This is a genomic window from Deefgea rivuli DSM 18356 (assembly GCF_000620145.1).
GTDB classification, from domain to species: domain Bacteria; phylum Pseudomonadota; class Gammaproteobacteria; order Burkholderiales; family Chitinibacteraceae; genus Deefgea; species Deefgea rivuli.
The window spans coordinates 172,669-230,339 of record NZ_JHVM01000009.1; the positions used below are offsets into that span (position 1 = coordinate 172,669).

Genomic DNA, 57,671 nt, shown 5'->3' on the forward strand with positions numbered 1-57,671 from the left:
ACTTGTAAAATCATCCATTATTTACTCTCCGAACGCATTAGGTCTGCTTGTTTGACGGCGGCAAATCATCGTCAAGGAACACTCGTTTTGCTTCCTCGTCAAAACCGGCTTTGTTTTGTTTGCTAAAGGCCCAGAAACAAATGCCTACAAATAAGACAAAGCCAACCACGGTGACGATGATTCGTACTTCGTTCTGCAGATCCATCATGCTTACCTTTTGTTTTTCAAAGCGAGGCCCAAACCTTGTAGGTAGGCAATGAGCGCATCCATTTCTGTTTTACCTTCAACGTCTTTGGCCGCGTTGGCAATATCGGCATCCGTATACGGATCACCCAGTTTGCGGAGTGTCGCCAATTTTTTCGGCATTATTTCTGCATCAACAGGGCGAGCTGCTAAGAAAGCAAATGCCGGCATATTTGACTCGGGTACGACATCACGTGGATTCATCAAATGGGCGCGGTGCCACTCATCCGAATAACGGCCACCCACACGAGCCAAATCTGGCCCAGTGCGTTTTGAGCCCCATTGGAATGGGCGATCGTAAACTGATTCGCCAGCCACCGAGAAATGACCATAACGCTCTGTTTCTGAGCGGAAAGGACGAATCATTTGCGAGTGGCAAGCGTAGCAACCTTCACGCACGTAGATGTCGCGACCCGCAAGACGCAATGCGCTGTACGGTTTAACGCCATCAATCGGTTGCGTGATGGATTTGCTAAACATCAAAGGTAGGATTTCTACAAACATAGCAATACTGAGCGTAAACAAAGTAAAGACAATGAGATAGAACACGTTTTCTTCAACTAATTTTTGCAACTTATTCATATTCAGTTTTCCTTCTGCGGTCAGGCGTGTGCTGCAACGGCTGGGATTTTCGCATCAACGGCTTGGCCTTCAGATACGGTACGCAGAACGTTGTAAAGCATCAAGAACATGCCAGAGAGGAAACAAGCGCCACCCAAGAAGCGGATGAAGTAGTACGGATGACTGGCTTTAACTGACTCAATAAAGGCGTAAGTTAAAGTACCATCTGCATTGACCGCGCTCCACATCAGGCCTTGCGTTACACCAGCAATCCACATTGAAGCGATATAGAGCACCGTGCCCAAGGTCGCCATCCAGAAATGCACTTCAATCAATTTGATTGAGTACATTTTTTCGCGGTTAAACAGGCGTGGAATCAAGTAGTAAATCGCGCCAATGGTGATCATCGCAACCCAGCCTAAAGCGCCTGAGTGAACGTGACCGACGGTCCAATCGGTGTAATGGCTTAGTGCATTCACTGATTTGATCGCCATCATTGGGCCTTCGAACGTTGACATGCCGTAGAACGACAGCGCAGTCACGAGGAATTTCAAGATTGGATCGGTACGCAATTTATGCCATGCGCCAGACAAAGTCATAATCCCGTTAATCATGCCACCCCAGCTTGGTGCGAGCAGAATCAATGAGAACACCATGCCGAGTGATTGAGTCCAATCAGGTAGGGCTGTGTAGTGCAAATGATGCGGGCCAGCCCACATATACGTGAACGCCAACGCCCAGAAATGCACGACAGAAAGACGGTAAGAATAAACCGGACGACCTGCTTGCTTAGGAACGAAGTAATACATCATGCCCAAGAAGCCAGCGGTCAAGAAGAAACCAACGGCATTGTGGCCATACCACCATTGCACCATTGCATCCACGGCACCTGAGTAAATTGAGTACGATTCCATCGTGCCCAAGATCGGCAATGCCATGCTGTTGACAATGTGCAGCAGCGCAACGGCGAGAATAAACGCACCGTAGAACCAGTTTGCGACATAGATGTGTTTCACTTTGCGTTTAGCAATCGTGCCGAAAAACACGATGGCGTAGCAAACCCAAACCACAGTAATCAAAAGATCAATCGGCCAAGCGAGTTCGGCATATTCTTTACCTTGGGTGTAACCCAAAGGCAAAGTAATAGCGGCCAGCACAATAACCAGTTGCCAGCCCCAAAAGTGGAAGGCGGCGAGTTTGTCGCTAATAAGGCGCACATTACAGGTGCGTTGAACAACATAGTACGACGTCGCGAATAGCCCGCAACCACCGAATGCAAAAATCACAGCATTCGTGTGTAAGGGACGTAAACGGCCAAAATGAAAATACTGGCCGACATTGAGTTCTGGCCAGAACATTTGGGCGGCGATAACAACGCCGACCAACATTCCGACAATACCCCAGACGACCGTCATGATGGCAAACTGCCGAACCACTTTGTAATTGTATGTGGCTTGGTTTTCCATTAGAGCGCTCCGATTGATCTCCAACTGCTTGGAATTTGAGTTTAAAAACTTATTTTTATGATTGTGGTACAGCTATTTTGCTGGCTGCTCAATAGTATTGAGCCAGCTAGTTAACCGATTTCTTGATGCGTAATGCTTCAGACAAAGGCTCACCAGACTATACGCAACCCAATAGCCCGCAAACTTGATGTAGATCAAGTGTGCATAGTTACAAACGCGCCGATTTTACCTCTTTGCACGGCATTCAGTCAGGAAATTTTTGTTTTTCTTCGCTGAAATCGGCTTGATTTTCTGCGGGCTTGTCATCGTCATGCAAAATTCGCCAGCTTGGACCTTCTAAGTCATCTAATTGGCCGCTGCGTATCGTCCACCAAAATACAAAGCCAATGACAAAGGCAATCAATATAGAAAGCGGAATTAATAAATAGAGGCTTTCCATTTAGAGGGTCTTTTTATTAGAGCGTGAAATTAAACGTAGTGCATTGAGTACAACGAGCAAAGAACTCATTGCCATGCCGATGCTGGCAATCCACGGGGTTACATAGCCTGCGGCGGCTAAAGGAAGGGCGGCTAGATTATAAAGTAAGGCCCAGAGTAGATTTTGCCGGATGATGCGCTGGGTTTTGCTGGCGAGCTGAAAAGCGGCTGGCAGGCAAGCCAGATTATTATTGAGTAACACCATGTCGCCTGCGGCATGAGCAATATCTACACCGCCGCCCATCGCAATCGACACATTAGCCAGTGCCAGAACTGGCGCGTCATTGACGCCGTCTCCTATCATCAGCACGATTTTGCCATTCTCTTGCAATGCCTGAATATAAGCCACTTTGGCTTCGGGCGTGGCGTTGGCGCGAACTTGTTCAATCTGCAGTTGCCTAGCGATTTCATGTACAGGATGTTGTTGGTCACCCGAAACGAGATGCAATTGAAAACCGGCGGCTTTAAGTTCGTGAATTAAAGTAGTCGCTTCTGGGCGTAATCGGTCAGCCAAAACAAAGGCGGCAAGCCAGGTATTGCCGTCTGATAAAGCAATAATTGAGCCTTCATGCTGATACGGGGTGAGTGTATCTGGTGCAGCTTGCGTTAAAAGGCTGCTAATAAACTGCAAAGAGCCTATCCAATATTGTTGCTCGCCAATCCAGCCTGAAAGACCGCCTTGTGCGTGCTTTTGAATTTTTTGAGCCGTTAGCGTAGCAGCGCTACTGACTTGATGGCTAAATGCTTTGGCAATCGGATGCTCTGATTGTTGTTCCAAGCTTTGTGCAATCGACAGTGCAGTATTTTCGTCCAGCGCTAATGCAATCGTTCGCACGATGCGTGGCTCGCCAAAAGTCAGTGTGCCGGTTTTATCCAGCACAATATCGCTCACTTTCGCCATCGTTTCGAGTAAATTGGCACGAGTGACCAATAAACCCAGCTGAGCCAGATGACCGGTGGCTGCTGTGAGCGCCGTTGGTGTCGCGAGCGATAGGGCGCAAGGGCAGGAAATCACCAGCAGCGCTACGGTGATGGCCAGCGCATGTGCCGGATTGTGTAAGTGCCAGTACCAGAAAGTCAGACTGGCTGCGATCAGTAGGCCAAGGACAAACCAGCCCGCAATTCGATCCGCAATCGCTGCCAAGCGCGGTTTTTGCGTTAATGCTTGATCTAAAATCCTGACCATGCTGGCGATTCGGGTATTGGCCCCGATGAGTTGCACTTCGACGGTGAGGGGCGACAATAAATTGGCCGTGCCTGCAGTAACCTGTGTGCCGGAGGTTTTGCTAACGGGGAGCGACTCGCCGCTAAGCATCGCTTCATTGACTTCGCTTTGACCATCTAAAACCACGCCATCTATTGGAATGATTTCACCCGCTTTGACGACAATTCGATCCCCTATTTTTAAGTGGGCGACTGCGGTTTCGTGCGGTGTGTCATCGCTATGCAATTGGTGCGCAAAAGTAGGGACGAGTTTAACCAGTTTCTCTGCGGCTGCACCCGCGCTGCGCCGTGCTTTAAGCTCTAAATAACGCCCACCAAGCAGTAAAAATACAAACATTGAGACTGAATCGAAATAGATTTCGCCATGCCCCGTGATGAGTGAATACAGGCTGGCAAAAAAAGCAATCAACACGCCCAAGCTGACTGGCAAATCCATTCCGGCGCGGCCATGACGCAAATCGCGCCAGCTATTGGCATAAAACGGCCAGCAGGAATACAGCACCACGGGCAAAGTCAGTAAAGCGCTGCCCCAGTGCATCATATTGAGCCAATTGGCTTCAATTTCGTCGGCTTGGGAAAGGTAAATAGGGACGACAAACATCATAACTTGCATCATGGAAAGGCCCGCAACCCAGAGCCGGAATAGCGCTGTTTTACGCTGCTTTTGCCAGATCACTTCATCGCGGGCGTGATCGTAAGGTAGAGCGCGATAGCCAATCGCGGCGATGCTTTCTAAAATCGTCGACAGTCTAATTTGACTGTCATCCCAACGAATTCGAGCGCGGTAGGTGCTGTAATTGATGGAAACTGACTGCACGCCTTTGAGCTGGGCAATGTGCTGCTCATTGAGCCAAATACAGGCCGCGCAACTAATCCCTTCCAAGATCAGTGCTGCTTCTTTGCTATTGCTATCGATGTGGTGAACAAAATCTGCCTGCAGCTCGCTGTCATCGTACAAAGAGAGCTGTTCGAGTAGCTCGCTCGGGAGTGGCGCTTGCCGATCCGCTGGTTTTTGCCGCTGGGCATAATACTGATCTAGGCCACTGGCAATAATCGTTTCCGCCACGGCTTTACAGCCTGCGCAGCAAACGACTTGGCGCTGATTGCGATAGCGGATTTGAAACTCACTATCGCTAGGGCAGGGCTCGGCACAATGAAAGCAGGGGATAGCATCGGTATTCATCGGCGTATTTTAACGAAAAGCGCCTTACGATGGGGAAGCATTTCTGCGCTAGCCGTTTTTAGGCTGAGGCTGGGGCGATGAGTTGGTGGAGTGCAACGCGGCGCCGTGTTTTTTTTGAATGCAATTCTAAGTGTGAATATTTATATCAACTGGCCTAGGATTTCGGCTGCGTAAGCAGTAGAGTGCAAACTTATGCCTTGAGGACTTGCCATGCTGTACGGCTTATCGATTATTTTCTTTGCACTGCTGTGTGGCGAGTTTTTGCGCCAATTGTTGGGACTGCCGATTCCAAGCGTCGTGCTCGGTATGTTGTTGCTAACGGCATGGTGTATTTTTCGGCGCGGCACTGAGCCGCGCGTCACTGCCGTTTCTGAAGGCCTGCTGCGTTATTTGGGGGTTTTGTTTGTGCCTGCTGGCGTGGGTTTGATAGAGCTGGGCGACAAGTTGGCGACGCAAGGTATTGCTATGTTGATTACGATTATGTTGTCAACGCTGATTACTTTGCTAGCAACGGCTTGGGTACTGAATGCGCTGCTGTCACGGCGTAAAGCAGCAGAAAACGCATCAGAAGAGTCGTCATCATGAGTGTACTGGTTCATTTATCAGAATATCCAGCGACCTGGATTGCAGCGACCGGTTTGGTTTATTTGCTGGCGAGTCGCTTGTATCACCGCGCCGACTGTTTTCCCTTACTCAATCCCGTATTGATTTCGGTATTATTGCTTATTGGCCTGCTTAAAATCAGCGGCGTGTCGTACGCGACGTATTTTAATGGCGCACGACCCATCCACTTATTATTGGGCCCTGCAACCGTTGCGCTGGGGATTCCTTTGTATCTGAATTTGGCCAAAATGAAGCAATACTTTATCCCGCTGTCGATTGCTTTATTAATCGGCTCGGTGGTAGGCGTCATTTCTGTTTTATTAATCGGATCTGCATTGGGTTTAAGTTGGGTCACGATCCTGTCGTTTGCGCCCAAATCCTGCACGACGCCGATTGCGATGGCTTTATCGCAAGAACATGGCGGCTTGCCTGCGCTGACTGCCAATGCGGTGATTGTGGCTGGTGTGGGTGGATCGGCGTTGGCTTTGCCTTTGTTTCGCTGGTTTAAAATCAAACACGAAGTCGCGCAAGGCTTTGCGCTGGGTTTGGCTTCGCACGGCGTTGGGACGGCACGAGCGTTTCAAATCTCGGATACAGCAGGCGCTTTTGCGGGGTTGGCGATGGGCTTTAATGGCGTAGTAACGGCTTTGTTACTGCCTTTTGTTTTGAGTTTATGGATGTATTTGTAAGGGGTATATCAATGCAAGAGTATTTAAGAAAAGCTTGTGTTGATATACCTACTGCTATTGATCGGTGGATGAAGTTGGGATGATTGAATGTTAGAGCGTCATTTTTATCGGCAAACGTTTCTAGATTTGGCCGTTTGGCTACCCTTGGCTTGTGTGATCGGCCTATTGGGCGGCGGCGCTTCGGCGGTTTTGTTGCTGGCGCTCGATTGGGCGACGATGACGCGCGTTGCCAATCCAGCCTTGATTTGGTTTTTACCTGTTGCAGGCTTTGCCGTGGGCTGGCTCTATCATCAGTTTGGCCGTGGGGTTGAATCGGGCAGTAATTTACTGATTGATGAAATTCATAATCCCAAAGCGGTGATTCCACTAAAAATGGCACCGCTGGTGTTGATTGGCACGGTCTTGTCGCATTTGTTTGGCGCATCGGTCGGGCGCGAAGGCACGGCAGTGCAAATGTCCGGTACGTTTGCGGATCAAATTGCGTTGTTAACAAAACGCGGCCCAGAAGGGCGGCGCGTGATTTTAATGGCGGGAATGAGCGCTGGCTTTGCGGGGGTATTTGGTACGCCCTTAGCGGGGGCGGTGTTTGGCTTGGAAGTATTAGCGCTGGGGAAAATGCGCAATAACGCGCTATTTCCTTGTCTCATCGCCAGCTTGGTCAGCGATTGCTTAGTACGATTTTTGGGTGTGCAGCATACGCATTATTTTATTTCGGTGATCCCTGAAATTACGCTTAAAGGCATTGTTGCCGTTTTATTCGCTGGAATTATCTTTGGCTTATCGGGGAAGTTTTTTGCTGAAATAACGCATTGGATTGCGCATCAATTCAAACGAATTAGCTATCCGCCATTTCGCCCATTGCTCGGCGGTTTAGTAATTGCGATTGTTGTCTATTGGATGGGTGCTTATCGTTATATTGGCCTTGGTATTCCAAGCATTGTTGAATCATTTCAGCAGCCGCTTTCGTTTTGGGATGCGCCATTGAAAATGCTATTGACGACATTTTCATTGGGCGCTGGATTTAAAGGCGGAGAAGTCACACCGCTATTTTATATCGGCGCGACTTTGGGTAATGCTCTAGCGCCGATACTCGATATGCCCTATCCCTTATTGGCGGGATTAGGCTTTGTCGCGGTGTTTGCCGGAGCAGCTAATACGCCATTGGCGTGTACTTTTATGGCGATTGAATTATTTGGCGCAGCCATCGCACCGTACGCTTTATTGGCATGCGTTGTCGCATATTTATTTTCGGGTCACAGCAGTATTTATGTCGCGCAGCGTTTAGGCTCGGGCAAAGGGCGGCCATTAGCGAATGAAAAAGCGACGATTCGTATTTCTGATATGAAATAATTAATTAAATTATGCAGAAAGTGCATTTCGAGTCCACGAAAAACACGAAAGGCACGAAAAATACTAAAATCTCAGTTTATTTCTTCCTGCGTCGATTTGGCTAAATCTGAAACGTCCTTGTTCGTGTTGTTCGTGCCTTTCGTGTACTACGTTTTTGATGAGTTGATGTAATATCAGTTAAGTATTTCGCCAGTTGAGTTTGTCGTGCAATTGCACCACATCGCCAATAATCAGTAGGGCGGGCGGTTTGATTTGATGTTGTTCGATTAGTGCGGCTAAGTTGGCGAGTGTTCCGGTAATCACTCTTTGCTGCGGTGTGGTTGCGCGTTCAATAATGGCAACAAGGGTATTGCTTGCTCGGCCATGAGCAATAAGCTGCTCAGCAATATACCCAGCTTGCGCTACGCCCATATACACGACAACGGTTTCGGAAGGGTTCACTAAGCGTGGCCAATCTAGATCGGTTTCGCCAGCGCGGCGATGGCCGGTGACAAACGTTACTGATTGCGCGTAATCGCGATGCGTTAACGGAATGCCGGCATAGCACGATGCACCAGCAGCAGACGTAATGCCCGGCACCACTTCAAACGCAATGCCATTGGCGGCTAGCTCTTCGATTTCTTCGCCACCGCGACCAAAAATGAAAGGGTCTCCGCCTTTGAGGCGCAGCACTTTTTTGCCTTCCAGCGCTAAACGCACCAAAAGTTGATTGATTTCTTCTTGTGGCAGCGCGTGATTATTCGATTTTTTGCCGACATAAATTCGCTCCGCATCGCGGCGAACCATTTCCATAATGTCGCTAGACACTAAATTATCATAAAGCACGACATCGGCTTGCTGCATTAAGCGCAGCGCGCGAAAGGTCAGCAAATCTGGATTACCCGGCCCACTGCCGACTAAATACACCGCGCCTTTGGTTTGCGTGTTGCCTTGCTCAATGTCGGCAATCAGTTGCGCGCGCGCAGCGTCGACTTGGCCGGAGAAAATTTGATCGGGAATCGGCCCAGCGAGTACGTTTTCCCAAAATTCGCGCCGCGTTGCTGGATCAGGCATTTTTTCTTTGCACAATGGCCGCAGCTCGCTGCCCAAACGCGCTAAATCGCCCCAGCCGTGCGGAATGAGCGCTTCAAGCTGGGCGCGTAAATGCCGCGCCAGCACCGGCACGCCGCCGCCAGTAGAGATCGCAATCGTCAATGGCGCACGATCTACAATCGCTGGCGTGATAAAGCGGCTGTGCGCTGGATCATCGACGGCGTTGACTAAAATGCCTGCTGCCTCGCAAGCGGTAAACACGGCTTGATTCACCGCTGGATGATCGGTGGCGGCAATCACCAGGCGCTGCCCCGCAATTTGTGCCAAAGAAAATTCCGCTGGTTGCCAGCGTACTTCACCTTTTTTAACGAGTTCTCGCATTTCCGCACAAAGCTCAGGCGCGATGACGGTGACATCGGCTCCCGCTGAGCGCAGTAAACGGAGCTTACGCACAGCAATTTCACCACCACCGACGATGAGGCAAGCTTGCTGTTTTAAATTCAAAAAGAGGGGAAAGTAGTCCATTGCTAGGCTCGTTTGCTTGCGTAAGCTGTATTGTCGCGCTTTATTTGGCTGTTGAGCGTGATTTTTTAACAGAATCACGTGGGTTTGATGCTTCTCAGTGTTTGAGTCTTTGAAATTGTGCCATTCTGTAAAGTAATTGATTTATTTTCTTAGTGTTTGGAGTACGAACGATGAAAGTTTTTGCCTGTTTGATCGCTGCTGGATATGTGTTGAGTGCGGCTGCAACTGCTGCGCCGATGGATGATTTGCTAAAAGCCAAAAATTGTATGGCCTGTCATGCGGTGGACAGAAAAATTGTTGGGCCTGCGTATAAAGATGTCGCGGCCAAGTATAAAGGCAATAAAGACGCAGTGACTTTGTTGGCAGCGAAGATTCAAAAGGGCGGCTCGGGCGTGTGGGGCGCAGTGCCGATGCCACCGAATGCGGTAACGCAGGCTGAAGCGAAACAAATGGCGGCATGGATTTTGGTGCAAAAGTAAGCGTTACCATCGCTCAATCAAACCGTAAAGCGCAGGCTTTGCGGTTTTTTTATGTCTGAATGTCAGATTTGCATTTGAACTACGACTACAAGGATATATCTAGTTAGTTTCCGCAGTGGTGAAAGGTGGCGATCCTTGTACGATGGGGTGATGCCGAGCCAAAGATCGTGCTAATAAAATCTGGAGATTCAAATGCTTACCCGCCGCCCTAGTGATATTTTACCGTCCGAAATCACGCCTAAATCCGTGTTTTTAAATCGCCGTGAGTTTATGGCTGGCGCAGCGGGTTCTTTGCTGTTGGCAGGTGAAGCGGCTGCGGCGCTAAAAGGGAATCCCAGTCCTTTATCGACCAAGGACTCGCCCAATAGCCTAAAAGAAATCACTACTTACAATAATTATTATGAATTTGGTACGGATAAAAGTGATCCGGCTGAAAATGCGGGCGCTTTGAAAACACGGCCATGGACGATTGTCGTCGAAGGCGAGGCGGGCAAAGCGCGTACGTATAGCATTGATGATTTACTGAAGGTCGCCGCTTTAGAGGAACGTATTTACCGCCTGCGCTGTGTGGAAGGGTGGTCCATGGTGATACCTTGGGTGGGTATTCCTTTGGCGAGTTTACTCAAGCAAGTGGAGCCTACGTCTAAAGCCAAATTTGTGTCGTTTGAAACGTTGAAAGACCCCAAGCAAATGCCGGGACAGCAGAGCCGTGTGTTGGAATGGCCTTACCGCGAAGGTTTGCGCATCGATGAAGCAATGCATCCGCTCACCATTCTGGCTGTTGGCTTGTATGGTGAGGTCTTACCCAATCAAAATGGCGCGCCAGTGCGTTTGGTTGTGCCGTGGAAATATGGATTTAAAAGTATCAAATCAATTGTCAAAATCCGTCTGCAAGAAACTCAGCCTGCAACCAGCTGGAATTTGAGCGCACCGAATGAATATGGTTTTTACTCGAATGTGAATCCTAGTGTGGATCACCCGCGCTGGAGCCAAGCCAAAGAGCGGCGTATCGGCGATATTTTAAAACGCCCGACTTTGCCGTTTAATGGCTACGGTGAGCAAGTGGCTGGCTTGTACAAGGGCATGGATTTACGTAAATTTTTCTAGGTGGGTATTTAAATGCAGGCAAATGAAAACGTGGCTTCTAGTCCAATACCTAGTAGTCGGTTTGTGGCTGGGATTAGAAACAACGCGAGCAAGTTACTCAAGCCTTTGCTGTTCTGTGTGTGTTTGATTCCCTTGTTGCGCGCAGGGTTGCTGTTTAGCGAGGCGGTGAATCCGATTGAATTTATCACGCGATCAACAGGGACGTGGGCTTTGGTGGGCTTGCTGGTGACTTTGAGTATTACGCCGCTGCGGCAAATCACCGGTTGGAGTCGCTTAATTCAATTTCGCCGGATGTTGGGCTTGTTTGCGTTTTTTTACGCGCTACTGCATTTCACGACCTACATTTGGCTGGATCAGTTTTTTGATTTTTCAGCGATTTTAAAAGACATTATCAAACGCCCCTTTATTACACTAGGTTTTGCGACATTTGTGCTATTGATTCCATTGGCAGTAACGTCAACGAACGGCTGGATGCGGCGATTAAAGCGCAACTGGGGGCGTTTGCATCGTTTGATTTACTTGATTGCGCCGCTGGCGGTGATTCATTACATCTGGTTGGTGAAAAAGGATTTAACCCAACCGTTGATTTATGCTGCTGTGCTAGTGATTTTGCTCGGCTGGCGCGTGCTGCGTCACTTTCGCGCTCATTAAATCGTCGGTGGCAGGTATTGCGATTGCTGGCTGTACTCACCCACTGCGAGGTGAGTAAGTCGCATTTCGAGGCTGAGCTCAATCAGTTGCTCGGCTTGAAATTCCCCTTGGGCAAACTCAATTTGCTCTAACAATTGCGCTACGCGATCTGCGCCAATTTGCAGTGCAATGCCTTTGCCACTGTGTGCTAAACGGCAGCATTCATCGGGGTCGGTATTATTCGTCAACTGCTGCAAAATCTCATCGATTCGATTTAATCCTTTTTGGCTTAGGGCAGCAAAACGCTTCGGGTTAAAGCCTAGCCGGTTGGGCGCTTCTGGATTGAAATACAGCGAATTTTCCAACTCGTCATTCGGGCTTAAATGAGGGTTGTTGTGGTAGTGGCTTTCTGCGGGTAGTGCAATGTGTGCTACCGCTTCGAGTAAGCCATTGGCGGTGAAAGGCTTGCCTAGCCAGCCGTTTAAACCAATGCGCTGGACTTCGGCGGGGCTCGGTTGCAGACCAGCACTCACCATCAAAGTGGGTAGAAAATAACCTTGCTGGCGCATCGCTTCAATTGTGGCAATCCCATCGAGTTCGGGCATATTGCGATCGATCAGCACTGTATTAATGCTTGGGTTTTGTGCCAGCACGGTAAGGGCTTCTTTGCCGTTGGCCGCTTCAAAGACGCTCGCTTGTGCATCAGTTAAAATTTGCCGCATTAAATCGCGATTCACTTCTTGATCTTCGACCAGCAAAATCACTAAGCCGCTTAAGGGTGAGCCGACTGCATTTTTGTTCGCGCTAAGGGTTTGCGTTTCCGCTTGCACGGTGGCGGTAAAGGTACTTCCCACATTGAGCTGGCTTACAAAAGTGAGATCTCCGCCCATTTTAACGGCGAATTCTTTGCTAATCGCCAGCCCTAGGCCAGTGCCACCTTTGAATAGACCGCTTTCCGTTTGTTCAAATGGCTTAAAAACCAAAGGTGTTTCACTTGGGCTGATTCCAAGGCCTTGGTCGCTGACGGTTGCTTTGAGTTCAATTAGCCCTGTGCGCTGCACGGTACTAGATAGCTGACAGTGAATTGCGCCGGACTCAGAAAATTTAATCGCATTCGAAAGTAGGTTTAATAAGATTTGCCGCCATTTTCCGGCATCGAGCAAGAGCGCTGCGGGTAAATCGGTGCTGGTTTGAATCTCTAGCCGTAATCCTTTTTTCTCGGCTAGGGGGCTGAAAATCGCTTTGAGTTCATTGACGAACGATTGTGTATCTAGCACCACTTCATTGAGTGAAAAGTGTCCTGCTTCAATTTTACTCATGTCTAAGACGTTGCCGAGCAAGGTTTGCAAGTGATGACTGGCTTGAATAATGTGATTCAAGTATTGCTGCTCGGTGGTGGGCAAATTGGCCATTTTCTGGGTTAGTTCGGCGTAGCCCAAAATGGTCGTTAACGGTGTTCGCATCTCATGACTGATTGATGCGAGAAAATGACTTTTAGCGGTATTGGCGGCTTGCGCTTTTTGCTCTGCTTCTTTGAGTTGCAGCAGTGTTTGCTGATTACGCCACAGCGTACGTAGTGTAATGACTGAAAAAATCAGCATCGCGCCCAGTAAAATAACATTGAGCACCGTGCGATATTTCAGCAGCTCCATGACTTTGGTTTTTTTGGCATCCAAGATTTGCGTGTATCGACTATCTAATGCATTCACGACTTGGCGCAAATGCGGTGACATCCTATCTGCCGAGTCTTTTATCTTTTCTAGATTGGTAGGCGAGAGCTCGTTTAAGGTCGTTTGGGTTTTTTCAATCCAAAGTGAAACTGGGGGAAGGTGTTTGCTAAACGCAGGATTGCTTGCGCTGAGGCTAGGGTAGGCGCCGTTTTTATATTCATTAATCCGATTGGCAAATACATTAAAACTGGCATGAACATGATCGCGATTTTCTGTACTGGGATTGTCTTCGTATTCTTGCATTGCTCGTTCAAAGAAACTGTATTCTTTATTGGCTGAGCGCGCTGCTTTAAGCTTTTCTTGCTGCTGTGGCGTATTGAATTCAGACAGGATCGTTTGTGCTTTGAATTCATAACTCAAAATCAGCGCAAAAGCACCGAGCAAGGTGGCAACGACTGTAAAACAGAGGGTGCGAAATTTGAATTTGTACAAGGTGGTGAGCCAGCGCAGCGATTGATACCGTATTCTATGCTGTTTAGGTACTACTTTGCAGTGCCTTACGTCCGTATCGGCTCGTTTGTTGCTTGTATGATATCAAGTTGAGATCTTCTGCTGTCTAAACTTTGAGTAAGCTTTCGCGCCCCGGCAACCAGCGGTCTAAGTGAGGCTGCGCCAGCTGGGGCTGCGTCTGCAAAATCTGCTCAGCGACTTCGCGTGCGGCATCGAGCAAATCGGCATCATTTTCTAAATCAGCAAAGCGCAGCATCGGTACGCCGGACTGCTTCACGCCTGCCAAATCGCCCGGCCCGCGAATATGTAAATCTTGCCGCGCGATCTCAAAGCCATCGGTATTTTCATAAATCACTTTGAGCCGCGCTTTGGCGGTGTCGCCCAGCGGCGTCGTGTACAGCAAAATGCACAAACTCGCATGCGCGCCACGGCCAACGCGGCCACGTAATTGATGCAGTTGCGATAAGCCCATGCGTTCGGCGTGTTCTATCACCATCAAGCTGGCGTTTGGCACATCAACGCCGACTTCAATCACCGTGGTGGCGACCAAAACTTGAATCTCATTGCGCTGAAATGCCGCCATTGTCGCAGCTTTTTCTTCTGGTTTCATGCGGCCATGCAGCAGGCCAACGGCAATGCCTTCGAGCTCTTCGGCGAGCTGTGCGTGTGTATCGACGGCGGTTTGTAGTTGCAAAGTATCGGACTCTTCAATGAGCGGACACACCCAATACACTTGCCGGCCTTCCAATACTTTGGCCGCAATCCGCTCAATCACTTCGTCGCGGCGCGCGTCCGAAATGAGTTTGGTGACAATCGGCGTGCGCCCCGGTGGTAATTCATCAATCACACTGACATCCAAATCAGCATAAAAACTCATCGCCAAGGTGCGTGGAATCGGCGTGGCGCTCATCATCAATTGATGCGGGCTTTGTCCTTTTTCGCGCAAGGCAAGTCGCTGAGCGACGCCAAAACGGTGCTGTTCATCGACAATCGCTAGGCCGAGATTTTTTAGCTCCACGCTGCTTTGAAAAATCGCATGCGTGCCGACCAAGAGCTGCGCGCTGCCGTCGGCGGCGGCGGCAATCGCTTCACGTTTGGCTTTGGCTTTTAAGCTGCCAGTGAGCCAAACCACATTTACACCCAGCGGCGCGAGCCAACTGACTAGCTTTTGATAATGCTGCTCAGCTAAGATTTCGGTCGGCGCGAGCATGCTCACTTGTAGGCCAGATTCAATCGCATGGCAGGCCGCAACCGCTGCAATAATGGTTTTGCCAGCGCCGACATCGCCTTGCAGTAAGCGTTGCATCGGGTGTTTTTGTGCCAAGTCACGGGTTATTTCAAGCAGCACGCGTTTTTGCGCGCCAGTCAGGCCAAAGGGTAGGCTGGCAATCAGTTGTGCTGCCAAATGGCCGACGGGTTTGATTTTAGGCGCAGTTTTTTCGCGGCGCACTGCACGGGCAAGGCGGAGCGACAATTGCTGCGCTAAAAGCTCGTCAAATTTAAGTCGTTGCCATGCTGGATGCGTGCGGGCAGTGAGTAGTACGGTCGGAATATCGGGCGTCGGCGCGTGTAGCAATTGAACGCTGCTGGCAAAATCGGGCAGATTGAGCGGCGCTAAGATGGATTCGGGCAGCGTATCGGGCAGCGGCGTGCTGCGCAGTGCTTTGGCTATAAAGGTTGCAATTTGCGCTTGCGACATGCCCGCTGTGGTCGGGTAAATCGGGCTGAGTGCTTCTTGCAGGCTGACTTCGCCACCGACGCGAATTTTCGGGTGAACCATCTCGGTGCCAAAATAGCCGTGTTTGATGTCGCCGTAGAGTCGAACGCGTTTACCCACCGCCAATTGCTGCGCTTGGCTGGGGTAAAAATTCATTAACCGTACGACCAGCGAGCCACTGGCATCTTTCACGCGCGCATTGAGCTGTTTGCGTAGTTTGTAATTCACTTCGCATGACAGTACTTCACCTTCAACCAAGACCGGGCTACCGAATGGCGCGTCAGCAATCGTGTACAAATGCGTTTCATCTTCGTAACGCAGCGGTAAATGCAAAATTAAATCAAACGCCGAGCTAATGCCCAGTTTGAGTAAGCGCTGTTGCTGCGCGGGAGGGAGTTGATTGATTTGCATGGCTTTGAACAATCGTTCTATTGGCGCTACTGTAACGTATTTGTTGGGTTTGGGCTAGGTAGGCACGAAATGCACGGTGCATTGCGTTATGACAAGGTCAAAAACAAAAGGTCAAAAGCGGAGTCCACGAAAAACACGAAAGAAACCCAATGAAGCACGGAGCTTTTTGTCGGTGTTTGCCTTTGTTCGTGCCTTTCGTGGACAAATGGGTTTGTTTTTATTCTGTATGATGAGTTTTTTATCAGCGGGTATATCAGTCTGGGCATTTTTTAATATGGTTTACATTGATATACCCATTACTACTTAATACGCACCCATAAAATCACGCTTGCCGATTTCTACACCGTTATGGCGCAGTAGTGCGTAGCTGGTCGTGATGTGAAAGAAAAATTGCGGCAGGCCATAGCTGAGCAAATAGGTTTGACCATTGAGTTTTTTCTCTTTTGGCGTGCCCGGGCGCAGCAACACTTCAAGTTCTTCGCTGCCGTCGATTTGCTCAGCAGTAAAGCCATTCAAAATCGCCAAAGTGTTGGCAATGCGAGTTTGTAACTCAGCAAAATTTTGTTCGCTGTCTTCGTAAGTTGGCACGTCAACGCCAGCTAAACGCGCCGGAACGCTTTTGGCGAAATCACAGGCGATTTGCACTTGGCGCACCAGCGGGAACATATCGGCAGCAAGGCGCGCTTGCAGCAGTGTTTCAGCGTCGATGTTGTTGGCCGTGGCGTGCGCTTCGGCTTTGGCTAATACATCAGCCAGCGCTAAAAGCATTTGTTTGAAAACAGGGACTGAGGCGCTGTACATTGAAATTGACATGGTGTTCCTTAGGGAAGTTGGCGGATTGAATGGTGTTAGCGATGTTAAAGGATGCCTTCGTTTTAACACAGCCACGCGGAAAATTTGCGAGAAGTACTGGGTGTATCGAATTATTTTTTGATATTTTTGGCAAGAAAACGATCTAACGCTTGGCCAAAAGCTTGTTTATCAGCTTGGCTAAACGCAGCAGGCCCGCCCGATTGCAGTCCAGCGCCGCGCAGTTCTTCCATAAAATCGCGCATATTTAAGCGCTCGCGAATATTTTCTGGACTGTAAAACTCACCACGCGGATTGAGCGCCCAAGCGCTTTTTTCGATGACGCGCGCGGCGAGTGGAATATCGGCGGTAATCACCAGGTCGCCTTGCTGAACTTGCTCAACAATCCAATGATCGGCTTCATCAAAACCATGCGACACCTGAATCGCCCGAATATTCGGCGACGGTGGTGTGCGAATCAATTGATTGGCGACCATCGTCAGCGGTAGGTTCAGGCGATCCGCCGCACGAAACATCATGTCTTTGATAACAACAGGGCAGGCATCGGCATCAACCCATAAATGTAGTTTTCTTGGGGTATTGGCTTCTAGCAATTGATCCATAAATCCTCTATTGCTATACCTAGCTTATTTGTTTGTGTTGGCTTTTTCGGCCATCTTTTGGCGAATTAAAGGCAGCATCGCCAAGGCCGCTTTTTCGCCTTCTAAAATCGCAATGTTTTTCATATCAAAATCCGCAGCGCCGATTTTTCCGACTTTGGGGCGAATGACGATGTCGGCGCGGGCTAGCTCTTGCTCGCCGAGTTTTTGCCCCATGATCACCACGGCTTGGCTCATTACGCCTAGTGTACTGGTGGCGGCAACGCCGGTGGCCTTGCTGGAAATATCCACGGCAATGACAAAATTTGCGCCCAATTCGCGTGCGGCATCCACCGGGACGGGGCTGACCACGCCGCCGTCGACGAAGCTCTTATTGCCGATAATCACCGGCATAAATACGCCAGGAATACTGCTGGAGGCGCGCACTGCTTGGCCGGTATTGCCGCGACTAAATGCGACGCGATTGCCCGTTTCTAGCTCGGTCGCCACTGCGGCGAAGGGCTTGGGAAACTGCTGCATCGCTTTGTTGCCGACCAATTGGTTGACGTAATCTTGCAGTTTTTGTCCTTTCACGAGCCCGCCGCCCAGTAGGTTAACGTCGCGGATTCGGCTTTCATCCAAGCTAAACGCGTGTTCTTGCAGCGCAAAAGCGTCCATGCCGCTGGCGTACATTGCGCCGACGACGCTACCTGCGCTGGTGCCAGCAACGACGTCGATTTTGATGCCGTTGGCTTCAAGCATTTTGATCACGCCGATGTGCGCAAAGCCTTTGGCTGCACCGCCGCCGAGCGCAAGGCCGACTTTAACTTTGGCTGGGGCTTTGAAGGGGGGCGTCGGTGGTGCGGGTGGGTTGCTCGTGCAGGCAGTTAGTAGGCTGATGCCGACAATCAGGCTGCTGATTTTAAAATTCATGCTAAGCGGGGCGTTCATTGATGCTCCACGGCGAGAGCAATGGCGGTTTGGCCATCGCAACGCCACTTAATGTCGAAATGGTAAAGGCGAATCCCATAGGTGCGGTATGGGTCGCTAGCGTAGGCAGGGCGAGGGTCTTGAGCTAATACCTCGCTAATTAAATCGTATAAGTGCTGGTCGTGATTGATTTGATTTAAGGCGAGTTCACTAAACTCGACTTGCAATTGCGGTGGTTGTCCTTGCACAAAGCCGCTTTTGGCGTCGCTTTGGCTTTCAACAAAGGCGATATAAGGCTTGATGTCAATAATGGGGGTTTGATTGACTAAATCAACACCTGAAAAACGTAAGGTCACGCCATTTTTAGTGTCGATGTCGACTAATTTGACTAAAGAAAGGCCGAGCGAATTAGGTCGAAACGGGCTGCGGCTGGCAAAAACGCCGACTTTTTCATTGCCGCCCAGGCGGGGTGGTCTCACCATAGGCGACCATTGTCCGGCGACTTCGTGAAAAATGAAACTCAGCCAAACGTGCGAAAAATCTGCCAAGCCGCGCACGCAATCGGCGTGGTTATACGGCGAAAGCAGCTTGAGTGTACCGATGGCGTTGGGTGCCAAACTGGGCTGGCGCGGAATGCCAAATTTATCGGCAAACGGCGTGCTGATATAGCCAATCGGATGAATAAGATGCGGATGAGGGGTCACTAGATCAGATAAGTTGTGCGGCGAGGGCTCATCATAACGCACTCGCCGCAAGGCGGGCTGTTACAGATTGTGGGCCCAGACCAGTAAAATCACGACAGGTGCAATCACGGCGCAAATTACACGAAACGCCGGTAAAATCGCCGCTGCGTTTTGCGCGCTGAGCGTTTGATGAATGCGCGGCCAAATTGACCAGCCAACAAATAGTGCGGCTAGCAAGCCACCTGCAGGCATCATAATGTTGGAGGCGACATAGTCCATTAAATCGAATGGATTTTTGCCGAACAGTTTGTAATCGGCGAGTGGGCCAAACGAGAGCGCCGCCGGAATGCTCATTAGAAAAACGGCAGCAAAAATCAAGTAAGTGGCTTTTGGGCGCGCTACATTAAATTCATCCATTAAAAAGGCGACGATGGGTTCAAGTAGCGATACCGATGAGGTGAGTGCGGCAAAAATGAGTAGCAAGAAGAACGCCACAGCAAAGGCGGCACCTGCGGGCATTTGCGAGAAAATGGCTGGCATCGTAATAAAGGTTAAACCTGGGCCCGCCGATGGATCAATGCCAAACGCAAATACAGCGGGTAGCACCATTAAACCGGCCAAAATGCAGGCCAGTACCGCGAGGAGTGAAATCCACAGTGTCGCGCCAGGTAAGCGGGTTTCAGTATCAACATACGAGCCGTAGGCAATCATAATGCCGCAGCCGATGGACAGAGAAAACATCGCCAAACCCGTGGCTTCGATGAGCATAGGTCCATTAATTTTGGAAAAATCAGGCGTAATAAAATACATCACGCCATCGATCGCGTGCGGTAGTGTTAATACGCGAGCGATGATAATCAGCATCAAAATAAATAGCGCAGGCATAAGGATTTTGCTGCTGCGCTCAATGCCTTTTTGCACGCCGCCCATCACAATGAGCGCGGTGGCAGTTAGAAATAAAGTGGTGTAGGCAATGCTTTGCAGTGGATCGCTGATAAAGCCGTTGAACATATTGCTGAGCGCTTGGGTGTCTTGCGTGAGGATTTCACCCGTAATGGCACGCCATAAATAGGCCATGCTCCAGCCGCCGACGACGCAGTAAAACGATAAAATCAGGAAGATGCACAAGACTGACAAGCGGCCAGCCCAAGGCCAGAGGCCGCCTTTGAGTTGACGATAAGCAGTGGTGGCGGATTTCTTGGCCGCGTGACCAATGCTCATTTCTGCCAATACCATCGCAATGCCAACGGTGAGTACGCAGGCTAGATAAACCAGTAAGAAAACGCCGCCACCATTTTTACCCGCCACATAGGGGAATTTCCAGATTGCACCTAGGCCGACGGCCGAGCCGGATGCGGCAAGAATAAATCCTAATTTTGAACCCCAACTGGCGCGTGTCGACATAGCGAACCCTGATCTTTGTGATGGCGATCTATTTTCCGGATTCTCGATGCGGCCACAAGTGGCGGAATTCCTTAGTTTTAGGAATATGACTTGGTAATAGTTGGCTTTTTGTGGTGCGGGTGGCTTGAAGTGACGTGTTATTTATTTGGTCGAGCAAAACCGGCTTTGCTAATCGCGGCGTGCCACGCTGCACTATTCCATTCTTTGATGACTTCTTTGCCAATCACCAGTACGGGGGGGCGTTGCTGTAGTGTGCCGACAAGGCTAAAAAACTCAATCATTGATGCTTCTTTGGCTGGATCCGCCGTTTTGACATCGTAATTGAGTTGGCGGCTATCGAGCAGCGCAACGGCATCATCGCAAGGGCTGCCGCACTGCGGCATGATCCACAGCACGACTTGCGGTGTATTTTTGGTGGCCTCTTTGCTTGGCGCGCTGGCGGCGTTGGCATTATTGATGGTGTTAGGGCGGATGGTGCGTTCTTTCGCTGCAACGCTTGGCGGCGGTTGATCCGAGTAAAAAACATTGCCACTTGCATCCCGCCATTGGTACACCTTGGCTGCAAAGCTAGGTAATGAGAGGCTCAGTAAAAGCAAAAGTAGGCAGTGGCGCATTGTGTGTCACGTCGATGAGTGATTCGATGGCACAAGTTTAGCTTACAAGTTGCTAGTGTGCTTGCTCAATTATGCGTCGCCGCCGATTGAGTTTGCAGCAAAACCTTGGTTTGATCGATGTTTAGCGTCAGGATCCAGTCTAGGCGTTGCTGGCTACAGAGCGGCAGCATGGTTTCTGCATGCCAAATGTTTTGATCATCGCCGAGCATCTTGTAGCGATTACTCGCCATGTCCATTCCTAGCATTTGCCAGCTTAAGCTGATGTTTTTTGCTGGCCCCGTGAGCTGGATTTGCACTGGTTTGCTGGTGCTGATCGTGTGCGGACTCTTGATTTTATATTCTTGCTGATCAATTTTGAATGTGCAGCCCAAGCTTAAATCCGCACAACTGACGTTAATGATTTGCGTTGGGGTTTCGGTCATCCATTGTTTGAACCAGCCCAGTTGATAAGCGACAAAGCCAAATCCTAGGCTGAGTAAAACAATATGCCCGATGACGATTTTAATAATCCATTGTTTCATACTAGTGATCTCTAATCCCAAGCCGCACGAAGCACGGCGATGCCGTGGGCGCCATTTGATTGTGCTGTGCCTAGCGTGGCTGGGCTTTGCCCGCCGATGGCCAAAACTGGGAAGCGCCAGCCGTGGCTGACGAGCTGCTCAAAGCCGGACCAACCCAAAGGCGCTTGGTCTGGGTGACTTTGTGTTGCGTTGACATGGCCTAAAAATGCAAAGTCGAGCCCTAGGCGCTCTAGCTGCTGCAAATCAGCCAGGTTGTGGGTCGAGGCGCTGACCCAATCCATATCGCAAGGGCGCTCGGTGACTTGGGTGAGCTGGCGAGCGGTGAGGTGAATGCTATTTATTTTGAGCTGGCGGGCGAGTTCAATATCCTGATGCAGGATAATCTTGCCGCCGAGCGGGCGAGGAATTTGCTGCACTGCTTGGGCAAGTGCCGCATATTCTGCTCGCGACATCTGTGGTTCGCGCAGTAGTAGCCAGCTGGGGTCTTGCGCCCATTTTTCGTGAAGTTTTGTTAAGAATTGTTCAATGCCTAATTCTGCAACATTAGAAATGTTAATCTGAGTGGGAAGCGCTAGGCTACGTAAAATTGGACCGTTCGCAGGCAAAATCGGCGATACATTGAGTTGCCCGACCGATTGCCACGCCAGTTGCTGGCCTTCATGCCCATGCAAAGTGCCGCTCCACTCAGTCACTTTGAAAAAACGCAGTTCGACATTGGCGTGTGGATAATCAAAACGTTGTGTGAGCCATGGTGTGGCGCAATTGACGGTGATGCCCATTTCTTCATTGAGTTCGCGGCACAGCGCTTGATGCGCGCTTTCGCCTTGCTCAAGTTTGCCACCGGGGAATTCCCAGTAGCCAGCATAAGGCTTGCCAGCAGGGCGGCTACCCAATAAAAACTGGCCTTCGGAATTGATCAGTACGCCAGCAGCAACTCGGGTGATTTTTTTGGAATTGGTATTCATTCGTGTTTAGCTTTAAATTTGCAAGTTTTACAATTTTGCACCATTATTTTAGTGGTGTATTGTAAGTTTTACTTTGGGGGCCAAGTGCAAAAAGAAATTATCGAAATCCAGCTGGCGGGTGACGAGCGAACGTTGGCTCAGTTGTGCTCGCTCGCTTGTGCGCCCGAAACCTTATGCACCATCATCGCGATTTCTCCGCAAAAAGTAGTTGGCCCCTTGTATTGGGGCGCGATGTTGAATGTATTGATTGTACAGGATCAAGCGTGGTACTTGCTGCGAGAAGCCAATCGCAGTTTGTTGAGCGAGTTTTTACGCGCAGTCAGTGAGCAAACCCGCGTATTTTATATTGCAGATAAAATCCATTTTGTTAAAAGCATGCCACTTGAAGCTGCTGCCGAATATTTGATTAATGTTCAGCCTTGCCTGCTAACGGCGCACAATCTGGAGCGCTTAAAGTTGATTGCAATGCCCAGTAACGGTGAAGTAATTCGTTTGGCCGAGCCCATTAACGTGGCCTAGTTTTGCAGTGTTTTAGCGCGATTAATAAAAAACCCGCAAAGGCCAAGCCGTTGCGGGTTTTTTTTGCAGGGTTCAATTAGCTACGATAATCCGCGTTGATTTTCACGTAGTCGTAGGAGAAATCGCAAGTCCATACCGTGGCTTTTTGTTCGCCACGGTTGAGCTTAATATTGATGCTGATTTCAGCTTGATTCATCACCGCTTGGCCTTGGCTTTCTTGGTAATCCGGATTGCGGCCACCGTTAATGGCGACTAGCACGTCATCCAAACGAACTTCGATATTGTCGACATTCAAATCGCTAATGCCAGCGTAACCAATGGCCGCCAAGATGCGCCCCAGATTAGGATCAGAGGCAAAAAACGCCGTTTTCACCAGCGGTGAGCGGCCAATCGCGTAACCAACCGCTTTGCATTCGTCATATGTAGCGCCGCCTTCGACATTAATCGTGATGAATTTGGTTGCGCCTTCGCCGTCGCGAACAATCGCTTGCGCGAGGAAATGCGACACATCTTCAAACGCCGCTTTGAGTAAGGCGTAATCTTCGCTATTGGCGACGGTGATTTCCGCATTGCCCGCCAGTCCCGTTGCAATCGCGACATAGCTATCGTTGGTACTGGTGTCGCCATCGACGGTAATGCTATTGAATGACACGTCGGTGACATTTTTTAGCATGCCTTGTAGCAAGCTTTGACTGATCGCCGCATCGGTCGCGACAAAGCCCAGCATGGTCGCCATATTCGGGTGAATCATCCCCGAACCTTTGGCAATGCCCGTTACCGTTACGGTTTTGCCGCCGATGGTGATTTGCTTGCTGGTCGCTTTAGGCGCGATGTCGGTGGTCATAATCGCATTGGCGGCGGCAGCCCAATTGTTCGGCGAAAAATCAGCTTGCGCAGCGGGGATTGCGGCAATGATTTTTTCAAATGGCAGCGGTTCTAAAATCACGCCCGTTGAAAACGGCAATACTTGTTGGCTTGAAATACCCAATTGCTCAGCGGTCGCGGCGCAAATTTTCTCGGCACGCGCTAAACCATCCAAACCTGTTCCGGCATTGGCATTGCCAGTATTAATCACTAGCGCACGGATTTCTTGGTCTGCAGCTAGATACTCTTGGCAAAGTCTAACCGGCGCAGCGCAAAATCGATTTAAAGTAAATACCCCTGCCACGCGTGCGCCGGCTGAAATTTTAAAAATCGTTGTGTCTTTGCGACCCACGGTTTTAACGCCAGCAGAAGCGATACCGATTTCAATGCCCGCAACGGGAAAGAGCAAGGCGGGATCAAGAGGGGCGAGATTAACGGGCATAAAAACTCCAAGTGGCGGGTCAGTGGATTTATAAAGGATGCGGCAATTGTAGCGTGTCAGCACACGTCAGTGAAAGCGTGCTTCTGTGACAAACGGCTATGGAGTCCACGAAAAACACGAAAGGAATGAAAAATCCCCGAGTAGGTCTGGAAAACGCAGTTCCCAGTATTTATTAATCTGGAGGCGATTTTGCTTTCTTTCGTGTTTTTCGTGCCTTTCGTGGACTACAGGTTTTAATGTTTGAATTACATATCCCAATACGGCGGGTCGATTTCATCGTCGATGCGGATATGGCCGGTCGATTCATTACTCCATAGCGGTGGCTCGTGCATGATTTCGACTTGCTCTCTGAGTTCGGCGATGCGGTCTTGCCAATACGTCGACGTGTTAAACCACGGAAACGCCGCCGGAAAGGCTGGGTCTGACCAGCGCCGTGCCAGCCATGCGCTGTAATGCATCAGCCGCAAGGTGCGCAGCGCTTCGATTAGATGCAATTCTTTGCGATCAAACTCGCAAAAATCTTCATAGCCCGCGAGGATGTCGGCGAGTTGATTTTGCTGCTCGCTTCGATCTCCCGACAGTAGCATCCACAAATCTTGAATCGCAGGGCCTGTTCTGGCGTCGTCAAAATCGACAAAGTGCGGCCCGTCATCGGTCCATAAAATATTACTTGGGTGGCAGTCGCCATGTAGACGTATTGCCTTGACCGCACCAGCTCTATTGTAGCAGCTGGCAATACCCTCTAAGGCTTGCTCGGCGACTTGCTGGTAGCTCGCGGCTAAATCCAGTGGAATGATGTTGTTGGTCAATAAAAAATCGAGAGAATCTTGGCCGAAGGTTTGTAGATTCAAATGCGCTCTATGCTTAAATTCACTGAGTTGCCCAACGGCATGAATCCGGCCTAAAAACCGACCTATCCATTCGCGCGTTTGCGCTTGATCAAGTTCCGGCGCTCGGCCACCTTTACGCGGGAAAACGGTAAAGCGAAAGCCGCTCTGTTCATGCAGCGTTTTACCATTGATCGTTAGCGGCGCGACAACCGGAATTTCACGCTCGGCTAAATCTTGCGTAAACGCATGCTCTTCTAAAATCGCCGCGTTCGACCAACGTTCGGGGCGATAAAATTTGGCAATCATCGGCGCGCCGTCATCGATACCAATTTGATACACGCGATTTTCGTAACTATTGAGGGCGAGTAAATGGCCGGAGCAAGGCAGGCCAAGCGATTCGAGCGCGTCCAAAATCAGATCGGGCGTCAGGGCGGAGTAGGGTGCAGGTGTCATTGCGGCATTTTACGCCGTTTTTATGGGGATCTCGGATTTGGATTTTTTAATTGCGGATTGTTTGAATTGTCGCGGCGAGATTCGTTTATGATTCCAGAATCAATGATTACCAGATAAAGGGCGCTGATGTCATGGCGTTTTTGGCAGCATAAAGAATTTTTAGCTGAGCCGTCGTTACTGGCTGGGAGCGAGACGTCGTTTTCGACGATTTTTCCGCAAGCCGCTAGCTCAAGCGCGGCGCGCTATCAGGCGCGAGTCGCGGAAGATCAGCGTGGCCGTATGCAAGCGCTGGCGATGTTGCAATGCGTATTGGCTTTGCTCATGCCCAGTGTGTTGCATTTTAGTGGTGTGAACTCGCTGTGGGTTCTGTGGTGTCCGCTGATTTTGGCAGTGATTTTCGCTGTATGTGCATGGCAGCTGGTGAATATTCAGCCGCGTTTTATGTTGACGATGGTGGGTTTGAATGTCGGTGCTGTGCCGATTATTTTGTTCGTGTGGCTGGGTTTGGCCAATTATTCGCCAGTTGGCCTGATTGTTCCCTTTGTCTTGCAACTGATGGTGTTGTTGTTACTGCCACTTAAGCCGCGAGAATTGGCTTTGGCAATCTGGTTTTGTATTTCTCTTGCGGTACTCAGTATTTTGTTTTCAGTGCATCCCGTGCTTGATCAAGTTGCAGCGATTTTTGCGTTGACGATTGCAGGCATTTTATTGGCCTTGGTCGCGCAGCGACTGCAAAATCAGCAGTTTCGTCTGGGGGCGATTCGCCAGCATGTACGGAAAAATTCTGAAAAAATGGCGCTGCGCGCAGAGAAAATGCGTCGTTTGGCTTTGGCTGATGGTTTAACCGGATTGGCGAATCGCTTAAATTTAATGAATAAATTGCAGCGCCTGTTGGCTAATCCTGCACGGGCGCATCATTCGGTGGTGTATTTAATTGATTTGGATTTCTTTAAAACGGTAAACGATCAATACGGCCATGCGGCGGGCGATGCGGTGCTGATTGAATGCGGGCAACGTTTTAAATCGGTGGTGCGGCGTGGCGATTTGGTATGCCGTTTGGGCGGGGACGAATTTGTCATCGTCGTGCATGAGTTGGCTGGCGTGGAGCAAGCACAGAATGTCGCAAAGAAAATTCTGCAAAAATTAGCTGAGCCGCTGCTATTTCAAGGTCAACGCATGCCTTTGGGCGGCAGTATCGGTGTGGCGCAATGGCATGTGGGCGTAACCACCGCCGATGCGTGGTTGAGTGATGCTGATGATGCGATGTATCAAGCTAAATCGGCGGGGCGAAATCAATTTCATGTATCGAGTGCTTAGGTATGAGCCTAGAGGCTAATGTGTCGAATTCTTTGAGTGATATACCATTGCTAGATATACGCAATGTGTCGATTCAGTTTGGCTCGCAAGCTGTCGTGCGCGATGTTTCTTTGACATTGCAAGCGGGTGAAAAGCTGGCTTTGGTGGGGGAATCAGGCTCGGGCAAAAGCGTATTGGCGCGCAGTATTTTGCGGCTCGATCATACTGTGCAGATCCAAGGGCAAATTAACTTAGCAGGGCAAGATTTATTGCAACTGCCTTTGCCGGCGCTACGTGCGATACGTGGCCGCAAGATTGCAATGATTTTTCAAGAGCCAATGACGGCGCTTAATCCTTTGCAAACGGTGGGCCAGCAAATTGCGGAAGTCTTAATTCTGCATCTAGGGTATAGCGCAGCAGTGGCGAAGGGTAAGGCGTGTGAGCTATTACTCAGTACGGGTATTCATGATGCGACTGAGAAGATACAAGCTTTTCCTCATCAATTGTCCGGCGGTCAGCGCCAACGTGTGATGATCGCAATGGCTTTGGCGGGTGAGCCGGAAATTTTGATTGCTGATGAACCCACCACGGCGCTCGATGTAACGATACAAGCGCAGATTTTGGATTTGCTCAGTGAGTTGCAAGCCAAGTACGGTATGGCGCTACTGTTTATTTCGCATGATTTAAATTTGGTGCGCCGTTTTGCCGATCGCGTTGCGGTGATGCAGCGTGGTGAAATCGTTGAAGTCGCACCGACTGCGCAGTTATTTTCCTCGCCACAGCACGCCTACACGCAAAGCTTATTGTCGGCGCGACCACGGCGGATCGCCGCGCCATTGGATGCGGCAGCGGCGGTGGCCTTGCAAGTGAAGCAATTAACGCACGCTTATCCCAAAGCCAAAAGCTGGTTTCGCTCTAGCCTACAAACGGCATTGGCACCGATAGATTTTACTTTGAGTGCCGGTGAAACGTTGGCCGTAGTGGGCGAATCGGGCAGTGGCAAAACCACGCTGGCGCTGGCTTTACTGAGATTGCTGGCGGCAGGGCGTAGCGGCGGTAGTGTGTTCCTAAACAATCATGTCTCCAATCAAGCTTTTGATTCGCTGCGCGGTGCGGCTTTGCGCCAAGCGCGGCGGCAGATTCAAATCGTATTTCAAGATCCGTTTGCCGCTTTATCGCCTCGGCAAACTATCTTGGATATTGTTAGCGAAGGTTTGTTGGTGCATCAGCCCAAAATGCCGAAAGCGGAGCAGCGCGAGCGCGTGATTGCGGTGCTGGGTGAGGTGGGCTTGAGTGCGGATGTTTTGCTGCGTTATCCGCATGAATTTTCTGGGGGGCAGCGCCAGCGCATCGCGATTGCGCGCGTGCTGATTATGCAGCCGAAAATCATTATTCTGGACGAACCTACATCAGCGCTAGATGCCACTGTGCAGCAGCAAGTGTTGCAATTATTGGCGCAATTGCAGGCCAAATTTGGCATTAGCTATATTTTAATTAGCCACGATCTAGCTGTGGTGCGGGCTTTGGCGCATCGCGTCATGGTGTTGCAGCACGGTGAAATGCTAGAGACAGGGCCAGTTGAGCAGGTGTTAAACGAGCCGCAGCATCCTTATACGCAGCAATTGTTAGCGGCGAGTGTTTGAGTCAATTTTTCTGTGTCTTTAAGTGGTCTGCGTTTGTATTAATTATGAAATTTTCGCGCATACGCCGTTCGCAAAGGAACTTTTGAAAGCTAAAGCGAGATTGAGTGCTTGGTTTTTATGAAGGATGCACTCACGATATAAGCGATGCCGGCGAAATTATTTCATTTTTAAAACATCGGTTTATTGAATTTGATGCCCGATGATCCCTGCTTTTTGCTAGCTTTAGCTTGACCTTTAGCCCAGTGGTCTATACTATTCGGGCTCTGTTCGGGGCGTAGCGCAGCCCGGTAGCGCACCTGGTTTGGGACCAGGTGGTCGTGAGTTCGAATCCCACCGCCCCGACCAGACTTCTTGCTTTGCCTCATCTCAGTTTCACCTCTGCATTACCAATCTAAATCGCAGTTTTCGTAGTAAATCCCTTAGAATGCTTGTAGTGCAATGGATTGATTTAAGCTCAGCTTAATCGATTTGCTATGCTTGTTCGCCGCTGATACTGATTCCGCCGAGCGATAGGCTTGCTTTCTATACTTATTGGATTTGCTATGACTAAAACGCCGTTTTCCGCTTTAAATTTACCCATTGAGATGCTCGATAATTTGGCCTCCTTGGGTTTTGAGGCGATGACGCCGATTCAAGCGGCCAGCCTGCCGATTGTGCTCGAAGGCGGCGATATTATTGCCAAAGCCAAAACCGGTAGCGGCAAAACCGCAGCGTTTGGTATTCCGCTCCTGCAAAAACTCAATATTAATCTGCACCGCGTACAAGCGCTGGTGCTGTGCCCAACGCGCGAACTGGCTGATCAGGTCAGTAAAGATTTGCGCCGTTTGGGTCGCCATTTACCCAATTTAAAAATTCTGACTTTGTGCGGCGGCACGCCCTTAACCCCGCAAGCGGCATCGCTTGCGCATGGCGCGCATGTCGTCGTCGGTACGCCGGGGCGAATTCAGGATCATTTGCATAAAAATACGCTGATCGTGAAGCAAGTCAGCACTTTGGTGCTGGACGAAGCCGACCGAATGCTGGATATGGGTTTTGGCGGCGAAGTGCAAGACGTCATCGATTTCTTGCCAAAATGGCGTCAAACGCTGCTCTTTTCGGCGACTTACCCAGAAGGCATCCGTAAATTATCCGCATCAATTCAGCGCTCGCCAACTGAAGTCACTGTTGAATCTTTGCACGATCAAGTCTTCATCGAGCAACAGCTCTATCTCGTTGCTGATAACGGCGCGAAACCTGATTTGCTCAAACGTCTGTTTGCGCATCATCAACCGGCATCGAGCGTCGTGTTTTGTAATACGCGGCAAGATTGCATGGATTTGGCGAGCAGCTTGCAGGACGACGGTTTTGATGCGATTGAATTGCACGGTGAACTCGAGCAGCGTGATCGCGATTTAACCTTGGTGAAATTTGCAAATGGCAGTTGCCCGATTTTGGTCGCCACCGATATGGCCGCGCGCGGCTTGGATATTAAAGATTTGGCCGCGGTGGTGAATTACGAATTGCCTTATGATCCAGAAATTTACGTACATCGCATTGGCCGTACTGGCCGTGCGGGTAAAAAAGGTCTGGCGTTTAGTCTGGTGTCGCCATCGCAAGTGAAGCGCCAACGTGCGATTGAAGAATATTTAGAATTACCGATTCCAGAAGGCAAAGAGTCTGAGCTCAAAGTGAACGGCGCATACGCGCTGCCGGCCAAAATGGCGACTTTGTGCTTTGATGCCGGCCGCAAACAAAAGGTGCGTCCAGGCGATATCGTTGGCGCGTTGACGGGGGACGGTGCGATTCCGAATGAAGCGATTGGTAAAATTGATTTGTTTGAATTTAGAACCTACGTCGCCGTGGAACTGCAATACGCCGCGCAAGTATTAAAGCGTTTAGGCAACGACAAAGGCAAGCTCAAAGGCAAGCCCGTTAAAGTACAAAAAGTCGATTAATCTACGGCAAAAGCTTTGGGATCACGAAAGGCACGAACAAGGCCGAAAAGCACGAACAATGGTAAAAAATAAGTTGGTGTAGCCGCCTGAAGTGCGTTGCGGTATTGAATTCAACTCATTTTGATTTGGTTTTTTTCGTGCCTTTCGTGGACTAAGCCTTTGTTGTGGATGTATATGACGCTAGATCTTTATGGTAAATGCCTGTAGTCATATACCTATCTAGATTGTGATTTGGTGTTGAGGATAAGCAATGTCAAGCAACTCGCCACTCCGTCCTTACGATTTAAAGCTACAGCGCTTGCAATTTCACAAGCGCCGCGCCACCGCCTTGCTGGTTGCCGCCTTGCTACTGATGCTGGTTGCCGAATATTTTCGCAGCACAAATCCAGCGTGGGGCTATGTCGCCGCATTTGCCGAGGCGGCGCTGGTCGGTGGTTTGGCCGACTGGTTTGCTGTCACCGCGCTATTTCGCCATCCGCTCAATCTACCGATCCCGCACACTGCCATTATCCCGAAAAACAAAGCTCGCATCGCCGATAGCCTCGGTGAGTTTATTGAAACTCACTTCTTGTCCAGCGAGCGGATTATGGCCAAAGTGAGCGAATTTAATCCGGCACGGCGCTTGGCGGCATGGTTGCAAGACGCGCTCAACGCTAAAGCGACTGCCGATCAAGTCGCCAAACTAATGCAATTCGTGCTGCAAAGCCTGAGCGAACCAGCGATGGCGCATCGTTTGCGTGAGTTGTTGCGCTTCCAGCTGAGTCAAATTGATCTGGTCAAACCAGCGGGTGAGATTTTGGCGGTGATTCGGCAAAGTGGTCAGCATCAGGCTTTGCTCGATGCGGTGTTGGCGCATTTGGATAGTGAATTGCAAAAACCGGCGCTGCAGCAGCACATCGCCAGCATTATTGCCGCCGAGTTTGATTATCTGCGCTGGGTGTCGCTGGATGAAGCCGGTGGGCGCTATATGGCGAAGAAATTGGTTCACGCAGCAGGGCGCGAAGTGCAGCAAATGCGCGAAAGTGCCGATCATCCGCTGCGCGCGCATTTTGACGTGGCTTTGGCCGATTTGCAGCAGCGCTTGCTCAATGATCCGGCCTTGCAACAGCAGCTCAAAACCACACAGCAGCATTTGCTGGCGCAACCGAGTTTACTCAATGCACTCGATAGCATGTGGGCGCGGATTGTGACAGGTTTGGCCGAAGATTTAATCGCGCCAGATTCAGTATTGCGGCAAAAACTCGCGCAAAGCTTGCAGCATTTAGGGCAACGCTTGGCGCTGGATAGTGTGCTTGCCGATTGGCTCAACCGCCATGCCCGCGTCGCGGCGGGGCTATTGGTCAAAAAATATCGCCGCCAAATCGGCCAATTTATCGCCGAACAACTGAAAGCGTGGGACGATGAAGTGATGGTCGAGCGGCTGGAAGTGAATGTCGGCGTTGACCTGCAATTTGTACGGTTGAATGGCACGCTAGTGGGTGGCTTGATTGGTGTTGTTTTGTATGGATTTCATCAGTTATTGGCTTAAGTTTATAGTGCCAAATAGCTGGGATTAATTCACGCCAGCAGATTGTTATCTTGTTAAGTGTCTCCATTTAAATAAAGTCTGGCTGCGTTGAGCAAGAGTTAAATCGGCGCTTGTCCAAGCCTTTTTTTAAACTTCGCTGGAGATGCACGCATGCTATTTGAGCCTTTAAAACACCCCCGTTTGGCCTTGCAAAATCGTATCGTGATGGCTCCGCTGACGCGTAGTCGTGCGATTGATAACATCCCAAATAGCATCATGGCCGATTATTACGGCCAGCGTGCGAGCGCGGGTTTAATTATTACTGAAGGCACTTCACCGTCGCCTGATGGTTTGGGCTATGCGCGGATTCCGGGTTTGTTTAATGCCGAGCACGTTGCGGGCTGGAAATTAAGCACCGATGTTGCGCATCGCGGTGGCGCGAAAATATTTATTCAATTGATGCATTGCGGCCGCGTAACGGGTACGGCTAATTTGCCTGCTGGCGCGCGTACGGTTGGTCCGACGGATGAGGTGCTAGAAGGCGAAATGTACACTGATGTAGCAGGCATGCAGCCGCACGCAACCCCGCACGCGTTGACTGAGGCTGAAATTCCTGCGGTGATTGCCGAATATGTGTCTGCCGCTAAATTGGCGATTGAAGCAGGTTTTGATGGGATTGAATTGCACGCGGCGAATGGTTATTTGCTGGAGCAGTTTTTAAACGCGAATATTAATACCCGAATTGATGGCTACGGCGGCAGTGCTGCAGCGCGTAACCGACTGGTATTAGAAACCGCACGTGCCTGCGTGGCAGCCATTGGTGCGGATAAAGTCGGTATTCGTGTCTCGCCATACGGGGTATTTAATGGTACGGGCGAATTTGACGGTGTTGCAGAGCAATACATCGAATTGGCGAAAGGCCTATCTGAAATCGGTTTGGTGTATTTGCATTTAGTTGATCATTCCGCAATGGGCGCGCCCGAAGTGCCTGCAGTGTTTAAAGCGCATTTACGCGCGGCATTTAAAGGCTTGTTTATTGCGTCAGGTGGTCTGGAGGCGGCGAGCGCAGAAGCGATATTGCAAGCGGGGAAGGCTGATTTAGTCGCGTTTGGTCGTCCATTTATCAGCAATCCTGATTTGCCGCGCCGCATGCAGCAAAGCTTGGCTTTGGCTGAACCCGATGCCAATACCTTTTATACGCCAGGACCTGTTGGTTATAGCGATTATCCTGCTGCTGCGTAAAAAACCTAACAGATTACAAAATGCCATTCCACGGAGCGGCATTTTTTTTGGCTTATTGAATGCCATTCAGGCAAAAAAGCGTGCAGCGCGACTTGCCATTCTGCCCACTTCCCCCGATAATCCCGCTCGTACGCAGGAGAGTGTGATTTTTACCAATTTTGTTGATTGAAATCACCACCGAAGGCGCAAATGCACCCGCAAATCGCTCAGGTCAATGGACTGCTCAGGTAGTAAATCTCTGGAGAGCGGTGCTCGGCGAATCAAACGCCCGCAGCATCCACCGAAGGGCTCAACAATCACAGTGTGATTGGAAAATCTCAGGTGTCAGGACAGAGGGGTGTTGCCCGCTAGGCGTTATGCCAGCGGTCGTTAGAACGCACTGTAAAAGTAGCGAGCATCCATCAGAGTGGTGAGGCTGGAGCTTTCGATCCCGGAATGTAGTTTTCTACATGAGGATTTGGGGCGTAGCTTCCACCACCCGAGCGGCTATCACGGAATGCGCAGCACTTTTAAAGTCCGTTCGTAGAGGGATGTACGTACCTTGAGAACCCCCATGACTGCACCAAAAACCACACCATTATACGAATGTCACCTTGCCGCCAACGCTAAAATCGTTGATTTTGCGGGCTGGTCTATGCCGATTCATTACGGCTCACAACTCAAAGAACACGAAATCGTCCGTGCCGATGCAGGCATGTTTGATGTATCGCACATGTGCGTGCTCGACATCACGGGCGCGGATGCAAAATCATTTCTACGCGGTCTGATTGCGAATGACGTCGAACGTCTGGCGTTTGAAGGTAAAGCGCTGTATTCGGGCATGCTAACGCCTGAAGGCAAAGTCATCGACGATCTCATCGTTTATCTGACGCACTACGGCTACCGCGTGGTGGTTAATGCTGGCACAGCCGACAAAGACATTGCTTGGATGCTGGAGCAGGCCAAAGGTCAGGACGTACAAATTCATGTCCGCCGCGAATTGGCGATGATCGCCGTGCAAGGCCCGAACGCCATTGAAAAAGCTTGCAAAGTGCTGCACGAAGAATGGGAAGCGACGGTTAAATCGCTGAAAGTATTCCAAGGTATGCCATTTGGCATGGTGGAAGACGGCTGGTTTATCGCTCGCACCGGCTACACCGGCGAAGATGGCCTTGAAATCATGTTGCCAGCAGAAGAAGCGCCGCTATTCTGGAATGCCTTGGTGAGCGTTGGCGTTGCGCCAATCGGCTTGGGCGCGCGCGATACCTTGCGCCTTGAAGCGGGTATGAATCTCTACGGTCACGATATGGACGAAACGATTTCTCCATTGCAAGCCGGTATGGGCTGGACGATTGCGTGGGAACCCGCTGATCGCGACTTCATCGGCCGCAAAGCGCTTGAAGCTGAGAAATCAACTGGCGTGGCGTTCAAACAAGTTGGCTTGGTGCTCGAAGGCCGCGGCGTATTGCGCGAAGGCCAAATCGTTGAGGTGGTAGGTGTAGGTCAAGGCGTGATTACCAGCGGTACTTTTTCGCCTACACTCAAACATTCTGTCGCCATCGCTCGCGTTCCAGTAGCGACCAATGCCGAAACTGATACCGTCCAAGCGGATCTGCGCGGTACCTTGACTGACGTTCGCATCGTCAAAATGCCGTTTGTACGCAATGGCAAAAAAGTATTTGCATAAATAATTCGGGGAGTGGGGAGTAGGAAGTGGGGAATCAGCCCTGTTTCTGCGCCCATTCCCGACTAACTACTCCCAACTCCCTAAGGAAAAGATCATGAGCAATATTCCAGCCGAACTCAAATACGTTGGCAGCCACGAATGGTTGCGTTTGGAAGCTGACGGTACCGTCACCATCGGTATTACCGATCACGCGCAAGAATTATTGGGCGACATCGTTTTCGTTGAATTGCCACAAGTGGGCGACGAATTGGCGGCCGATGCAACGGCAGGCGTGGTTGAATCCGTAAAGGCGGCATCGGACGTGTACGCGCCGATCGCTGGCGAAGTGGTTGCGATTAACGACGAACTCACTAGCGCGCCAGAGTTGGCCAATTCTGATCCCTACGGCGCGGCATGGTTCTTCCGCGTGAAACCGGCGGATGCATCGGTGTTGGATGGTTTGATGACGGCAGAGCAGTACGCCAAAGAAATCGGTCTGTAATTTACATCGCGGATCGTAGGGTGGGTTAGGCCGCCACATTTGCGAATAAATCCGCCAATGTTTAACGGCCGTAACCCACCATTGCCATGCTGATATAAGTGCTCATGTTCAACAGTTACGCACCCCCTGTGCTTGTTGGGGCTCGCTCGGTTACCGGTAATTCAAATCGGCGTCTTTATCGGCTGTGTCATGGTGGGTACGCGGCATAAAACCGCCTAACCCACCCTACGTTTGTCTTGCAGAATTTAATAGGTATTCCCATGTCGCTCTCTACCCTGTTTAACCACGACGAATTTATCGCGCGGCATATTGGCCCGAACGCCGCTGATCAAGCCGCGATGCTGGCGCAAATCGGCGCGACTTCAATTGAAGATTTAGTCGCGCAAACCATTCCTGACAATATCCGCTTTAAGCAAAAACTGCCTTTGCCAGATGCCGTATCTGAAGTGGAAGCCTTGGCGAAAATCAAAGCGATTGCCGCTAAAAATGTCGTCAACCACAGTTTTATCGGTCTGGGCTATTACCCCAATATCACGCCAGGCGTTATTTTGCGCAATGTACTGGAAAATCCAGGCTGGTACACCGCGTACACGCCGTATCAAGCTGAAATCGCGCAAGGTCGTTTGCAAGCGTTATTGAATTACCAGCAAATGATTATCGATTTGACGGGCTTGGATTTGGCCAATGCCTCACTCCTCGACGAAGCGACTGCCGCTGCTGAAGCGATGGCGATGGCGCGACGGATTTCGAAAGTGAAAACGGAAAAATTCTTCGTTGATGTACAGGTATTGCCACAGACGCTAGACGTGGTAAAGACTAGAGCGCAATACTTCGGTTTTGAATTGGTGATTGGTGCTGCGGGCGCTGCGGGCGACGATGACTATTTCGGCGCTTTATTACAATATCCAGGCGCAGATGGTTCTGTTGTTGATTTGAGCACGCCAATTGCAGCGCTGAAAGCGCGCGGTGGTGTGGCGATTGTGGCTGCCGATTTATTGTCGCTCGCGCTACTCAAATCGCCTGCTGAATTGGGCGCGGATGTGGCGATTGGTACCAGCCAGCGCTTTGGCATTCCAATGGGCTTTGGTGGTCCACACGCTGCGTATTTCGCGTTTAAAGACGATATGAAACGCTCGGCACCGGGTCGGATTATTGGCGTTTCGGTTGATGCCAAAGGAAAAACCGCGCTGCGTATGGCGCTGCAAACGCGCGAGCAACATATTCGCCGCGAAAAAGCCAATTCGAATATCTGCACTTCACAAGTTTTGCTCGCCAATATGGCGGGTATGTACGCCGTGTATCACGGCCCAGCGGGCATTAAACGCATTGCTGAACGTACGCATCGCTTGGCGAGTATTTTCGCGCAAGGTGTTCGCGCGGCGGGTGGCAAGATCGTTCACGATGCATTCTTTGATACAGTGCAAGTGAATGCAGGCGCGCAAGCAGCGAGCATTTACGCCGCCGCATTGGCAGCGGGTTATAACTTGCTGCAAGTGTCGGCCTCAGTGTTGAGCGTAGCATTCCACGAAGCGGCGACCGAAGTCGATTTGGCGACTTTGATCCAGTTATTTACTGGTAAATCAGCCGATTTGGCGGCGCTCGATGCCGCGACTGATATGAAGGCGCCGGTAATTTCAGCTGCGTTGCAACGGACATCTGCGTATTTGACGCACCCCGTATTTAATAGCTACCACACCGAACACGAAATGCTGCGTTACCTTAAACGCCTAGAAAATCGTGATTTGGCAATGAATCATTCAATGATTTCGCTCGGTAGCTGCACGATGAAACTCAATGCCACTAGCGAAATGATTCCAGTGACTTGGGCTGAATTTGGCAATATTCATCCCTTCGCGCCAAAAGATCAGGCGGCTGGCTATTTTGAAATGATTAATGGTTTGGCCGATCAACTCAAAGCAATCACTGGTTTTGATGCGATTTGCATGCAGCCGAACTCGGGCGCGCAGGGCGAATACGCGGGTTTGTTGGCGATTCGTCGCTACCACGAAAGCCGCAATGAAGCGCATCGCGATATTTGCTTGATTCCACGTTCCGCGCACGGCACTAACCCAGCGACAGCGCAAATGATGGGCTTGAAAGTGGTTGTTGTGGATTGCGATGAAAACGGCAATGTGGATTTGGGCGATTTGAAAGCCAAAGCTGAGCAATATGGTGCGAATCTGGCGGCCTTGATGCTGACTTACCCATCGACGCATGGCGTGTTTGAAACAGCAGTGAAAGAAATCTGCGCGACAGTGCATCAGTTTGGCGGCCAAGTGTATATGGACGGCGCGAATTTGAACGCTCAGGTGGGCTTAACTCGCCCAGCCGACATCGGTGCTGACGTCAGCCATATGAATTTGCACAAAACTTTCTGCATTCCACATGGCGGCGGCGGCCCAGGCATGGGGCCGATTGGCATGAAAGCGCATTTAGCGCCGTTTATGTCTAATCACGCAGTTGCAGAGATCGATCAAGGCGATGCGAGCGTCGCGCAAGGCCAATCTGCGGTTTCGGCTGCGCCATTTGGCTCGGCATCGATTTTGCCGATTTCGTGGATGTATATCACGATGATGGGCGCGGGCGGCGTAAAGCACGCGACTGAAATCGCTTTGCTCAATGCCAATTACATGGCCAAGCAGCTGGGTGCGCATTACCCAGTGCTCTACACCGGCGTCAATGGCCGTGTGGCGCATGAATGTATTATCGATATTCGCCCACTTAAAGTGGCGAGCGGTATTACGGAAGTGGATATTGCCAAACGCCTGATGGACTATGGTTTCCACGCACCAACGATGAGCTTCCCAGTTGCCGGAACGTTGATGATAGAGCCGACTGAATCGGAATCAAAAGCCGAATTGGATCGCTTTATTGCTGCAATGGTGAGTATTCGTCAAGAAATCAGCAAAGTCGAAAGTGGCGTATGGCCAGCGGATAATAACCCGTTGAAAAATGCACCCCACAGCAAGAACGACATCGCTGGCGATTGGGATCGGGCTTACACACGTGAAGAAGCCTTCTTCCCCTTGCCGTACGTGCTAGAAAATAAATTCTGGCCGTCGGTGAACCGAATTGATGACGTGTACGGTGACCGTAATCTGATCTGTTCTTGCCCGAGCATGGAAGAATATAAGTAAGGCTAATCACCTGTGCTTGGTGTAGTAATAAAAGCCCTAGTCATCAGACTAGGGCTTTATTTTAATGGTGGTATTGCTGTATAGCTATTGATAATAAAGGTATGCAGTCATATACCTTTGGCTAGTTCGGCGAAGCCTTTCGGATCTTTACTTTGCGATTAGCTATCGCGAAGCAATTCATCCAAAAAAAGCCCCACGAATCAGATTCGTGGGGCTTTTTTGCGCTTAATGGTTTGAATTAAGCGAAAATCTTGCTCGCTATCCAAAACAATCCGCCGGACATCGCAATTGTAACGGGTAGCGTTAGCACCCAAGCGATGGCAATACTTTTAACGGTACTCGCTTGCAAGCCGCTTTTATTGGCGACCATCGTGCCGGCAACGGCAGAAGATAAAATATGCGTTGTCGACACGGGCATGCCAGTCCAGCTGGCAATCCCAATGGCGGCGGCAGCGGTGATTTGCGCAGCGTTACCTTGCGCGTAGGTCATGCCTTTGTTACCGATTTTTTCACCAACGGTATGCACAATACGGCGCCAGCCGACCATCGTTCCTAAACCTAGCGCCAATGCCACAGCAATAATCACCCATTGTGGTGCGTATTCGGTGGTGGCCGTGAGGTCTTTGCGGAATTTATCGAGGCTGTGCTTTTCGTGGCTAGACCAGATTGCTAATTTAGATACTTTTTTCGCGGTATCGTCTAGGCAGAGCAAAATACGGCGTGTGGCGATACGTTGCTCAGTGCTCAAATCATTGTATGAGCGGATATTTCCTAGCGTCGTATCGAGTGCATTGATTGCTGCGAGGGCGATTTCGGGCTTGCATTCGAATTGGGCTGGCAATGCGCTATTCATATCGCCCAATTGAATGGTCTGATTGATTTTTTCGGCGTTTTGCACGTAAAAATCTTTGATATGGATGGCGGCATCGCGAGTGCGTTCGATATCGTAAATGCTACTGCTGCGATCCAGTACGAAATTACCCGGTGCTAAGCCGACCAGTACTAGCATCACTAAACCAATGCCTTTTTGACCATCGTTAGAGCCGTGCGCGAAACTCAAGCCCATCGCCGAGGCGATCAAAGTAACTCGAGTCCAAAATGGCGGGTGTTTTTTGCCATCAATCGCTTTGCGTTCTTCAGGCGTTAAATGCATATGCGATTGGCTAAAGTAGCGTTTGAGCGCGATAAACAAAATTCCCGCTAAGAGCATACCCAGCGCCGGAGAAATCAGTAAGGAAAGCAGAATGTCGATGGCTTTTTGGGTATTAATACCGTGTAGCCAGTTATGGCCGCTCAGAATGGCATGCATCATGCCAACGCCCAAAATAGAGCCAATCAAGGTGTGCGAGCTAGAGGCTGGGATGCCTAGATACCAAGTACCTAAATTCCATACAATTGCGGCGGTGAGTAGTGAAAACACCATAATCAAGCCGTGGCTGCTATTCACATTAAGCAGCAATTCGACTGGCAATAGATGAATGATGGCGTACGCTACGCCCAATCCACCCAGAATCACGCCCAAGAAATTAAAGCATCCTGATGCCATCACAGCCAAATTTGCCGGCATCGCTTTGGTGTAAATGACGGTGGCGACGGCGTTGGCAGTATCGTGAAAACCGTTGATAAATTCGTAGGCCAAAACAAAAAGTAGCGCTAAAGCTAAGCTAATGGCTGTGATGGTGTCTAAACCGCTAAAAATTTCAGGCATGAGTTAGAATTGTTACAAAAAGATGATGCGGCGGATTATCGCAGAATATGTAACCCCTCGTTGGGCTGTTTATAGCGCTAGATCAGTATTTAGCGGAATATTTGATCAGAGGTTCAAGATGAACAGCTCACTGAAAGCGTGCCTGCCCAGCTAGGGGGTAGTTGGGCGTAAGTTTCGTTTTCGGATTGCTCGCTAAACGGGTCGGCCAAGCAAGCGCGCAGGCGTTCGATCTCGCTGTAGTCGCCTTCATCCTCTGCTTTACGAATGGCAACTTCGGCCAAATGATTACGTAAAATATACTTTGGATTGCTGGCCAGCATTGCGCGGTTTCGTTCTGCAGCAGTTTGCGACTCATTTTCGACGCGTTGCTGGTAGCGCTCTAGCCAAGCTTGCAAGCTAGTGCGATCAAGCACTAAATCAGTCAGTGCTGCGTCGTTTTGTAAGAGCGCCCAATGCGATAAGGTGCGCCAGAAAATCGTCCAATCGGTTTGTGTGGCTTGCAGTAGCTCAAACAAATCAGTCACCAGCGTCCAATCCGCCTCGTACCATTGTACGAAACCTAATTTTTGGCGGAGCTGTTCTGCAAAAGCGTCTTCAAATTGCTGCTGGTAGCGTGCGAGTGCAGCGAGTAAGTCGTCTCTTTCTACGAGCGGCAGCAGAGCTTGTGCAAGACAATGCAAATTCCACAAGCCGATTTGCGGCTGTTGGTTGTAGGCATAGCGGCCTGAATCGTCGGAATGATTGCAGATATGCGCCGGATTAAACCCATCCAAAAAGCCAAACGGGCCGTAATCGAGCGTGAGCCCCAGAATCGACATATTGTCGGTATTCATCACACCATGACAAAATCCCACCGCCTGCCATTGCGCAATCATTTGCGCGGTACGATCGATGACGGTACTAAGTAGCGCCAGATAGGGATTGGAGGCCGCTTGGCATTCAGCGTAATGATGCTGAATCACCCAATCGGCCAATTCTTGCAATTGCGCTGGCTGATCGTGGTAGAAAAAATGCTCAAAATGACCAAAGCGGATAAAAGTCGGTGCTAGGCGTGTTAAAACGGCGGCGCTCTCTGCGCTTTCGCGCCAGACGGTTTGCTTTGCGCCGCCAATGGCTAAGGCGCGTGTTGTCGGTATACCCAGTCCATGCATTGCCTCGGAGCACAAGTATTCACGGATCGTAGAGCGCAATACGGCCCGACCATCGCCTCGGCGGGAGAATGGCGTTGGCCCTGCGCCTTTAAGTTGGATTTCCCACGTTTGTTGCTGAGGATCGCGTAATTCTGCCAGCAGCAAAGCGCGGCCATCACCGAGTTGCCCTGCATTCACGCCAAATTGATGCCCTGAATAGACCGTTGCTAAAGGCGTGTTGTCTTGCGGGGTTTGATTACCCACTAGATAATCGGCTAAATTGCTTTGCTCTCGTTCTGATGCCAGCCCGAGCTCAGCAGCGAATGCGGCATTCCACGCCACCACGTAGGCGCGCGGCATAGTCGTAGTCGGGCATTCAGTGTAGAAATTGGCGCTTAATTGTTGAAAGCGTAGTGCTGGCGGGATTTGGGCGAACTGAGTAGGCATATGTGCAAGCAATAAAATTGTTGAGTGATTTAGTCGGATATTATGCCGCAAATTGATGGGTTGTGAAGGGGCTACACATGAGTGAGAAAATTCCAGTGACGACGGCGATACGCGCCTTGCGGGCGAATCAAGTGACCTATACCGAGCATTTATATCATTACGAAGAGCGTGGCGGCACTGCGGTTTCGGCGCGCGAGCTGGGTGTGCCTGAGGCGCAAGTGATTAAAACGTTGATTATGGAAAATGAAAAAAAGCAGCCGATGATTGTATTGATGCATGGTCATTGCGAAGTTTCGACCAAAAATCTAGCTCGGATAATCGGCTGCAAAACCGTATCGCCCTGTGTACCGGACGTGGCAAATAAGCACAGTGGTTTTGTGGTGGGCGGTACTTCACCCTTTGGCACCAAAAAAGCGATGCCGGTGTATATGCAAGAATCGATTTTGGATTTGGATAAAATCTATATCAATGGCGGTCGGCGTGGATTTTTGGTCTGTATTGATCCGCAAGACTGCATCAAAGTATTGCAACCGACCTTGGTGGATATCGCGATTTATCCCGAAGGCTAGCGTTGGAAAAGCTGTTGCAAATCTTGGCTCAGGCTGTGATGAGTACCAGCATCAATCATGCCTTGCAGCCGGTCGATAAAGCCGCTGGCGACGGTGATTAAAGCTTTGCGCTCTTTGCTGTCTAGTGTGTCAGTTGCTTTGATGTATTTCACAATGGCGTGGCTGGCCGACAGCATAAGGCGATTATTACAGGTACTTTGGGCGTTGGGTAAGAGCACGTCGATGGCTTCGGTAAAAGCCGATTTAAGCATCAGTTGCACGCCAGTGTTATTTAGCTCGGTGATTTCTTGGCCGACTTGTTGGATATAGTCTTTCCAAACTGGGCGCATCGTCGCCGCGCTTTCGAGTAAACCTGAAACGTGTCGAGTCGTGATAAAACGTTGGCCAATATGTCGTAGCCATTTATAGGGCGCAACGTCACCATTGGGGGTTTCTCCCTCGACGGTGGCGGGGCAGATTAAATCGGCGGCCATAATAAAACTGGTGGCGATTTCTTGCGTCATTTCTGCGTGACTAAGGTGAACTTCAATCTCATTGAGTAATTGTGGTTTGCCTTCGTAAATCGCGGTCGCAATCAAATCGATGATTTTGTTTTTTACGGTATTGTCTTTGCGCGCAATTTCTTTGACGAGCCGCAGGTATTTTTCGGCATCGGATGAGTTGTTTTCGCGGCGCGCCGCCAGTGCCAGTTGCAATACGGTATCGGCGCTTAGTGCCGCCGAGTTGCCGCCACATTTCACCGCTTGCTCTAGCATTTTTTTAGCTTTAGCTGAGTCGCCCAGCATATTGGCCAGATTGCCCGCTTTTTGTAGGCGGCTCACATTATTGGGCGTCATGGCGAGACATTTTTCAAACACTGCCATCGCTTGATCCAAGCGGCCATCGGCCATATACATCGAAGCTAATTCTTCATAAGCATCGACGTATTGTGCGTGTTCAACAATCGCAGCTTGTAGTGTGTTTTCAGCTTGAGTTTTCTTTCCTAGACGTATAAGCGCCTTAGCCATACCCAGCTTGGCCCAGGGGATCATACGTTGGGTGAGTATTTCTTCAAACAGCAGTCGTGCTTGTTCAAGCTGGCCTGCTTCGAGTAATAGGCTGGATAAAAGCCGCATCAGGTCGCTGCGAAAACCTTCTGCCTTTGGGATAAGGGCTTTGGCTTCATTGATTGCGCCTATGATGTCGTCTTCGTTGATTTTGTCGTAAATGGGCTTGAGGAAACGTTTTCGTTTCCATGCCAGTGATAGGCGCTGCGTGAGTAGGGCGCTGGTGAATGGTTTGATTAGATAGTCATCGGGGCCAATTTCAGCGACGGCGACGACTTTTTCGTAGGCCGATTCAGCAGTAATCATGATCCAAATCGTGTACAGCGGTAATTCGCCACTTTGACGTAGTTCTTCTAATAATTCTTGGCCATTCATGCCTTCGCCAAAATGATAGTCGCACAGCACCACATCATATTGGGTATTGCGTAAACGACGACGCGTTTCGCCAATGCTGCTGGCCACATCGACGCGATTGATGCCGCATTGCGATAAGGTCATGCGTAGTGATTGCCTAACTGTCGGTGCGTCGTCAGCAACTAATACGTGAGCTTGTGCAAATTCATTCGCCATCGATTGCCTTGAAAAACTGAATCATATTAAAGCCTGTTGTTGCTGTGTTATTTCGGAGTATGGGTAGATCGATAAGTCGTAAAGCATAATTTATATTTAATATCGACCATTTTGCTAAAAGCTCAAGGCGTTGGTGTGGAATACATGGCGCTGAAACAGTTTGAATTGTGAATGAATTGCTGCGTTTGACTGAAGCTCAGATCGCGGCGAAATGGCCATCGCGGGTTTTGCATTTGATATTTTGATGGCCGAGTAATTTATTATTAAATTGATTTAAAGAAAAATAAACTTCGGGCTCTCGGCCCGTTGCACTACACCAGAGCTTGCGGCGGCTTTCTATTTCGCTGCGGCTTGCAGGGCAAAAGCGATTTTCACCCGTTTGATTTAGTTCAGTAAATGTTTCTAGTAGGCCCAGCCATGCATTGGTCGGCAAGGTGCGGCTCATTGTGCGTAGATATTGCCGTGTATTGGGTTGCGGCTGACGTAATACGCCAAGGCCATCTTGCACTAGCCAAATAATGCCTGTTTCTTGGTGAATTTTTTTTAGCATGCGGGCATATTCTTGCGGTGAGGAATGACCGCCAAAAAAAGTTGATGCATAAATTGGCGCATTTGCATTCAATCGCTTTAGCCCATGGATCATGCTTTTGAAATGTGCACTGAGCATTTCTTGGCGTTTTTGCGTGCGCCAATTTAAATCATCAATTTCTTCTGGGAAATACCAACCGTCAATTTTCCCCTGAGTGTTTTGCTGTAATAAATGGGCTTCAATTAAGCTATTTTCTCTGAGTGTTGCAAGGTAAATTTCAAATGACGTATCGGGTAGGCTCAATGCTTGGTAGTAGCCGGGGTCAAAATAGAGCCCTTCAATAATTTGCCGAGCGCCAAGCTTAATTTGTTTGGGTAGCCAGCTCGGTTTATCGTCAAGCCAGTAGCGCTGTTCACCATAGCGGCTCCATTGCAGCAGCAGATGCGTAAATCCATAGGTGTTAAGTTGTTTGGCAATCACTTTGGCCTGCGCCGGATTGACTGCGGAGTGCGAAGCCCACGGTTGATAAACGATGATTTTTTGTCGGGCGGGGGCGCAGCTACGATCGTGCGCTGCGACAATATTTGCGCCGCAGATCGCTGCAAATACAGCGGCGATCTGCGCCAAGCAGATCAGGCTATTCATTTTCAATGAAATAATCCCCAGTGCAGCAAAACTGCGAATCGATCATCGCTATTGCCCGCAATGGCTTGGCGAACTTCAAGGGATAATCTTTGCCGTAAATCGGGCGCTCGCCACGCATCGCCGCCATGCCAAGTTTGAAGCGCGACGCCAGCGCCCACATCGACACGGCTCACAACAGTATGGCTAGAATTATCGGTATTTGCAGTGGCAATACTACTAATAAAAGGCATGAAAGTAGATTTGCCTGAGAGCCACGGCAGGCGATACTGCTCGCCGGCTTCGATTGCTGCGGTGACATAGTAGCTTTCTGCACGAACGAGCCAAGCTAGGTCGCCATATAGATTAATGCTGCGCCATTGCGCACCCGTTGGCTGCCAGTCGGTATTAAGCGACTGCGAACCCGATAGTCTGAGCATCGCATCATCGCGGTAAACCGCATCGTTACGGCGTAGCCATTCGGCAGAAGCAATCAGTACATGATCTTTAAGGAGTCGTTGGCGCAGACCTATCCCGGCGCTGGCGCTATTGGCCGATGTACGTAAAGATTGATCTTCTAATCCTTGATTGGCGCGGGCAAAAAGCCACGTTGGTCGCGCTGTATCCCAGATTGGCGTGAGCCGATACGCCGCCTCGATATCTAGCGTACCGTTGTATTGTGCGTATTGCACTGGGCTGGTGGCTTTGTTGTCTGGGTCTTTATTTAAGCGAATTTGGCTATGGATCGACCAGCTCCAGCGATCTTCTAGCGTTTGCACATTGCGTTGCCAATTAAAGAGTTGCTGCGCTGCTGCGTCGCCGCTGATGCCCAATTGCGCTTGTATCGCTTCGTGCTGAGTGATGCTGCTGCGTAAATCGATGATCGCGGCAGTATGCTGGCCCAGTTCTATTTTGAGCAGCGCAATTTGTGGTTTCAAAGCGATGCGTTGGGGGTCGAGCTCAATAGCGAGTTCGAGGTGTTCGAGTGCAGCTTTAGGGCGTTGCTCATGAATCAGCCAAAAGCCATATTCAGCGTGAAAGAGTGCCTGTTCGGGCGCGAGTAAGACGGCTTGTGCTAACGCGGCGCCTTGCTCGGCATGATGTTCTGCGTAGGCGTATAACAGTGCGAGTTCATACCAAACATTAGCATTTGGTTTTTCGGCTAGCGAGCGTTGAAATGCGTCGATGGCGGTTTGGCTATCGCCTTTGCGTAGCGCTTGCCGCGCTTGATTGAGTGCCAGTGCGCCTTTCGGGAAATACTGCGGAAAACGCTGTGCGATGTCGTGGCTAATGGCGAAATTGGGGTGTTGCAACGCCAGATTAGCTAGCGCTTGGCCGAGCGCGGGATTGTTCTGCTGCTGTAATAAGGCGTAGCCCTGCTGCATTGCCGTTTCAGTTTTACCTGCCGCTAGCAGCGCGTCGATTTCGCCGCGTGCAGCGATAAAATCGAGGGCTTCTCCTGCTTGTTGATGCAGGCGATTTACCGCAGCAAAATGCGCCGCTGCCCGTAAAGGGTCGTTTTGATTTTGGCTACAAAATGCGGCTGCCATTTGGCTATGCGTCGTGGTGGATTTGGGGTAGGAGTCGACCGCAATCAGTTTGAGTAAGGCGTGGCAATGTTTTGCTTGCAGCGTATTGGCGAGCAATTCTTGTAATTGCGGCGTAAAAAGCTGCGCTTGTTGCAGTTTTGCAAGGCGAGTGAGAATGGCTTCGTAATTACGGTCTTGCGCTAATTGATGAAAGTCGGCGCTTAGGCGCGCATTGCGCTGCGCTGCAGGTAGCAGCGCATACGGGAATGTCGGTGCAGGCGTTGGGCTGGGCTGCTGCACGATGGGTTGAGGCGTTTGCCGTGCTGCTGGTGTGCGAGTTGGTATGGCCTGTGCTGTGGCTGGTGCTTGTGGTGTGGAACTTGGGCTGACTTGTATAGGGGTTTCTTTGGGATTTGTTTGGGGCGTTGATTTGGCCTTGAGTGCGAGCTGCGAAGCTTGGCGCTGCGCTTCCCATTGCTTGAGCTTGCTGCTGCTAATATTGATTTTTTGCTGCTGAATCAATTGCATCGCCGCTTGAGTGCTCGCACCTTGGCGAATTAAGCTGGCTAGCCATGCTTCGGCAAGTGTGCTGCGGTATTGCTCTGAAATTCCTGAGCGCTGCAAGGCTAAAGGCGCGTTATTAATGAATAGGGTATTGTCTCCTGTTAAATAGCCTGCATAGGCTAGAAGCATATACCCCATTGCATCTTTGGGGCTGCGCTGTCGCCAACTTTGCGCGAGTTGCTTGATACAGGCATTGTCGTGTTGACGGGCGCAAATGCGTGCCAATTCGAGCGTGACGTCTTTTCTGGCCGGATCAATTCGATATACTTGCTCAAAAAGCTTACGCGCACCGGCTAGATCACCTTGATTGAGCAAGCTATAGGCTCTTTCCATACGCGGGTAGCTGCGAAAATGAGTCCATTTATCTCTTGCCCAATTGGCTTGTGCCGGCTGAGCCAGTGTGAGTAATAAAAGCAAAATGGGGCTGAACCGCAATCGAGATCGGCGCATCATTACTTGTTTTCCCCATGTAAATCTGGGAAATCGTGGCAGGTTTTATCCCACTTCACGGCGCGGCCCGTTTTGTTGCTGCTGCGCACTTGTGAGAAGGCGCGAAAAAAAGCCAGTACGTTGACGATATTGCCCACCAACATTCGTGGAATGGCTTGCAAGCCCTGCCAAAATCCATAATAACGCTGTGTAAAAATAAAGCGTTGCACAATGCGATTGCACATAAAAAAGAAATTAATCCCAACTAAAGTCCACATCACACTTTGATGGCCAATGAGAGCGGGGAAATCCCACCAATTGGGATTCATCTCGTTATGCAGCCAATTAAAGCCCACGCTGAGTACGATAAAATAACCCAGTAGCACCGAAGGAAAGGCAATCACGCTTTTTCGGTCGCGCATTAAAATGTATTTAATAATGGGTTTGCCGCGCCAGCCTATATTTTGCCAGCCTTGAAAGACAATACCTACGATCCAACGTGATTTTTGCCGAATCGCCGTCCACCATTGATTCGGGAAGTAGGCCTGCACGCAAATCATCGGATGCACGCCTTTGCGGCCAAACCAGGCTGGAGGTGTATTTTTAAATTGCACGTGGTAATGCAACATCATTTCGCGCGCACCGACTTCATGCAGTCTAAAACCTATTTCGTAATCTTCGGTGAGTGTGCCGGTATCAAACACCACGCCGCCGTTCATTTCTGATAGCAGGCCAATCGCTTTACGACTAAACGCCGTGCCCACGCCAGCGCTCGGCACTTGGCCGCTGAGCAATTGGCGCACCATCATGTCTTTGCCATGCCATTCAGCAAATTCATCAACATAATGATTGCCGATCAAATCTTGCCAGCCGCGTGCCAAGGGCATTACGGGTAATTGCACCAAATCAAATTGCGGCACCAAGCGATTAAACGCACGCAACTCCAGCGGATGAATCATGTCTTCTGAGTCGTGATAGGCGATGCAGCTAAAATGAATCTCGTCGCGTGCTTCCATCGCGGTAATAAACGCAATGATGTGATTTAAGCAATCAGCCTTGGTCGTCGGCCCCGGCTTGCTGGTGACAACTTTATGCACGTTTGGATATTTAGCGGTAACGAGATCAACTTCGGCTTGGGTTTCAGGATCGTTCGGGTAAGTGCCGACAAAAATATGGTAGTTATCGTAATCATAAGTGCGCGCCGCGTAATCGGCCATGCGCTGAATCACCGGCGCTTCATGCCAAGCCGGAATCATAATTGCAATGGCTTGCTGCTCATCTTCATACAATTCATCGGCAAATTCTGGCAGGTATGGGCTTCTGCGCCATTCATTTTTTGACTTACAGCGCCATACCCAGTAGTAACAATCAATTAAAAAGTCGTCAATCGAGCTAATAAAAATCGCAAAAATCCCGACGCGCAATAAAATCGCAATCAAAAACCAATACGCCACTAGTACATCGAGCCATGTCATGCGCGGGCGCTCCATTGGCGAATAATCTCGACAATCTGCTGCGCCGCTTTGCCATCGCCATAAGGATTGCTGGCTTGCGCCATCGCTTGATAAACCTGCTCATCATCAAGCAATCGGCTTACTTCACGTACGATGGTTTGTGTATCCGTGCCAACTAAGCGCGCGGTGCCTGCCGCGACGGCTTCGGGGCGCTCGGTGGTGTCGCGCATCACCAGCACAGGTTTGCCTAGAGTGGGTGCTTCTTCTTGAATGCCACCGCTGTCGGTGAGCACGATGTGCGCGCGTTTGAGTAAGAAAACAAAGGGCAGGTAATCTTGCGGTGCAATCAAATGCACATTATCAATGCCTTGCAATAGGGTATTTACGGGCGCTTGTACTTTTGGATTCAGATGAACCGGATAAATGATTTGCGTGTCTGGCCGCGCAGCGAGTTCTTTTAGCGCTTGGCAAATTTGCAAAAAGCCATCGCCAAAGTTTTCACGGCGATGACCCGTGACCAAGATCATTTTTTTGCTTGGATCAAGAAAAGGAAGTTGGGCGGCTAAGGTAGCGGCCAAATCCTTATCGTTATCAATCCGGTGGCTGACATCGAGTAGCGCATCCAGCACCGTGTTGCCCGTGATGAAAATATCTTCGCTGGCGCGGCCTGCGCGCAGTAGATTGTCGGCCGATTGCTCTGTGGGCGCGAAATTAAGTTGTGCAAATAGGCCAACAATCGAGCGATTTAGCTCTTCTGGCCATGGTGCTTGCAGATTGCCCGTTCGTAAACCAGCCTCAACATGCCCAACGGGAATACGTTGATAAAATGCAGCCAATCCTGCGGCTAAGGTCGTCGTCGTGTCGCCATGCACCAGCACCAAATCGGCTTGGCAATCAACAATGACATCGCGTACGCCTTGCAGTACCTTGGCGGTTAAATCGGTCAGATTTTGCCCCGGCTGCATCAAATCAAGGTCGTAATCGGCGGTCAAGCTAAATAAACTCATTACTTGATCGAGCATCTCGCGGTGCTGTGCGGTGACGCAGACTTTGCAAATTAGATCGTCGGCGGCTTGTAGTGCTCGCACTAATGGCGCCATTTTGATCGCCTCGGGACGTGTACCAAAAACGCAAAGAATGGTGGGGTGTCGCATCGCTTAGTCGCTCAAAAGGGTGAGTGCTCGGGTTTTTACTTATGCGCAGCGATTTTATGCGAGTTTGTAGTTACGGTAATGATAATTAGTGCGCCGCGCTCAATTTCGCAGAATTTCTTGTCGGCTTCTGTGGTGTTTGATGTAGAAATTTGCAGTGCAAACAAAAAACCCCATAAGCCTAAGTTTTATGGGGTTGTATGCTACTGTGCGATTTACAATGCTTGGTGCCCAAGAGAAGACTCGAACTTCCACACCCTTGCGGGCGCTAGGACCTGAACCTAGTGCGTCTACCAATTCCGCCACCTGGGCAAATCTGCTACAGTATTTGTTGAAGAGCTAAACCACTATAAAATAATGGTGCCCAAGAGAAGACTCGAACTTCCACACCCTTGCGGGCGCTAGGACCTGAACCTAGTGCGTCTACCAATTCCGCCACCTGGGCTCTTCAACTGCGCTACAATAACGCAGCGCTCTCAATGAGAGGGCGCAATAATATCAAACCTAGAAATGGTGTCAATCAAAAATATGAAAAAAACGGTTGCTATGGATCAATTACAAAATGAGAAATCCCCAGCGAAGAAACCCGCGCGTGCTAAAAAACTCAAAGGCTTGCGTGCGCAAGATCCTTATTTAGCGCGTGAACAACAACGTTACGAAAACCCTTTGCCGTCCCGTGAATTTATTTTGCAGGTGCTGGAGCAAAGCGGCGCGCCGATGACGGCGCATGATTTAGCCCAACAATTGGGTATTTTAGTCGAAGAAGATGTCGCGTTTGAGCGCCGTCTGCAAGCCATGGGTCGCGAAGGCCAATTGCTCATTAATCGAATTGGCGCACTCTGCTTGCCAGAAAAAGTCGATTTAATCCCTGGCCGAGTGCAAGGCCATCCTGATGGTTTTGGCTTTTTAGTGCCTGATGATGGTAGTGCTGATCTGTTTCTTGGCCCTAAAGAGATGGACAAAGTGCTGCACGGTGATCGTGTGTTGGCGCGCCGAATCGGTGTTGATCGCCGTGGCCGCCCTGAAGGCGCGATTGCGGAAGTGTTGCAGCATGTGAATGTGCGTTTGGTGGGCCGTCTGCACGCCGAGCGCGGCGTGTTCTTTGTGACCGCCGAAGACAAACGAATTAGCCGTGATATTCAAGTTGCCGCTGGTGACTGCGGTGTTGCCAAACCCGGCCAAGTGGTGATGATTGAAATGCTGACGCAGCCATCACGTTATTCGCCGCCCGTGGCGCGAGTGACTGAAGTGCTGGGTAATTACGATGATCCAGGTATGGAAATCGAAATTGCGCTGCGTAAGCACAAATTGCCGCATGAGTTTTCCGCTGAAGCGCAGGCGCTCGCTGAAAAAATGCCGAAAAAAGTACGCAAATCGGATTGGAAGCCAGAAAACGGCGTTGAGCGTATCGATTTGCGCGATATGCCTTTGGTAACGATTGATGGAGAAACGGCAAAAGACTTTGATGATGCGGTTTATGCTGAGAAAAGTGGTAAGGGCTGGCGTTTAGTCGTGGCGATTGCGGATGTGAGCCATTACGTTCGCCCTGATGATGCGCTGGATTTGACGGCGATTGAGCGTGGTAATTCGATTTACTTCCCGCGCCGCGTCATTCCAATGTTGCCGGAACAAATCTCCAATGGTCTGTGTTCGCTCAATCCCGATGTCGAGCGTCTGTGTATGGTTTGCGATATGAAAGTTAGCGCCAAAGGCGCAATCAAAGGCTATAAATTCTACCCAGCAGTGATGTTGTCCAAGGCGCGTTTTACCTATACCAAGGTATGGGATATCTTGCAAAAGCCCGACGGTGAACTCGCGCAGCAATATACCCACCAAGTAGGGCATTTACAGACTTTGTATGCGCTGTTTCAAGCATTTGCTGCTGCACGCGCTGAGCGCGGCGCGATTGACTTTGAAACCACTGAAACTGAAATGCGTTTTGACGATAAAGGCAAAATTAGCGAAATCGTTCCGGTGGTTCGTAATGATGCGCATAAATTGATCGAAGAATGCATGTTGGCCGCCAATGTGTGCGCTGCCGATCTTTTGCTGAAAAAAGAGCATCCAGGTTTGTACCGCGTGCATGAAGGGCCAAGTCCAGAAAAACTTAAAAATCTGCGTGAGTACCTGAAAACAGTGGGTTTGTCTTTAGGTGGTGAAGACGATCCAAGCGCCAGCGATTATGCTGCCTTGTTGAATTCATTCAAAGATCGTTTGGATGCGCCGCTGCTGCAAACCATGTTGCTACGCAGCCTATCGCAAGCGGTGTATAGCCCAGATAATGCGGGTCATTTTGGCTTGAGCTATGAGGCTTACGCGCATTTCACGTCGCCGATTCGTCGTTATCCCGATTTACTGGTACATCGCTCGATTAAAGCGATTTTGGCCGGTAAAAAATACAAGCCAGCGACCAAGTGGGAAGCTTTGGGCGTGCAATGCTCAATGACCGAACGCCGCGCCGATGAAGCCAGTCGTGACGTGCAAAATTGGCTGAAATGCTACTTTATGCAAGATAAAGTGGGCGAAGAGTTTGAAGGCTCAATTTCAGCAGTGACAGGTTTTGGCATGTTTGTGTTGCTGGATAAAGTCTTTGTTGAGGGCTTGGTGCATGTGTCTGAATTGGGTACGGACTACTTTCATTACGATGAAAAACGCCGTGAACTCAAGGGTGAACATAGCGGCAAAGTGTATCGCTTAACGGATCGCGTTAAAGTGAAAGTGGCTCGCGTGGATTTGGAAACCAGCAAAATTGATTTTGTTTTGGTTTTGGATTCGCAAGACGCATCGAATGCGCCACGACAAGGTCGCTCCAACGCCAGCAAGGGTAATGCGCAACGTCCGCCTCGTGCGAATTCACAATCGCGAGCAGGTGAGCGCAGTGTTGCCAAAAAGCCAGCTTCAGGGACTATGGCAACACGTACGCCAGCAGCAACACCAACAGCTGCAAAGCCAGCAGCTAAACCTGCTGCGCGGCGGCGTCGACGTAGTCCGACGTAATCGTTTTTAATGCGAAAGCGTTTCGGTGTGTGCCGCTGGGTCGAGTTATTCGGCTTGGCGGTAAGTAGTAAAGAAATAGTTTTTCAGGAAAAACTGGGGCAGGAAAAGATAGAAGATCAGCCCAAAAGATGGGCTGATTTTTATTACTGAGTAAGCTTATTAAGTAATTGCTGCTGCTGGTGATTGGTGGATTGCAGCTGAATTTGATGGCGAAATAAGCTGATATGACCAATCAGTGCGCTATCAACGATTTTGCCACTTAAATCGAGTTGGTTTTTTATCGTTTCTGCGCCATTAAATTCAAATACTTCCAGCATAAGGCGTGTTTCGCTGCCCGGTTTGAGTGCAATGTCGGATAAAAAAATCAGAGAATCAGAATTGGCTTCGATGATTTTGCCTTCAAAGATTTGTGCGTGATGCTTGGGCATAATGGCTGCACGCCAGCGAACAAATTTGCGTTTGGGATTGTCGTGATTGTAATTTTCTTGCGACATAGCTTTTTACACCGTCGATTATAAACCGACGCCATCAATGAATTAGATATTTAGTCTAAGGCGAAATAAATTTGCGGAGTGGTGAATAAGCACTAAGGTGAAAATTGCCTGCTTGCTTTGTTTCATCATGCGATTTGTTTTGCTGTATTTTTCAAGTTGAAAATTTGCGCGAACACCGCGCTGGTATTGTAATCGGTATTGTTTATTTTGGAGTAGTAAATGTTTATTGTTGATCGTTCTGCCGCAATTATTCGTCCTAAAGCTGATTTTTTAAATTGGCTTAATCAATTGCCAGGAAATGACATTGTTCTAAGTTTGGATGATATTCGTAGCGATTGTACGGTTTTAATGGTGCCAGAAGCTTCTGAGCCAGAAGACGCAATTGCCTATATTGATGAAATTGCCGATAAAATTTTTGCAATGGAATTGGCGTCTTGGATCGATGATGAAGCTTTGTGGCCAGAAAAACGTAATTTAAAAATGTTTTGGGATTGGTTTGATGTTGAAATTCATTTGGGCGTGATGGATGCGGTTTCGGAAGAAATCCACAATACACCAAGCGATCATGCTTATCATTAATTAGCTGTTTAAGGCTAGGGTAAAACTGCCATAGCCTTAATCCATGCTGCTGTCGTACGATTTGCGCTATTTTTTGCTAAGCCATCATCATTTAGGGAATAAATTATGCGTCACTTTCTTGTAGCAGTGAGTTTAGTTGCGGGTTCTGCGTGGGCTGCGGATGTTGCGCCGCCGAGTAATGTTGTGAATTTTGAGGCGCAAGCAACGCGCGAAGTGGCTAATGATTTGGCTTTAGCAACGCTGTTTGTTGAGTTTAGCGATGCTGATCCGGCGCGTTTGGCTGAAAAAGTGAATTTGGCGCTGGCGGGCGCAATTAAGCAATTAAAGCAGTATCCAACGGTGCAATCAGGCGGCACGAGTTTTGCAACTTATCCGCTGTATGCGCAAAAGAGCAATAAGCAAGAAGGCTGGCGCAGTCGTGGTGAATTGCGCTTGTCATCCAAAGATTTTGCTGCGTTATCTAAACTTGTCGGCGAGCTGCAAAAATCATCCGGTTCTGGTGCTGGCTTGCAATTGGCTGAAGTGCGCTATGCCGTGTCGGATGAAATGCGTAGCAAAGCCGAGGAAAGCTTGATCGAAGAAGGCATTGCATTGTTTAAGCGCCGCGCCGGTGTGATTCAGAAAAGCATGGCGGCCAACGGCTGGAAGATGATGAATATGAACGTTAATACTTCCGGTTCGCGTCCAGAAATGCGTCCTATGATGATGATGAAGGCGGCGATGATGGATTCTGCCGTACCTGCACCAATTGAAGGTGGTGAGAGCCGCTTGCAGGTGAATGTGAGTGGCAGTATTCAGTTGGCTAACTAATGTTGCCGCCTGTACTACAAATCAACCCCGCGTCATCATGGCGACGGGGTTTTTTGTTGTTTATTTTTTCTTCGGCAATTATCGCGATACTGGTATGTATTGCTACGCAGGCTATATGGATTCAGCTTTTTGGGGTAATACTGCTGATCCCATTGTGGTTTTACTGGCGAAGTATTGAGCCGATTGCGGTCTTGGTGGCGCAGGCCAGTGGCGAGGTCGAGCTATTGGATCTGCAGGGAAATGTTGAATTAATGCGGCTGTTGCCAACGAGTGTCGTGACCTCAGGATTGATGGTTTTGCATTTGCAGGGAGAAAATCGGCGGCGCGTGTTGGTGTTGTGGCCCGATAGCGCGCCTGCTGAGACGTTGCGGCAGTGGCGTGTTTGGTTGCGCTGGGTTTGGCCTGCGCTGCAAGCTGATGAGCCTGAGTAGCGTTTTAGTGGCTTCGGTTTTTCAAGCAACACAAGGTCGTCATTCCAGAGGGGGATCCAGCTGCAGTGCTGATTTTGCTTGTGCTCTGGATGCTGGCTTGCGCCGGTATTACGCAGCGAAGTGGGCCGATGCCTCAGTCTAAAGTGCGCGCAACATGCACACGGCATCTTCGCCATAGCTGCTCGATGGTGACGTTGTCAGCGCAGTAAATTGATGTTTTTTCCAGAAGGCGTCGGCGCCGAGTACGGCGACTAACATCGCTTGTGAAAAATGAGCTTGCCTTGCCCAGTTCAACGCGTGTTGCAGTAATTGTTCGGCCAGTTTCTTACCGCGTCCTGCGGGCGCTATCGCTAAATCATGAATATAAAATCGATCCGTCAGTGCGGGGATTTGCTCGAGTTCTTTTTTGAGTGCGGGCGGCGTTTCTCCGTGCCATGGGTGGCAAAATAAATAGCCCATGACTTGGCCTTCAATTTCAATGAGCCAAGACGTGTCAGGAGAGAGTTGTTGTTTACGCTGTAGTGTGGCGGCTGATTCAATCAAGTTGGCAGGGTAGCACAGCGATTGCACCGCTAAAATGGCGTGAATATCGTTAGTCGTTTGGTGGCGAATTAGAATGGTCATATTGGATTTTAGTGCTGGGTATTGGGCTACAGGCATTATTTTATAATGCCTGCATTGATATACATTCAAATTTTAACTAAAAATGCATAAAGGCAGCCGAAGCTGCCTTTATTATATTTTAATCAGTCCTATAGGACGATTATTCGAAGCGACCACCGCCGCCACGAGTTGGCTTGCCTTGATAGCCACCGCTGCTGCGACGTTGACCGTCACCGCCGCGATCGCCGCCGAAGCCGCCAGTGCGTGGTGCGCCACCGTCACGATTGGCGCCGCCATCACGGCTGCCGCCACCAAAACCGCCGGTGCGTGGAGCTGCACTTGCGTCACGATTACCTTGATAGCCACCAGTACGCGGTGCGCCTTCATAGCCGCCTGAACGTGGAGCGCCGCCATCACGGTTACCAGCGTAACCGCCAGTGCGTGGTGCGCCGCCGTCACGATTACCTTGGTAACCACCTTCACGGCCGCCATCACGGTTGCCTGCGTAGCCGCCTGAACGTGGTGCGCCGCCATCACGGTCACGGGTTTGGCCTGTGCCGAATGAGCGTTGTTCACGCGGTTGGCCTTGGTAGCCGCCATCACGCGGTGCTGAATCGCTAGGGCGATGATGACCTTGGTAGCCAGCTTCACCACGTGGGTGAGTGCCTTCACTACGGCCGCCGTTGTAACCACCTTCGCTACGACCAGTATCACGATCACGGTTGCCTTGGTAGCCGCCTTCACGATTGCCACCTTGGTAGCCGCGAGCGCCGCCGCCATTGCCGGCTGGACGACCACGTGGTGCGCTGCTTGGACGGCCACGATCATTGCCGCCGCCGCTACCAGCACGGCCAGGTTGGAAGCGTGCCTCCAAACCTTCGATCACTTGAACGCCGAAATCTAGATTGTATTGGCGACGAATGCGCGTCAACAAAGTGAAATCGTTTTTAGTCACCAATGATACGGCTTCACCAGTACGACCCGCACGGCCAGTACGACCAATACGGTGAATGTAATCTTCACAGAAGCGTGGCAAGTCAAAGTTCAATACTAAAGTAATACCGGCAACGTCAATACCACGTGCTGCAACGTCAGTTGCAACGAGTACATCGATATCGGCTTTACGCAAACGATCTAAAGTACGGCGACGATCGCGTTGTGCCAAGTCACCGTGCATTGCTGCTGCGCGGAAACCTTCTAGTTTCAACCATTCAGCCAATTCATCAGCACTGATTTTGGTTGCAGTGAAGACGATGGCTTGTTGGCCGTCATTTTTCTTCAAGAACGCTGCAGTGAGTTTTTGTTTGTGCTCGTAACCATCAGCGTAATGTACTGATTGGTCGATTTGCGCTTGCATTGTCGCTTGAGCGGCCATTTCAACCAATTTCGGTGCTTTGAGCATTGGCACGGCGAAACGTTGAACTGATTCAGTCAAGGTTGCAGAGAAGAGGGCGGTTTGACGCTCTTTTGGTAGTGCATCAACAATGGCTTCAACTTCATCGATGAAACCCATGTCTAGCATACGATCTGCTTCGTCAAGAACGAGCATTTCCAAGCGTTTGAAGTCGATACGGCCACTGCGCATCAAATCAGTCAAACGACCTGGCGTTGCAA

49 protein-coding genes, 3 tRNA genes and 1 riboswitch (2 of these 53 only partly in view) are annotated in these 57,671 nt (G+C 50.0%); of the genes, 21 read left to right on the forward strand and 31 right to left on the reverse strand.

Annotation, left to right across the window (positions count from 1 at the left end):
• From ccoP to Q320_RS0105050, 6 genes are all read right to left on the reverse strand, one after another.
• A protein-coding gene (ccoP, locus tag Q320_RS0105025) for a cytochrome-c oxidase, cbb3-type subunit III (protein ID WP_027468104.1) crosses the window boundary here: on the reverse strand, window positions 1-18 show its start. It extends 903 nt beyond the left edge of the window; 18 of the gene's 921 nt are visible here — the first part of the coding sequence; it begins with the start codon at window positions 16-18; the stop codon falls past the left edge of the window.
• 19 nt (window positions 19-37) lie between these two features.
• Window positions 38-208 carry a cbb3-type cytochrome oxidase subunit 3 gene (locus tag Q320_RS21200; protein ID WP_245590968.1) on the reverse strand — a complete coding sequence of 57 codons (171 nt, stop codon included), beginning with the start codon at window positions 206-208 and terminating at the stop codon, window positions 38-40.
• 2 nt (window positions 209-210) lie between these two features.
• Window positions 211-825, reverse strand: coding sequence for a cytochrome-c oxidase, cbb3-type subunit II (gene ccoO, locus Q320_RS0105035; protein WP_027468105.1), 615 nt, complete (start codon window positions 823-825; stop codon window positions 211-213).
• Window positions 826-845: 20 nt separating this feature from the next.
• A complete protein-coding gene (ccoN, locus tag Q320_RS0105040) occupies window positions 846-2,270 on the reverse strand; it encodes a cytochrome-c oxidase, cbb3-type subunit I (RefSeq protein ID WP_027468106.1) in 1,425 nt (474 codons plus the stop codon).
• Between the two features lie 244 nt (window positions 2,271-2,514).
• On the reverse strand, window positions 2,515-2,709 hold the full coding sequence (gene ccoS / locus Q320_RS0105045; RefSeq protein WP_027468107.1) for a cbb3-type cytochrome oxidase assembly protein CcoS: 195 nt from the start codon (window positions 2,707-2,709) through the stop codon (window positions 2,515-2,517).
• Window positions 2,710-5,154, reverse strand: coding sequence for a heavy metal translocating P-type ATPase (locus Q320_RS0105050; RefSeq protein WP_027468108.1), 2,445 nt, complete (start codon window positions 5,152-5,154; stop codon window positions 2,710-2,712).
• 210 nt (window positions 5,155-5,364) lie between these two features.
• Here Q320_RS0105050 and Q320_RS0105055 point away from each other — a divergent pair, with 210 nt between their 5' ends.
• The 3 genes from Q320_RS0105055 (at window position 5,365) to Q320_RS0105065 (ending at window position 7,796) form a co-directional block, all read left to right on the forward strand.
• Complete coding sequence (locus tag Q320_RS0105055) at window positions 5,365-5,739, forward strand: CidA/LrgA family protein (protein ID WP_027468109.1); 375 nt, start codon at window positions 5,365-5,367, stop codon at window positions 5,737-5,739.
• Window positions 5,736-6,446, forward strand: a complete 711-nt coding sequence (locus Q320_RS0105060; protein ID WP_035852334.1) for an LrgB family protein — start codon at window positions 5,736-5,738, stop codon at window positions 6,444-6,446. The genes Q320_RS0105055 and Q320_RS0105060 overlap by 4 nt, the downstream gene beginning before the upstream one ends.
• 87 nt (window positions 6,447-6,533) lie before the next feature.
• Complete coding sequence (locus tag Q320_RS0105065; RefSeq protein ID WP_027468111.1) at window positions 6,534-7,796, forward strand: voltage-gated chloride channel family protein; 1,263 nt, start codon at window positions 6,534-6,536, stop codon at window positions 7,794-7,796.
• A gap of 177 nt (window positions 7,797-7,973) precedes the next feature.
• Here the strand turns inward: Q320_RS0105065 and cysG are convergent, their stop codons facing one another.
• A complete protein-coding gene (gene cysG / locus Q320_RS0105070) occupies window positions 7,974-9,353 on the reverse strand; it encodes a siroheme synthase CysG (RefSeq protein ID WP_027468112.1) in 1,380 nt (459 codons plus the stop codon).
• Between the two features lie 170 nt (window positions 9,354-9,523).
• Between cysG and Q320_RS0105075 the strand changes: the two genes are divergently transcribed.
• The 3 genes from Q320_RS0105075 to msrQ all read left to right on the forward strand — a co-directional run bounded on the left by Q320_RS0105075 (window position 9,524) and on the right by msrQ (window position 11,590).
• A complete protein-coding gene (locus Q320_RS0105075; protein ID WP_027468113.1) occupies window positions 9,524-9,832 on the forward strand; it encodes a c-type cytochrome in 309 nt (102 codons plus the stop codon).
• Between the two features lie 192 nt (window positions 9,833-10,024).
• The gene (gene msrP, locus Q320_RS0105080; protein ID WP_027468114.1) at window positions 10,025-10,939 is read left to right on the forward strand and encodes a protein-methionine-sulfoxide reductase catalytic subunit MsrP; all 915 of its coding nucleotides are present in this window, start codon (window positions 10,025-10,027) and stop codon (window positions 10,937-10,939) included.
• Window positions 10,940-10,951: 12 nt separating this feature from the next.
• Window positions 10,952-11,590, forward strand: coding sequence for a protein-methionine-sulfoxide reductase heme-binding subunit MsrQ (msrQ, locus tag Q320_RS0105085; protein WP_084282367.1), 639 nt, complete (start codon window positions 10,952-10,954; stop codon window positions 11,588-11,590).
• Here the strand turns inward: msrQ and Q320_RS0105090 are convergent.
• From Q320_RS0105090 to Q320_RS0105140, 10 genes are all read right to left on the reverse strand, one after another.
• Window positions 11,587-13,731: an ATP-binding protein gene (locus Q320_RS0105090; protein WP_027468116.1), complete on the reverse strand. Its 2,145-nt coding sequence runs from the start codon at window positions 13,729-13,731 to the stop codon at window positions 11,587-11,589. The genes msrQ and Q320_RS0105090 overlap by 4 nt on opposite strands.
• Before the next feature lie 124 nt (window positions 13,732-13,855).
• Entirely contained in the window at window positions 13,856-15,877 is a 2,022-nt protein-coding gene (gene recG / locus Q320_RS0105095) for an ATP-dependent DNA helicase RecG (RefSeq protein WP_027468117.1), read from the reverse strand.
• Window positions 15,878-16,180: 303 nt separating this feature from the next.
• Window positions 16,181-16,690 carry a DUF1993 domain-containing protein gene (locus Q320_RS0105100; RefSeq protein ID WP_027468118.1) on the reverse strand — a complete coding sequence of 170 codons (510 nt, stop codon included), beginning with the start codon at window positions 16,688-16,690 and terminating at the stop codon, window positions 16,181-16,183.
• A 110-nt stretch (window positions 16,691-16,800) separates the two neighbouring features.
• Window positions 16,801-17,289, reverse strand: coding sequence for a YaiI/YqxD family protein (locus tag Q320_RS0105110; RefSeq protein WP_051534479.1), 489 nt, complete (start codon window positions 17,287-17,289; stop codon window positions 16,801-16,803).
• A gap of 24 nt (window positions 17,290-17,313) precedes the next feature.
• Window positions 17,314-18,216 carry a patatin-like phospholipase family protein gene (locus Q320_RS18515; RefSeq protein WP_035852338.1) on the reverse strand — a complete coding sequence of 301 codons (903 nt, stop codon included), beginning with the start codon at window positions 18,214-18,216 and terminating at the stop codon, window positions 17,314-17,316.
• Complete coding sequence (tsaA, locus tag Q320_RS0105120) at window positions 18,213-18,899, reverse strand: tRNA (N6-threonylcarbamoyladenosine(37)-N6)-methyltransferase TrmO (RefSeq protein ID WP_027468120.1); 687 nt, start codon at window positions 18,897-18,899, stop codon at window positions 18,213-18,215. Before tsaA ends, Q320_RS18515 begins: the two co-directional genes overlap by 4 nt.
• 60 nt (window positions 18,900-18,959) lie before the next feature.
• Entirely contained in the window at window positions 18,960-20,282 is a 1,323-nt protein-coding gene (locus Q320_RS0105125; protein ID WP_027468121.1) for a sodium-dependent transporter, read from the reverse strand.
• Window positions 20,283-20,419: 137 nt separating this feature from the next.
• The gene (locus Q320_RS0105130) at window positions 20,420-20,896 is read right to left on the reverse strand and encodes a DUF4124 domain-containing protein (RefSeq protein WP_027468122.1); all 477 of its coding nucleotides are present in this window, start codon (window positions 20,894-20,896) and stop codon (window positions 20,420-20,422) included.
• A gap of 65 nt (window positions 20,897-20,961) precedes the next feature.
• Window positions 20,962-21,417, reverse strand: a complete 456-nt coding sequence (locus tag Q320_RS20605) for a hypothetical protein (protein ID WP_051534480.1) — start codon at window positions 21,415-21,417, stop codon at window positions 20,962-20,964.
• A gap of 11 nt (window positions 21,418-21,428) precedes the next feature.
• Window positions 21,429-22,382, reverse strand: coding sequence for a Nudix family hydrolase (locus Q320_RS0105140; protein WP_027468123.1), 954 nt, complete (start codon window positions 22,380-22,382; stop codon window positions 21,429-21,431).
• An 84-nt stretch (window positions 22,383-22,466) separates the two neighbouring features.
• Between Q320_RS0105140 and Q320_RS0105145 the strand changes: the two genes are divergently transcribed.
• Entirely contained in the window at window positions 22,467-22,901 is a 435-nt protein-coding gene (locus Q320_RS0105145) for a hypothetical protein (protein WP_156938983.1), read from the forward strand.
• 76 nt (window positions 22,902-22,977) lie between these two features.
• On the opposite strand, the gene argJ is transcribed toward Q320_RS0105145, so the two are convergent.
• Both argJ and Q320_RS18525 read right to left on the reverse strand, forming a co-directional pair.
• Window positions 22,978-24,207: a bifunctional glutamate N-acetyltransferase/amino-acid acetyltransferase ArgJ gene (gene argJ, locus Q320_RS0105150; RefSeq protein WP_027468125.1), complete on the reverse strand. Its 1,230-nt coding sequence runs from the start codon at window positions 24,205-24,207 to the stop codon at window positions 22,978-22,980.
• A gap of 245 nt (window positions 24,208-24,452) precedes the next feature.
• Window positions 24,453-25,490, reverse strand: coding sequence for a serine/threonine protein kinase (locus Q320_RS18525; protein ID WP_051534481.1), 1,038 nt, complete (start codon window positions 25,488-25,490; stop codon window positions 24,453-24,455).
• A gap of 126 nt (window positions 25,491-25,616) precedes the next feature.
• Between Q320_RS18525 and Q320_RS20610 the strand changes: the two genes are divergently transcribed.
• The 9 genes from Q320_RS20610 to gcvP all read left to right on the forward strand — a co-directional run bounded on the left by Q320_RS20610 (window position 25,617) and on the right by gcvP (window position 38,396).
• On the forward strand, window positions 25,617-26,807 hold the full coding sequence (locus Q320_RS20610) for a GGDEF domain-containing protein (protein WP_027468126.1): 1,191 nt from the start codon (window positions 25,617-25,619) through the stop codon (window positions 26,805-26,807).
• A 2-nt stretch (window positions 26,808-26,809) separates the two neighbouring features.
• On the forward strand, window positions 26,810-28,429 hold the full coding sequence (locus Q320_RS0105165) for an ABC transporter ATP-binding protein (RefSeq protein ID WP_051534482.1): 1,620 nt from the start codon (window positions 26,810-26,812) through the stop codon (window positions 28,427-28,429).
• A 268-nt stretch (window positions 28,430-28,697) separates the two neighbouring features.
• Window positions 28,698-28,774 (forward strand) — tRNA-Pro (locus tag Q320_RS0105170).
• Window positions 28,775-28,971: 197 nt separating this feature from the next.
• The gene (dbpA, locus tag Q320_RS0105175) at window positions 28,972-30,363 is read left to right on the forward strand and encodes an ATP-dependent RNA helicase DbpA (RefSeq protein ID WP_027468128.1); all 1,392 of its coding nucleotides are present in this window, start codon (window positions 28,972-28,974) and stop codon (window positions 30,361-30,363) included.
• Between the two features lie 250 nt (window positions 30,364-30,613).
• On the forward strand, window positions 30,614-31,891 hold the full coding sequence (locus Q320_RS0105180; protein WP_027468129.1) for a DUF445 domain-containing protein: 1,278 nt from the start codon (window positions 30,614-30,616) through the stop codon (window positions 31,889-31,891).
• A 150-nt stretch (window positions 31,892-32,041) separates the two neighbouring features.
• The gene (locus Q320_RS0105185) at window positions 32,042-33,112 is read left to right on the forward strand and encodes an alkene reductase (protein ID WP_027468130.1); all 1,071 of its coding nucleotides are present in this window, start codon (window positions 32,042-32,044) and stop codon (window positions 33,110-33,112) included.
• 123 nt (window positions 33,113-33,235) lie between these two features.
• Window positions 33,236-33,344, forward strand: a riboswitch (glycine riboswitch).
• Between the two features lie 321 nt (window positions 33,345-33,665).
• On the forward strand, window positions 33,666-34,778 hold the full coding sequence (gene gcvT, locus Q320_RS0105190) for a glycine cleavage system aminomethyltransferase GcvT (protein WP_027468131.1): 1,113 nt from the start codon (window positions 33,666-33,668) through the stop codon (window positions 34,776-34,778).
• Between the two features lie 91 nt (window positions 34,779-34,869).
• Window positions 34,870-35,259 (forward strand): glycine cleavage system protein GcvH, encoded by a 390-nt coding sequence (gcvH, locus tag Q320_RS0105195; RefSeq protein WP_027468132.1) that lies wholly within the window; start codon window positions 34,870-34,872, stop codon window positions 35,257-35,259.
• 260 nt (window positions 35,260-35,519) lie between these two features.
• Window positions 35,520-38,396, forward strand: coding sequence for an aminomethyl-transferring glycine dehydrogenase (gcvP, locus tag Q320_RS0105200; protein ID WP_027468133.1), 2,877 nt, complete (start codon window positions 35,520-35,522; stop codon window positions 38,394-38,396).
• Window positions 38,397-38,634: 238 nt separating this feature from the next.
• On the opposite strand, the gene Q320_RS0105205 is transcribed toward gcvP, so the two are convergent.
• Both Q320_RS0105205 and Q320_RS0105210 read right to left on the reverse strand, forming a co-directional pair.
• A complete protein-coding gene (locus Q320_RS0105205) occupies window positions 38,635-40,104 on the reverse strand; it encodes an inorganic phosphate transporter (protein WP_027468134.1) in 1,470 nt (489 codons plus the stop codon).
• A 113-nt stretch (window positions 40,105-40,217) separates the two neighbouring features.
• Complete coding sequence (locus Q320_RS0105210; protein ID WP_051534483.1) at window positions 40,218-41,681, reverse strand: protein adenylyltransferase SelO; 1,464 nt, start codon at window positions 41,679-41,681, stop codon at window positions 40,218-40,220.
• A 77-nt stretch (window positions 41,682-41,758) separates the two neighbouring features.
• Between Q320_RS0105210 and ybaK the strand changes: the two genes are divergently transcribed.
• Entirely contained in the window at window positions 41,759-42,250 is a 492-nt protein-coding gene (gene ybaK, locus Q320_RS0105215; protein WP_027468136.1) for a Cys-tRNA(Pro) deacylase, read from the forward strand.
• Here ybaK and Q320_RS0105220 read toward each other — a convergent pair.
• The 7 genes from Q320_RS0105220 to Q320_RS0105245 form a co-directional block, all read right to left on the reverse strand.
• Window positions 42,247-43,866: a response regulator gene (locus Q320_RS0105220; RefSeq protein ID WP_027468137.1), complete on the reverse strand. Its 1,620-nt coding sequence runs from the start codon at window positions 43,864-43,866 to the stop codon at window positions 42,247-42,249. The two genes, ybaK and Q320_RS0105220, sit on opposite strands and share 4 nt — an antisense overlap.
• A gap of 196 nt (window positions 43,867-44,062) precedes the next feature.
• Window positions 44,063-45,040, reverse strand: a complete 978-nt coding sequence (locus Q320_RS0105225) for a DUF4434 domain-containing protein (protein ID WP_027468138.1) — start codon at window positions 45,038-45,040, stop codon at window positions 44,063-44,065.
• Between the two features lie 2 nt (window positions 45,041-45,042).
• Window positions 45,043-47,562: an NfrA family protein gene (locus tag Q320_RS18535; protein ID WP_035852346.1), complete on the reverse strand. Its 2,520-nt coding sequence runs from the start codon at window positions 47,560-47,562 to the stop codon at window positions 45,043-45,045.
• Window positions 47,562-49,013, reverse strand: coding sequence for a glycosyl transferase family protein (locus tag Q320_RS18540; RefSeq protein ID WP_035852500.1), 1,452 nt, complete (start codon window positions 49,011-49,013; stop codon window positions 47,562-47,564). The genes Q320_RS18535 and Q320_RS18540 overlap by 1 nt, the downstream gene beginning before the upstream one ends.
• A complete protein-coding gene (gene wecB, locus Q320_RS0105235; protein WP_027468139.1) occupies window positions 49,010-50,146 on the reverse strand; it encodes a non-hydrolyzing UDP-N-acetylglucosamine 2-epimerase in 1,137 nt (378 codons plus the stop codon). The genes Q320_RS18540 and wecB overlap by 4 nt, the downstream gene beginning before the upstream one ends.
• 222 nt (window positions 50,147-50,368) lie before the next feature.
• Window positions 50,369-50,455: transfer RNA gene (locus Q320_RS0105240), tRNA-Leu, on the reverse strand.
• A gap of 46 nt (window positions 50,456-50,501) precedes the next feature.
• A tRNA-Leu gene (locus Q320_RS0105245) sits at window positions 50,502-50,588 on the reverse strand.
• Window positions 50,589-50,689: 101 nt separating this feature from the next.
• Between Q320_RS0105245 and rnr the strand changes: the two genes are divergently transcribed.
• On the forward strand, window positions 50,690-53,140 hold the full coding sequence (rnr, locus tag Q320_RS18545; RefSeq protein ID WP_084282389.1) for a ribonuclease R: 2,451 nt from the start codon (window positions 50,690-50,692) through the stop codon (window positions 53,138-53,140).
• A gap of 143 nt (window positions 53,141-53,283) precedes the next feature.
• On the opposite strand, the gene Q320_RS0105260 is transcribed toward rnr, so the two are convergent.
• On the reverse strand, window positions 53,284-53,634 hold the full coding sequence (locus Q320_RS0105260; protein WP_027468140.1) for a hypothetical protein: 351 nt from the start codon (window positions 53,632-53,634) through the stop codon (window positions 53,284-53,286).
• Between the two features lie 219 nt (window positions 53,635-53,853).
• Here Q320_RS0105260 and Q320_RS0105265 point away from each other — a divergent pair, with 219 nt between their 5' ends.
• From Q320_RS0105265 to Q320_RS22165, 3 genes are all read left to right on the forward strand, one after another.
• Window positions 53,854-54,213, forward strand: coding sequence for a hypothetical protein (locus Q320_RS0105265; RefSeq protein ID WP_027468141.1), 360 nt, complete (start codon window positions 53,854-53,856; stop codon window positions 54,211-54,213).
• Between the two features lie 105 nt (window positions 54,214-54,318).
• Entirely contained in the window at window positions 54,319-55,023 is a 705-nt protein-coding gene (locus Q320_RS0105270) for an SIMPL domain-containing protein (RefSeq protein ID WP_027468142.1), read from the forward strand.
• On the forward strand, window positions 55,023-55,454 hold the full coding sequence (locus Q320_RS22165; protein ID WP_027468143.1) for a protein YgfX: 432 nt from the start codon (window positions 55,023-55,025) through the stop codon (window positions 55,452-55,454). The genes Q320_RS0105270 and Q320_RS22165 overlap by 1 nt, the downstream gene beginning before the upstream one ends.
• Window positions 55,455-55,592: 138 nt before the next feature.
• On the opposite strand, the gene Q320_RS0105280 is transcribed toward Q320_RS22165, so the two are convergent.
• Together Q320_RS0105280 and Q320_RS0105285 are read right to left on the reverse strand one after the other, a co-directional pair.
• Complete coding sequence (locus Q320_RS0105280; protein WP_051534485.1) at window positions 55,593-56,114, reverse strand: GNAT family N-acetyltransferase; 522 nt, start codon at window positions 56,112-56,114, stop codon at window positions 55,593-55,595.
• Window positions 56,115-56,217: 103 nt separating this feature from the next.
• Window positions 56,218-57,671, reverse strand: partial view of a DEAD/DEAH box helicase gene (locus Q320_RS0105285; RefSeq protein ID WP_084282370.1) — the 3' portion only. Its footprint extends 421 nt past the window's final position; the window shows 1,454 of its 1,875 coding nt (coding positions 422-1,875); its start codon lies beyond the right edge, outside the window; the stop codon is at window positions 56,218-56,220.

Coding starts and splice junctions, on each gene's coding strand:
- Q320_RS21200 (WP_245590968.1), bottom strand. CDS start 208: ATGATGGATCTGCAGAACGAAGTACGAATCATCGTCACCGTGGTTGGC.
- ccoO (WP_027468105.1), bottom strand. CDS start 825: ATGAATAAGTTGCAAAAATTAGTTGAAGAAAACGTGTTCTATCTCATT.
- ccoN (WP_027468106.1), bottom strand. CDS start 2,270: ATGGAAAACCAAGCCACATACAATTACAAAGTGGTTCGGCAGTTTGCC.
- ccoS (WP_027468107.1), bottom strand. CDS start 2,709: ATGGAAAGCCTCTATTTATTAATTCCGCTTTCTATATTGATTGCCTTT.
- Q320_RS0105050 (WP_027468108.1), bottom strand. CDS start 5,154: ATGAATACCGATGCTATCCCCTGCTTTCATTGTGCCGAGCCCTGCCCT.
- Q320_RS0105055 (WP_027468109.1), top strand. CDS start 5,365: ATGCTGTACGGCTTATCGATTATTTTCTTTGCACTGCTGTGTGGCGAG.
- Q320_RS0105060 (WP_035852334.1), top strand. CDS start 5,736: ATGAGTGTACTGGTTCATTTATCAGAATATCCAGCGACCTGGATTGCA.
- Q320_RS0105065 (WP_027468111.1), top strand. CDS start 6,534: ATGTTAGAGCGTCATTTTTATCGGCAAACGTTTCTAGATTTGGCCGTT.
- cysG (WP_027468112.1), bottom strand. CDS start 9,353: ATGGACTACTTTCCCCTCTTTTTGAATTTAAAACAGCAAGCTTGCCTC.
- Q320_RS0105075 (WP_027468113.1), top strand. CDS start 9,524: ATGAAAGTTTTTGCCTGTTTGATCGCTGCTGGATATGTGTTGAGTGCG.
- msrP (WP_027468114.1), top strand. CDS start 10,025: ATGCTTACCCGCCGCCCTAGTGATATTTTACCGTCCGAAATCACGCCT.
- msrQ (WP_084282367.1), top strand. CDS start 10,952: ATGCAGGCAAATGAAAACGTGGCTTCTAGTCCAATACCTAGTAGTCGG.
- recG (WP_027468117.1), bottom strand. CDS start 15,877: ATGCAAATCAATCAACTCCCTCCCGCGCAGCAACAGCGCTTACTCAAA.
- Q320_RS0105100 (WP_027468118.1), bottom strand. CDS start 16,690: ATGTCAATTTCAATGTACAGCGCCTCAGTCCCTGTTTTCAAACAAATG.
- Q320_RS0105110 (WP_051534479.1), bottom strand. CDS start 17,289: ATGGATCAATTGCTAGAAGCCAATACCCCAAGAAAACTACATTTATGG.
- Q320_RS18515 (WP_035852338.1), bottom strand. CDS start 18,216: ATGAACGCCCCGCTTAGCATGAATTTTAAAATCAGCAGCCTGATTGTC.
- Q320_RS0105125 (WP_027468121.1), bottom strand. CDS start 20,282: ATGTCGACACGCGCCAGTTGGGGTTCAAAATTAGGATTTATTCTTGCC.
- Q320_RS0105130 (WP_027468122.1), bottom strand. CDS start 20,896: ATGCGCCACTGCCTACTTTTGCTTTTACTGAGCCTCTCATTACCTAGC.
- Q320_RS20605 (WP_051534480.1), bottom strand. CDS start 21,417: ATGAAACAATGGATTATTAAAATCGTCATCGGGCATATTGTTTTACTC.
- Q320_RS0105140 (WP_027468123.1), bottom strand. CDS start 22,382: ATGAATACCAATTCCAAAAAAATCACCCGAGTTGCTGCTGGCGTACTG.
- argJ (WP_027468125.1), bottom strand. CDS start 24,207: ATGCCCGTTAATCTCGCCCCTCTTGATCCCGCCTTGCTCTTTCCCGTT.
- Q320_RS18525 (WP_051534481.1), bottom strand. CDS start 25,490: ATGACACCTGCACCCTACTCCGCCCTGACGCCCGATCTGATTTTGGAC.
- Q320_RS20610 (WP_027468126.1), top strand. CDS start 25,617: ATGTCATGGCGTTTTTGGCAGCATAAAGAATTTTTAGCTGAGCCGTCG.
- Q320_RS0105165 (WP_051534482.1), top strand. CDS start 26,810: ATGAGCCTAGAGGCTAATGTGTCGAATTCTTTGAGTGATATACCATTG.
- dbpA (WP_027468128.1), top strand. CDS start 28,972: ATGACTAAAACGCCGTTTTCCGCTTTAAATTTACCCATTGAGATGCTC.
- Q320_RS0105180 (WP_027468129.1), top strand. CDS start 30,614: ATGTCAAGCAACTCGCCACTCCGTCCTTACGATTTAAAGCTACAGCGC.
- Q320_RS0105185 (WP_027468130.1), top strand. CDS start 32,042: ATGCTATTTGAGCCTTTAAAACACCCCCGTTTGGCCTTGCAAAATCGT.
- gcvT (WP_027468131.1), top strand. CDS start 33,666: ATGACTGCACCAAAAACCACACCATTATACGAATGTCACCTTGCCGCC.
- gcvP (WP_027468133.1), top strand. CDS start 35,520: ATGTCGCTCTCTACCCTGTTTAACCACGACGAATTTATCGCGCGGCAT.
- Q320_RS0105205 (WP_027468134.1), bottom strand. CDS start 40,104: ATGCCTGAAATTTTTAGCGGTTTAGACACCATCACAGCCATTAGCTTA.
- Q320_RS0105210 (WP_051534483.1), bottom strand. CDS start 41,681: ATGCCTACTCAGTTCGCCCAAATCCCGCCAGCACTACGCTTTCAACAA.
- ybaK (WP_027468136.1), top strand. CDS start 41,759: ATGAGTGAGAAAATTCCAGTGACGACGGCGATACGCGCCTTGCGGGCG.
- Q320_RS0105220 (WP_027468137.1), bottom strand. CDS start 43,866: ATGGCGAATGAATTTGCACAAGCTCACGTATTAGTTGCTGACGACGCA.
- Q320_RS0105225 (WP_027468138.1), bottom strand. CDS start 45,040: ATGAATAGCCTGATCTGCTTGGCGCAGATCGCCGCTGTATTTGCAGCG.
- Q320_RS18535 (WP_035852346.1), bottom strand. CDS start 47,562: ATGATGCGCCGATCTCGATTGCGGTTCAGCCCCATTTTGCTTTTATTA.
- Q320_RS18540 (WP_035852500.1), bottom strand. CDS start 49,013: ATGACATGGCTCGATGTACTAGTGGCGTATTGGTTTTTGATTGCGATT.
- wecB (WP_027468139.1), bottom strand. CDS start 50,146: ATGCGACACCCCACCATTCTTTGCGTTTTTGGTACACGTCCCGAGGCG.
- rnr (WP_084282389.1), top strand. CDS start 50,690: ATGGATCAATTACAAAATGAGAAATCCCCAGCGAAGAAACCCGCGCGT.
- Q320_RS0105260 (WP_027468140.1), bottom strand. CDS start 53,634: ATGTCGCAAGAAAATTACAATCACGACAATCCCAAACGCAAATTTGTT.
- Q320_RS0105265 (WP_027468141.1), top strand. CDS start 53,854: ATGTTTATTGTTGATCGTTCTGCCGCAATTATTCGTCCTAAAGCTGAT.
- Q320_RS0105270 (WP_027468142.1), top strand. CDS start 54,319: ATGCGTCACTTTCTTGTAGCAGTGAGTTTAGTTGCGGGTTCTGCGTGG.
- Q320_RS22165 (WP_027468143.1), top strand. CDS start 55,023: ATGTTGCCGCCTGTACTACAAATCAACCCCGCGTCATCATGGCGACGG.
- Q320_RS0105280 (WP_051534485.1), bottom strand. CDS start 56,114: ATGCCTGTAGCCCAATACCCAGCACTAAAATCCAATATGACCATTCTA.